This window comes from Microcoleus sp. Pol17C6, from assembly GCF_036701145.1.
GTDB lineage: Bacteria > Cyanobacteriota > Cyanobacteriia > Cyanobacteriales > Microcoleaceae > Microcoleus.
On record NZ_JAUBQH010000002.1, the window covers coordinates 173015 to 230685 of the forward strand.

General features: G+C 44.8%; 47 protein-coding genes and 1 pseudogene (2 of these 48 running past the window's edge). 19 read left to right on the plus strand and 29 right to left on the minus strand.

The window, feature by feature from the left end; genetic code table 11:
- The 6 genes and pseudogenes from QUA25_RS01900 to QUA25_RS01925 all read left to right on the plus strand — a co-directional run.
- Positions 1 to 1016 carry the 3' portion of a PAS domain S-box protein gene (locus tag QUA25_RS01900; RefSeq protein WP_333035123.1) on the plus strand. 2068 nt of this gene lie to the left of the window's left edge, so only the last 1016 of its 3084 coding nucleotides appear in the window; its start codon lies beyond the left edge, outside the window; it ends in the stop codon at positions 1014 to 1016.
- Between the two features lie 84 nt (positions 1017 to 1100).
- Positions 1101 to 1523, plus strand: a complete 423-nt coding sequence (locus QUA25_RS01905) for a DCC1-like thiol-disulfide oxidoreductase family protein (RefSeq protein ID WP_333035124.1) — start codon at positions 1101 to 1103, stop codon at positions 1521 to 1523.
- 96 nt (positions 1524 to 1619) lie between these two features.
- Positions 1620 to 1806: pseudogene (locus QUA25_RS01910) on the plus strand (IS701 family transposase); the annotation flags it as partial.
- An 87-nt stretch (positions 1807 to 1893) separates the two neighbouring features.
- Positions 1894 to 2913: an IS4 family transposase gene (locus QUA25_RS01915; protein WP_333035126.1), complete on the plus strand. Its 1020-nt coding sequence runs from the start codon at positions 1894 to 1896 to the stop codon at positions 2911 to 2913.
- Positions 2914 to 3099: 186 nt separating this feature from the next.
- Positions 3100 to 3327 (plus strand): helix-turn-helix domain-containing protein, encoded by a 228-nt coding sequence (locus QUA25_RS01920; RefSeq protein ID WP_333035127.1) that lies wholly within the window; start codon positions 3100 to 3102, stop codon positions 3325 to 3327.
- A gap of 69 nt (positions 3328 to 3396) precedes the next feature.
- Positions 3397 to 3567 (plus strand): winged helix-turn-helix domain-containing protein, encoded by a 171-nt coding sequence (locus QUA25_RS01925; RefSeq protein ID WP_333035128.1) that lies wholly within the window; start codon positions 3397 to 3399, stop codon positions 3565 to 3567.
- Between the two features lie 676 nt (positions 3568 to 4243).
- On the opposite strand, the gene ffh is transcribed toward QUA25_RS01925, so the two are convergent.
- The 4 genes from ffh to QUA25_RS01945 all read right to left on the minus strand — a co-directional run bounded on the left by ffh (position 4244) and on the right by QUA25_RS01945 (position 8611).
- On the minus strand, positions 4244 to 5692 hold the full coding sequence (ffh, locus tag QUA25_RS01930) for a signal recognition particle protein (protein WP_333035131.1): 1449 nt from the start codon (positions 5690 to 5692) through the stop codon (positions 4244 to 4246).
- A 149-nt stretch (positions 5693 to 5841) separates the two neighbouring features.
- Positions 5842 to 6777, minus strand: a complete 936-nt coding sequence (locus QUA25_RS01935) for a DMT family transporter (protein ID WP_333035133.1) — start codon at positions 6775 to 6777, stop codon at positions 5842 to 5844.
- Between the two features lie 418 nt (positions 6778 to 7195).
- Entirely contained in the window at positions 7196 to 7597 is a 402-nt protein-coding gene (locus QUA25_RS01940; RefSeq protein ID WP_445242184.1) for a trypsin-like peptidase domain-containing protein, read from the minus strand.
- A gap of 231 nt (positions 7598 to 7828) precedes the next feature.
- A complete protein-coding gene (locus tag QUA25_RS01945) occupies positions 7829 to 8611 on the minus strand; it encodes a calcium-binding protein (protein ID WP_333035136.1) in 783 nt (260 codons plus the stop codon).
- Between the two features lie 538 nt (positions 8612 to 9149).
- Here QUA25_RS01945 and QUA25_RS01950 point away from each other — a divergent pair.
- Positions 9150 to 11531, plus strand: coding sequence for a GAF domain-containing protein (locus QUA25_RS01950; protein ID WP_333035138.1), 2382 nt, complete (start codon positions 9150 to 9152; stop codon positions 11529 to 11531).
- 8 nt (positions 11532 to 11539) lie between these two features.
- Here QUA25_RS01950 and QUA25_RS01955 read toward each other — a convergent pair whose 3' ends face one another.
- Complete coding sequence (locus QUA25_RS01955) at positions 11540 to 11710, minus strand: hypothetical protein (protein WP_333035139.1); 171 nt, start codon at positions 11708 to 11710, stop codon at positions 11540 to 11542.
- A gap of 124 nt (positions 11711 to 11834) precedes the next feature.
- Between QUA25_RS01955 and QUA25_RS01960 the strand changes: the two genes are divergently transcribed.
- The 3 genes from QUA25_RS01960 to QUA25_RS01970 all read left to right on the plus strand — a co-directional run bounded on the left by QUA25_RS01960 (position 11835) and on the right by QUA25_RS01970 (position 18917).
- Entirely contained in the window at positions 11835 to 17288 is a 5454-nt protein-coding gene (locus QUA25_RS01960) for an AAA family ATPase (RefSeq protein WP_333035140.1), read from the plus strand.
- Positions 17289 to 17508: 220 nt separating this feature from the next.
- The gene (locus tag QUA25_RS01965; RefSeq protein ID WP_333035142.1) at positions 17509 to 17940 is read left to right on the plus strand and encodes a hypothetical protein; all 432 of its coding nucleotides are present in this window, start codon (positions 17509 to 17511) and stop codon (positions 17938 to 17940) included.
- A 302-nt stretch (positions 17941 to 18242) separates the two neighbouring features.
- Entirely contained in the window at positions 18243 to 18917 is a 675-nt protein-coding gene (locus QUA25_RS01970) for a transposase family protein (protein WP_333035143.1), read from the plus strand.
- Here QUA25_RS01970 and QUA25_RS01975 read toward each other — a convergent pair.
- Positions 18906 to 19969 (minus strand): ISKra4 family transposase gene (locus QUA25_RS01975; protein ID WP_333035144.1). Its coding sequence is split into 2 segments (ribosomal slippage): positions 18906 to 19816 and positions 19816 to 19969, totalling 1065 coding nucleotides; the frame shifts between segments, so codons are not numbered across the junction. The genes QUA25_RS01970 and QUA25_RS01975 overlap by 12 nt on opposite strands.
- 59 nt (positions 19970 to 20028) lie before the next feature.
- Between QUA25_RS01975 and QUA25_RS29385 the strand changes: the two genes are divergently transcribed.
- Together QUA25_RS29385 and QUA25_RS01980 are read left to right on the plus strand one after the other, a co-directional pair.
- Complete coding sequence (locus QUA25_RS29385; protein WP_445242183.1) at positions 20029 to 20145, plus strand: transposase; 117 nt, start codon at positions 20029 to 20031, stop codon at positions 20143 to 20145.
- 9 nt (positions 20146 to 20154) lie between these two features.
- Positions 20155 to 20679, plus strand: coding sequence for a transposase (locus QUA25_RS01980; RefSeq protein ID WP_333035145.1), 525 nt, complete (start codon positions 20155 to 20157; stop codon positions 20677 to 20679).
- A gap of 165 nt (positions 20680 to 20844) precedes the next feature.
- On the opposite strand, the gene QUA25_RS01985 is transcribed toward QUA25_RS01980, so the two are convergent.
- From QUA25_RS01985 to QUA25_RS01995, 3 genes are all read right to left on the minus strand, one after another.
- Positions 20845 to 21411: a TerD family protein gene (locus tag QUA25_RS01985; protein ID WP_333035147.1), complete on the minus strand. Its 567-nt coding sequence runs from the start codon at positions 21409 to 21411 to the stop codon at positions 20845 to 20847.
- 227 nt (positions 21412 to 21638) lie between these two features.
- A complete protein-coding gene (locus QUA25_RS01990; protein ID WP_333035148.1) occupies positions 21639 to 22064 on the minus strand; it encodes a DUF4359 domain-containing protein in 426 nt (141 codons plus the stop codon).
- Positions 22065 to 22289: 225 nt separating this feature from the next.
- Complete coding sequence (locus QUA25_RS01995; RefSeq protein WP_333035150.1) at positions 22290 to 23255, minus strand: M48 family metallopeptidase; 966 nt, start codon at positions 23253 to 23255, stop codon at positions 22290 to 22292.
- A gap of 225 nt (positions 23256 to 23480) precedes the next feature.
- On the opposite strand from QUA25_RS01995, the gene QUA25_RS02000 reads away from it, so the two are divergent.
- A complete protein-coding gene (locus QUA25_RS02000; RefSeq protein WP_333035152.1) occupies positions 23481 to 24032 on the plus strand; it encodes an acireductone dioxygenase in 552 nt (183 codons plus the stop codon).
- A gap of 71 nt (positions 24033 to 24103) precedes the next feature.
- On the opposite strand, the gene QUA25_RS02005 is transcribed toward QUA25_RS02000, so the two are convergent.
- The gene (locus QUA25_RS02005) at positions 24104 to 25723 is read right to left on the minus strand and encodes an NAD(P)/FAD-dependent oxidoreductase (protein ID WP_333035153.1); all 1620 of its coding nucleotides are present in this window, start codon (positions 25721 to 25723) and stop codon (positions 24104 to 24106) included.
- A 324-nt stretch (positions 25724 to 26047) separates the two neighbouring features.
- Here QUA25_RS02005 and QUA25_RS02010 point away from each other — a divergent pair, with 324 nt between their 5' ends.
- Complete coding sequence (locus QUA25_RS02010; protein WP_333035155.1) at positions 26048 to 26653, plus strand: chorismate lyase; 606 nt, start codon at positions 26048 to 26050, stop codon at positions 26651 to 26653.
- A 158-nt stretch (positions 26654 to 26811) separates the two neighbouring features.
- On the opposite strand, the gene QUA25_RS02015 is transcribed toward QUA25_RS02010, so the two are convergent.
- From QUA25_RS02015 to QUA25_RS02070, 12 genes are all read right to left on the minus strand, one after another.
- Positions 26812 to 28113: a cytochrome P450 gene (locus QUA25_RS02015; protein ID WP_333035157.1), complete on the minus strand. Its 1302-nt coding sequence runs from the start codon at positions 28111 to 28113 to the stop codon at positions 26812 to 26814.
- A 202-nt stretch (positions 28114 to 28315) separates the two neighbouring features.
- Positions 28316 to 31753 (minus strand): PAS domain S-box protein, encoded by a 3438-nt coding sequence (locus QUA25_RS02020; RefSeq protein WP_333035158.1) that lies wholly within the window; start codon positions 31751 to 31753, stop codon positions 28316 to 28318.
- A gap of 643 nt (positions 31754 to 32396) precedes the next feature.
- Complete coding sequence (locus QUA25_RS02025) at positions 32397 to 34430, minus strand: ABC transporter ATP-binding protein (RefSeq protein ID WP_333035159.1); 2034 nt, start codon at positions 34428 to 34430, stop codon at positions 32397 to 32399.
- Positions 34431 to 34701: 271 nt separating this feature from the next.
- Positions 34702 to 35214: a hypothetical protein gene (locus tag QUA25_RS02030; RefSeq protein ID WP_333035161.1), complete on the minus strand. Its 513-nt coding sequence runs from the start codon at positions 35212 to 35214 to the stop codon at positions 34702 to 34704.
- A gap of 330 nt (positions 35215 to 35544) precedes the next feature.
- Positions 35545 to 35811 (minus strand): hypothetical protein, encoded by a 267-nt coding sequence (locus QUA25_RS02035; protein ID WP_333035163.1) that lies wholly within the window; start codon positions 35809 to 35811, stop codon positions 35545 to 35547.
- A 99-nt stretch (positions 35812 to 35910) separates the two neighbouring features.
- A complete protein-coding gene (locus QUA25_RS02040) occupies positions 35911 to 36348 on the minus strand; it encodes a DUF3574 domain-containing protein (RefSeq protein WP_333035165.1) in 438 nt (145 codons plus the stop codon).
- Positions 36349 to 36720: 372 nt separating this feature from the next.
- Positions 36721 to 37068 carry a hypothetical protein gene (locus QUA25_RS02045; protein ID WP_333035167.1) on the minus strand — a complete coding sequence of 116 codons (348 nt, stop codon included), beginning with the start codon at positions 37066 to 37068 and terminating at the stop codon, positions 36721 to 36723.
- Between the two features lie 333 nt (positions 37069 to 37401).
- Positions 37402 to 38484, minus strand: coding sequence for an ABC transporter ATP-binding protein (locus QUA25_RS02050; protein WP_333035169.1), 1083 nt, complete (start codon positions 38482 to 38484; stop codon positions 37402 to 37404).
- 155 nt (positions 38485 to 38639) lie between these two features.
- Positions 38640 to 39503, minus strand: coding sequence for a carbohydrate ABC transporter permease (locus QUA25_RS02055; protein ID WP_333035170.1), 864 nt, complete (start codon positions 39501 to 39503; stop codon positions 38640 to 38642).
- Between the two features lie 71 nt (positions 39504 to 39574).
- Positions 39575 to 40483, minus strand: coding sequence for a sugar ABC transporter permease (locus QUA25_RS02060; RefSeq protein ID WP_333035171.1), 909 nt, complete (start codon positions 40481 to 40483; stop codon positions 39575 to 39577).
- Positions 40484 to 40674: 191 nt separating this feature from the next.
- Positions 40675 to 41991 (minus strand): ABC transporter substrate-binding protein, encoded by a 1317-nt coding sequence (locus QUA25_RS02065; RefSeq protein ID WP_333035172.1) that lies wholly within the window; start codon positions 41989 to 41991, stop codon positions 40675 to 40677.
- Between the two features lie 693 nt (positions 41992 to 42684).
- A complete protein-coding gene (locus tag QUA25_RS02070) occupies positions 42685 to 44034 on the minus strand; it encodes a DUF4912 domain-containing protein (RefSeq protein ID WP_333035174.1) in 1350 nt (449 codons plus the stop codon).
- A gap of 791 nt (positions 44035 to 44825) precedes the next feature.
- Here QUA25_RS02070 and cysS point away from each other — a divergent pair.
- Positions 44826 to 46334, plus strand: a complete 1509-nt coding sequence (cysS, locus tag QUA25_RS02075; RefSeq protein WP_333035176.1) for a cysteine--tRNA ligase — start codon at positions 44826 to 44828, stop codon at positions 46332 to 46334.
- Positions 46335 to 46384: 50 nt separating this feature from the next.
- Here cysS and QUA25_RS02080 read toward each other — a convergent pair whose 3' ends face one another.
- A complete protein-coding gene (locus QUA25_RS02080) occupies positions 46385 to 46576 on the minus strand; it encodes a DUF433 domain-containing protein (RefSeq protein ID WP_333035178.1) in 192 nt (63 codons plus the stop codon).
- Positions 46577 to 46689: 113 nt separating this feature from the next.
- Here QUA25_RS02080 and QUA25_RS02085 point away from each other — a divergent pair, with 113 nt between their 5' ends.
- Entirely contained in the window at positions 46690 to 46932 is a 243-nt protein-coding gene (locus QUA25_RS02085; RefSeq protein ID WP_333035180.1) for a hypothetical protein, read from the plus strand.
- Between the two features lie 306 nt (positions 46933 to 47238).
- Here the strand turns inward: QUA25_RS02085 and QUA25_RS02090 are convergent, their stop codons facing one another.
- Positions 47239 to 48195, minus strand: coding sequence for an alpha/beta fold hydrolase (locus QUA25_RS02090; protein ID WP_333035181.1), 957 nt, complete (start codon positions 48193 to 48195; stop codon positions 47239 to 47241).
- Between the two features lie 145 nt (positions 48196 to 48340).
- Here QUA25_RS02090 and QUA25_RS02095 point away from each other — a divergent pair, with 145 nt between their 5' ends.
- Positions 48341 to 49453, plus strand: a complete 1113-nt coding sequence (locus tag QUA25_RS02095; protein WP_333035182.1) for an AI-2E family transporter — start codon at positions 48341 to 48343, stop codon at positions 49451 to 49453.
- 165 nt (positions 49454 to 49618) lie between these two features.
- Here the strand turns inward: QUA25_RS02095 and QUA25_RS02100 are convergent, their stop codons facing one another.
- Positions 49619 to 50554 (minus strand): OmpA family protein, encoded by a 936-nt coding sequence (locus tag QUA25_RS02100; protein ID WP_333035183.1) that lies wholly within the window; start codon positions 50552 to 50554, stop codon positions 49619 to 49621.
- A gap of 247 nt (positions 50555 to 50801) precedes the next feature.
- On the opposite strand from QUA25_RS02100, the gene QUA25_RS02105 reads away from it, so the two are divergent.
- Together QUA25_RS02105 and QUA25_RS02110 are read left to right on the plus strand one after the other, a co-directional pair.
- Positions 50802 to 51473, plus strand: a complete 672-nt coding sequence (locus QUA25_RS02105) for a hypothetical protein (protein ID WP_333035185.1) — start codon at positions 50802 to 50804, stop codon at positions 51471 to 51473.
- Positions 51474 to 51478: 5 nt separating this feature from the next.
- Positions 51479 to 53554, plus strand: a complete 2076-nt coding sequence (locus QUA25_RS02110) for an abortive infection protein (protein ID WP_333035187.1) — start codon at positions 51479 to 51481, stop codon at positions 53552 to 53554.
- A gap of 175 nt (positions 53555 to 53729) precedes the next feature.
- On the opposite strand, the gene QUA25_RS02115 is transcribed toward QUA25_RS02110, so the two are convergent.
- The 4 genes from QUA25_RS02115 to QUA25_RS02130 form a co-directional block, all read right to left on the minus strand.
- Entirely contained in the window at positions 53730 to 54902 is a 1173-nt protein-coding gene (locus tag QUA25_RS02115) for a DUF4335 domain-containing protein (protein WP_333035189.1), read from the minus strand.
- A 3-nt stretch (positions 54903 to 54905) separates the two neighbouring features.
- Positions 54906 to 55532, minus strand: a complete 627-nt coding sequence (locus QUA25_RS02120) for a DUF3038 domain-containing protein (protein ID WP_333035190.1) — start codon at positions 55530 to 55532, stop codon at positions 54906 to 54908.
- 280 nt (positions 55533 to 55812) lie between these two features.
- Positions 55813 to 56316: a hypothetical protein gene (locus QUA25_RS02125; RefSeq protein ID WP_333035191.1), complete on the minus strand. Its 504-nt coding sequence runs from the start codon at positions 56314 to 56316 to the stop codon at positions 55813 to 55815.
- Positions 56317 to 56453: 137 nt separating this feature from the next.
- Positions 56454 to 57671: the 3' portion of a cation:proton antiporter domain-containing protein gene (locus QUA25_RS02130; protein ID WP_333035193.1), read on the minus strand. The gene runs 987 nt beyond the window's last position; only the last 1218 of its 2205 coding nucleotides appear in the window; its start codon lies beyond the right edge, outside the window — the gene reads right to left on this strand; its stop codon occupies positions 56454 to 56456.

Sequence of the window (57671 nt, forward strand, 5' to 3'; positions counted from 1 at the left end):
AGCGCAAACACGCCGAAGAAGCGGTGCAGCTTTCCGAAAGTCAATTGAGGGCTAAAAATCTAGAATTGGCAAAAGCCCTACGGGACGTGCATAAAACTCAAAGCATGATGGTTCAAAATGAAAAAATGGTAAGTTTGGGGCAATTAGTCGCTGGCGTAGCTCACGAAATAAACAATCCAGTTAGCTTTATTTACGGCAACGTCATGCACGCTGACGATTACTTTAAAGACTTGCTAAAAATGCTGCAACTTTACCAGCAGGAATACCCGAACCCAACACCGGCAATTCAACAAGAGATAGATGATGTAGATTTAAATTTTCTGCTCAAAGATTTGCCTAACCTGTTGAATTCTATGAAAATGGGAGCCGAGCGAATTCGCCAAATTGTGCTGTCCTTAAAGAATTTTTCGCGATTAGATGAAGCCGAACAAAAGCAGGTGGATATTCACGAAGGGATTGAAAGCACTTTGTTGATTTTGCAGCACAGGTTGAAAGAAACGGCAGGGCGTCCTAAAATTGTGCTCCTCAAAGAGTTCGGCAATTTGCCCCGCGTACAGTGTTATGCAGGACAGTTGAATCAGGTTTTTATGAATATTATTGGGAATGCAATTGATGCTTTGGAAGAGGCAATGGAGACTGGACACTGGGCAGAGGGACAACTGGCGCCTATTCCTTATTGTCCTTCGCCGACGCTGCGGATTTGTACGGATGTAAAATATGAACAGGATGCTTTGATGCAGGCAGAGTCTGCTGTTTCTGATGATTCAAGGCGGCATCCTTCTCATATTGTGATTCGGATTGCTGACAACGGGCCGGGGATTCCGATAGATGTTCACAAAAGGCTGTTCGATCCGTTTTTTACTACGAAAGAACCTGGTAAAGGTACTGGTTTGGGGCTGTCTATCAGCTATCAAATTGTGGTGGAAAAACACGGCGGGCTGCTTAAGTGCGATTCTGCACCGGGTCAAGGCACGGAATTTGCGATCGAGATTCCTGTAAAAAAAATAGTTAGTTAGGTAGGTGCGCCCCTACGCACCCTACAGCTAGTAAGTAAGGTGCAATTCCTGCAATAATTCATCCCCCATTTAGGAAGTTATCAAATGAATTACAACGTAATTTACGACGGCAATTGCAATCTGTGCGTTACCTTGGTACAGTTACTAGAAACCTTAGACCAAGGGCAGCGGTTTGAGTATATTCCCATGCAAGATTTAGAGCAATTAAATCGCTTTGGGATTACGTCTCAAGACTGCGAAATGGGGATGATTTTGATAGATGGCAACACCCCGGAACGGCGCTGGCAGGGCAGCGATGCGGCGGAGGAAATCGGGCGGATACTTCCTGCTGGGGAGGTGTTTGTGGCGGCTTACCGGGCAATGCCGGGGATGAAGGGGATGGGCGATCGTGTGTACGAACAAGTCCGCGATAACCGCTATACTTTGTTTGGCAAGCGATCGACTACTTACAAATCTGTTTATCCAGTTGGTTGTAAGTCGATCGACAATTGCGATAATAGGGACTAATACCAAATCCAGCTTATTTCTAGGAGTTACGCATTGACAGAATAACAAAATACTGAATTGATAAATATAGGTTCTCTACTTTCTAGGTATCGAACAATCAGAGAAATCACTAAATCATCCATAGCGCAATGCAATCTAGACCTATACACCTTATTTTTACTGTCAGAGCCAAAGTTGGGAGGTTGTAGCAGGTTATCAGAAATATTGGGAGACGTTTCACATTCAGGGTGTAAATCGCTTTTTATTGAGAAAGCGATATGAACCGAAAGATTTATTCAAGATCAGAAGTGTTGAATGATAGGAAAAGATTGCTAAAATTGGCCCAACAATGTATAATTGCAGAGTTATAAATTATTAATAATTAACTGAAATGCTATTTTCTAACTTCCCCAAAATTGTCAAACGGTATCTCGCCCATTTACCCAAAGATGATTATCCAGTTTTAGATAGCTTCACATTTGTCTCCTGCTGGCTAGGGTTTAGTTTTGACCAAAGTCTGGATACTATGCGTTCCCTATTTTACCGTTTAAACAGTCGAGATATTTCCCTAGATATATCAACTTTTTCCAAGGCTAGTAAGCATAGAGATATTGATGTTTTTGTAAAAATATTTGAAAGATTACAAGCCGATATAAAACGTCAATTAATTAACAAAGATTGTCTCAGCTTATTCCCTTTAGATTCAACGATAGTTACCTTGACAAGTAAATTACTATGGCAACAGGAATACCATCAAGTAAAATTATTTGCTGGAACGGACAATGAACGGGGAATAATTGATGGAGTACACATTCATTTTGGCCAAGGTCATGACAGTGAGCATGGAGATGAAACTATAGCAGCCACACCTCAAAATGGAGTCGCTGTAATGGATAGAGGTTTTTCTAGCTCTGAACGCGTTCAAGCATTAATGAAACAAGAAAATCAATATTTTGTACTACGAATTAAAAATAATTCTACTATCAAGATGAAGGAGGATGGAACTTATGAAGTGTGGAGTGACCAACGAAAAGTTCAAGTAAGATTAGTGACTTTTTCAGATTTAGAAACACGAACTGAATTTAGGTTTGTCACTAATTTACCTAAATCAGGAGAATTAGCATACACCAATGAAGAAATTGGAGAAATTTATCGCAGACGATGGCAGATTGAATTGCTGTGGAAATTCTTAAAAATGCATTTAAAATTGGCTCGTTTAATTACTAAAAATACTAATGGAATCAAGATACAAATCTATGCCTGTTTGATTTGTTATTTGTTGCTTCAGTTAGTTGAACTTCCTGATAAAATTGGAAATAAACTCTTAGACAAATTACGATATTTACAGGCTTTTATGTGTGAGAAAATCAGCTATATTCACTGGTTTAAGGAACTTGTTTTCAATTGCTAAAATCAGCATTTTATAGGATTCGTATGTCTATTTTCAGAATCCTATCAATAAGCGTTCAACACTTCTGATTCAAGATAATAGATAAAATTATTAACTGGGTAGGAGGAATACTATAGCAATCCTAATTTATTTGTGAACACCCATGTGATCAAATATAAAAAGCATAATAAACAGAGAATTGCCCAAATGGATAGCCAGGTACTCGATCGCAAAAAGCAAGACTTAGAGTTAGATGATTTTATTGAATCAACTTCATATCATCGAGAAATTAAACGAGCATTGGTAGTTAAATGGAGTTTGTCAGGGATATGTTCTCGTCAAATTATTAAACAGTTAAACGTTTCCTTGGGATTTATTAATAAATGGAATAATAAATTTTTAATTTGGGGAGTGAAAGGGCTGAAAATGGGGTAAAAAGGGAAGGATGGCTATTTAAGTAAATCAGAAAAAGCCGAAATAATTCTCTGGTTAAGTCAGAGACAAATGTGGGATTTGGCAGAATTAGCTATCTATATAGAAGAGAAATATGGAGTAATTTATCAATCACAACAAAGTTACTATTCTTTATTTGAATCAGCTCAAATTAGTTGGAAAAAGTCCCAAAAGAAGAATCCTAAAGGAGACCCCAAATTGGTAGAATCTAAAAAAAAATAAATTAACGAGTATTTAGAAACATGGCAGTGAGATATAAAACAAAGAACAATTAAAATGGTTGAGATTTGAACACATAGAGGAGTTGAGAGCAGCGGTGCAAAAAGAGTTAAACAAGTTGACGAATGAAGTCATTGCTTCTTTGACGGGATGGCAATTCATTTTAGATGCATTATCTGTAGCAAAACTTTAGGAAAGTGGTATAACGCCAGCCGAAATGATGAGAGCGGGAGGTCCCACTTCTGCCACGAAATTTTGGGCATCTTCTGATTCAAATTACGACCACGGTATTAGTTCGGCTAGCTGCACCCAACGATTAGTCGCTGCCAACTTTCCTTCCAAGAGCAGCTTAAAGTCTTGGGCTGAGCTTGGGGTGGGTTCAACTTTTCGGTAGACGGGAGCCAACGATAATGCACGGGTTTTGAACTATTTTACCGGTTTTTCCTGCACGCTTACCACCCACCTACTGCTCGCCCATCCAATCCCCCTCACTTTTTTCCCTTTTTTCAGCAAGCCCTAATTACAGGCTTTTTCACGTATAAAGTGGCAACAAGAAAAGAGTTAAAGTTTAATAGTTATTACATTTTCGACCAATAGTAATAAAGGAATATTGGGACGGGGGCTGGTTTACGAGATTATCGGTGGTAGCCAATTATTTAGTGAAACCAGCCACCACTTTTTACAACTGTCCGAAACCTTTTTTTGGCTTATCTTTTTTCTTTTTCTTCTTCTGCTGGGCACCCATATAGCCACGGGAACCGGGCTGCATTCCGGGGCCACCCATTCCGGGCATTCCGGGCATTCCCGGCAATCCTCCCATTCCTGTAAAGTTGCCTTGACTCATTTGCTGCATCATTGTACGCATTTTCTGGAAATCGCTCACCAGCTTAGTTACGTCGTTTTCAGCGTAGCCTGCGCCTTTGCCGATGCGGCGGCGGCGGGATGGAGAACTTGCTAAAAGTTCGGGATTGCGGCGTTCTTCAACTGTCATCGAATTGATCATGGCTTCGGTGCGTTTTAGCTGCACTTCTCCCTGCCGCATTTGTTCGTCTGAGAGTTTGTTCATCCCCGGAATCATTTTCATGATGCCGCCGAGGGAACCCATATTTTTTAACAGTCTGGTTTGTTTGAGAAAGTCGGTAAAGTCAAACTTTGCCGTGAGCATTTTCTCTTGCATTTTTTCGGCATCGGCGATGTCGAATTCTTCTTGCGCTTTTTCTACGAGGGTCAAGACATCGCCCATGCCTAGTATTCTCGATGCCATGCGATCGGGATAAAATGGTTGCAATGCTTCCACTTTTTCGCCAACTCCGACAAATTTAATCGGCGCGCCGGATATTTGCCGCACTGACAAGGCTGCACCGCCGCGGCTGTCGCCGTCTAATTTGGTTAAGATTGCGCCGGTAATGCCGATTTGTTCATGAAAAGTGCGGGTTAAATTGGCTGCTTCTTGGCCGGTCATGGCATCAACAACTAACAGTGTTTCGTGGGGTTGTACTGTTTGTTTGATGCGGCCCAATTCTGCCATCATGTCTTGGTCGATTTGCAGGCGGCCTGCGGTATCGACGATGATGGTATCAATGCCAATTTGTTTGCCGTGTTCGATGCCTTGGCGGGCAATTTCTACGGGGTCAATGTCTTTGCCTAATTCAAATACGGGTACGTCGATTTGTTTGCCGAGGGTCAGCAATTGGTCGATCGCGGCTGGTCGATAAATGTCGGTTGCGACTAGCAGTGCGGTACGATTTTGTTTGCGGAGGTGCAGTGCTAGTTTGGCGGTAGCTGTGGTTTTCCCGGTTCCTTGCAAACCGGCCATCAGGATCACTGTGGGCCCGGATTCGGCGGTGGCGAGGGGTACGTTGGTTTCCCCCATGACGCGCACGAGTTCGTCGTGAACGATTTTGATGAATTGTTGGTCGGGACGGACGCCTGAAACTACTTCTGCTCCTTGTGCTTTGGCTGCTACCTCTCCGATGAAGTTTTTGACGACTTGGAGGTTGACATCGGCTTCCAGGAGGGCGCGACGGACTTCTTTGAGGGCGTCTTGGATGTTAGACTCGGAGATTTTATTCTGTCCGCGCAGTTTTTTCCAGGTGGATTCGAGTCGATCGGCAAGGGCTTCAAACATAGGGCATTGTTGGCTAGTCAGTCTTTTTTATTTTAGGGCTAAATGGGGCTGTTTGGATGCAAGTTTTGGGAAAAGTTGGATGTTTTTATTTTTTAACCGCTGATGCTCGCGGATTAACGCGCTATGAGTTGGGATCTTTTGTTATATAGTTACTGTCTATTAGTGATAATAATGCCTGCGATGATTAACAACGTACTAAAGAGATGAACTAAGGCGATCGGTTCATTGAGGATAAGCCACGCACCAAGACCGCTAAAGACTGGAATCATGTAGTAAATTAAAGCTGTGCGGGAAGGGCCAATTAGGGCGATCGCCTGATTCCATGCGAGATAAGCCACTACTGAAGAAAGCACTCCAACGTAGAGCAATGCCCTCACGATGGCTGGATTAAAGACAACAGGATGATAAATCCAACATTCAAGGGCATATAAGGGTACTAAAAATAATAGCCCTAAACTAAAAGTACATAAGCTAAAGGTTGTGATGTGCATGGTCGATGGCTTGCGTTTGACTAACATGGTGTAGCCAGCGAAGATTATGGCCGCCAATAGCATATAAATATCGCCAATGGCGAAAGAAATATTGAGTAATTTTTCTAAAGAACCTCCTGCGAGCAAAAGTATAACACCGCTGACGGTGATCGCAATTCCCGCGAACCGCGTCAAAAAAATAATTTCTCCATAAAAAATTCTAGACATTAGTACGATAAAAATAGGGGAAGAAGCAGCGATTAATGACAAGTTTGTGGCCTGTGTTGTGTGACCTGCAATATAGATTAATGTGTTAAAAGCAGTCACGCCTAAAAAACCCGATACAGCCAAGTATAGCAGATGTTTTTGTACCAATTTCCAGTCGGCGACTGTCGTTTTAATGGCGAATGGTGTCAGAGTTACAACAGCTATCGTCCATCGCAAAAAGGCTAGTCCTACAGGTAGAATATCTTGATTAAAAGCTCTGGCAACAATGAAGTTACCAGCCCATATTAAAGTAGCAACTAATGCTAACAAATAACCGATTAGTATGAGATATTTAGGCTGTGATTTACCTAATTCCTCGCTATTTTTATAATTTTTATTATTCTTCATTATCATTGATGATATCGTTTGGAACTCGATCGGTATTCGATCGACCTCCAGTATACCTAGCTCATCTGCCAGTGTTAAAACTTCGGCAATATCCCTAGATTAGGAACAAGCTGGAGTTTAGGGCATTCATAATACCTGAGATTTCGTACAATTAGGACTAACGCATGAGAACCCAGAAAGTGGTTTTTTTTACCAAAATACTTCGTTACAGCCTGCATATTCCATAAAAAACCCGCTTTCTTTGGTTGCAGTGCGTCCAAGGCTGTGCGTAAGTCCTATTTGTCATCTGTCTAAAGTTAGGATTTTTCCTACACAGCTCATCCTTTATATTAGTTTATTAAGGTATTAGCAGGATATTTTTATGAAGCGAGTCCATTGGTGCAGAGGTTTGTTGCTCCATGGGATGTTGTCTTTTACTCTAGCGACTGTTGACGCACAAGTGGCACAGGCTCAGCGCCCGATTCATATCAAAGCCTGATGAAAATTCAAAATTGCGTTCAGTTTGGTTTGTTATGCTAGCCGGAAAACCTGGATAGCCAAACACAAAAATTGGTGTACCAACTGTCGCTTGTTCAGAATCGCCTAAAGTTACAACTGGATAATATTTAGTGCTCTTAAATGTTACGACTGCTAAATCAGGAGCATTCTGGCCTGTCTGCAAAAGTACACTACGGGTTACTTGATAGTCTTTTCCTGTAGAAGTGCGAATCGTATAGGTATCCGGAGCGGCAACAACGTGATTAGCTGTCAAAACCGTGTAAGTCGGGCCTTGTTTGGTAATAATAAATCGCGACCCGCCACCGCTTATTTTTTGATCAATTTAAATCGGTGACAGATTCAGCTAATTTTGCAATTTATGGCGAAGATATAGTCAAAACTGGTGCTTGTGCAAAAACCACTATTACTGTTTTAATACTTCTGCAAAGTACAGTTGCTTAGAGATAGATTTTCCGCTATCTGTAGGGACACGGCAGTGCCGTGTCCGACGCAAAATTGCCGTGTCCCCTACCCGGAACTCGCTCTATAGCCCGTCTAATTTCCTACAAATAACCTAAGCCAAAAACTGGAATTGAGAACCGTTAACTGCCAAAGCAAACGGACTTGCCTGTTCAAATGCACCGACAAGTTCAAAGTTGTCCGTGTCTAAAACTATCCCCACAATCTGTCCGGTAATTATGTTTTCAATCACCATGTCGTTGATAATTCCATCATTATCGTAAGCAATCAAATTGTCGTCTTCAAAGAAAAGGTCTAGTTCTGTTAAACCGTCCGTCAAACCGATGCGATCGCCCTCGTCAAAATTAAAATCGGTAACGACATCTGCTCCATCTATACCAAATGCTTCATCGTTGCTTCTGAGCACGAATATGTCAGCACCGAGGCCTCCGGTGAGCACGTCAACTCCCCGATCGCCTGCTAAGAAATCGTTGCCCTCATTGCCGTCTAAATCGTCGTCTCCTTGCCCTCCCCGCAGGATATCGTTCCCGAACCCTCCAAAGATAAGGTCATTTCCGGCGTCGCCCCTAACTACGTCGTTGCCATCATTTCCATCCAGGCGATCGTCCTCTTTCCCGCCGTAAATTATGTCATTTCCGCCGCCACCAGCGATAATATCATTGCCATTATTTCCTAACAGACGTTCGTTGGAATCCGATGAACCTCCTATAGTATCGTTGCCATCAAGTCCCCAAACTCCCCAGGGAAAAGACGACAAATTTCCATTCCCTACGTTAATCTCATCGGGTGTAGCGAATGCCAAAAGACGTGGCCCGCCGCCAGCAAATACAGGAAATCCCGCCACATCGCTGATAAGATTGTTAACCGTTAAAGCCATAACTATGTCCTTTTAAAAATCCTGTTAGCTGTATTATACATTTTAATTATTCCCTTGCCAAATAGCAAGGAAGTTTGGATTTTAGTCGCAACTTTTATTTCCTCAATTAATGACAAGCAACCTGCTGGTCTATAGTCAACTACAATTACCAATACTTCGCCTACGCGAACGTATAAGTTATCAATTCCCAATTCCCAATTCCCAATTACCAGCGCTGTGCTTCATTCAACCCAAACCTGCTATAGATCTCGCATCAGAGTCAAATAGCATTAGTTGGTGACACTATCCGCTACTGCCTACCGCTTATAATGGGTGTTACCCCCCAGGCGGTAAACACGTTAATATCACCTATAACGTCGAGACTGAGAGGTTGTTTGTGAATAAAAGTAAAAGTCCCTGGGCCCATCGTCCGAGAAAAAACCCAGTTTCCGATACCCACACACAAACTTTACACACAGGATTTAAGCTCTTTACAAAGCCATAATCGCCGATCGCTGACATTTTTTGGCAAAATCCACTGCTTTCAGGTGTTTTACTCATGTCTACTCCTAAATCGTCTTCCCATCAAAACAACAACTCTGTAAAATCGGCAGCGACAGATATCGTTCCAACAAAGCAAGACAGTAACAATCTGCCCAGCGAACCAAGTATAGAACAGCTACTGGAAGCTTTGGCGGGCAAAGTACCCAGTCAATCTTCTGAAATCGAACCGTTGAAAACGTGGAAACAAGATTTACAGCGATTGTTTCAATTTCTCGGCGATCGCCACGTTTTAATCGCAGTAATGCAACCGGGAACTTTTGCCCTGCGTTACGCTAACGCGGCATTTTGTCGCTTGGCCGGTTGGGAGGAAACGCCCTTGGCAACTCAATTTACCAACGGTGGGTTTGCAGAAACCGACATCACTCTGCTGGAACTGTTGGAGGATTGGGGCGGCAGAACAGCAGAACAATTGTACCGTCGCCACCTTTTGCACTGGGTATTTAAGCAATATTATCAAATTGACATTGACGGTTTGCGGGTGCTAGACCAACCTGTCACGGCGAGTGTAAAAAACCCCAAACACCGAGAAGCGAGATTCATTGAATTTTGGCTGGGTTCGGAACAGTTAAAAATTACTCGAATTGACTCAAAAATAGATGAATTTGGGGATGTTTCTTTAAGATTAATGCCTGTTGCAGAACGGGAAGCTTGGCTGATGCAGCCGAATCAACTGGAAAATTTAGCCGATCGATTGCAGTTGGATAATTACCGCGTAGAAGGTTTGTTGCTGCTAGAAGGTTTTGATGTCACGGTGCAGGAGCAAATTCGGCGGCTGACTCAGTTATTGATCGATCAAGATTCGATGCTGCGGCCAGACAAATTTGAGAAAATTGATCGGTGTTTGCGATCGCTCTTCAATGCTGACGGCACTTTGTTGCTGCGACCAGACGGCGATCAGGTACAGCTATTAGTTGCAAAAGACGGCCAAAATTTGCAGCCGATTCTTTATTCAATGCACTCCCTAGAAGCTTCTCACTTTTTGAAGGCCACAGCAGCAAATCAAGTTTGGAACGTGCCAGACTTGCGTAGGGAGTGCGAAACTGAGTGCGATCGAACTTTGCGGAGAATGGGAACTCGATCGATGCTGCTAGTACCCCTGGTAGTCAAATCCGTCACCCGTGAGGGGTGCGGGGTGCGGATTTTGGGAGTCGTGGGGCTGTTGTGCGATCGGCCAAACCACTTCAACGGCATTGACGCTCAACACGCCCAAGAACTCATTCCCGCCTTCATTGCAGCCCTGCGGCAAGCCATCCAGGAGCGGTTTACCCACATTCACAACATCCACCCCGCAGTCGAGTGGCGGTTCGCCCAAGAAGCAGAAAGGCGAAGTTGGGGACTACCTCCAGAAACAATCGTATTTGCTGACGTTCATCCGCTGTACGGAATTTCGGACATTCGCGGTTCTAGCGATGAAAGAAACCGAGCCATTCAAACTGATTTGCTCGAACAATTTCGCTTAGGTTTAGTCATAGCTGATGCTGTTTGCCAAACACAAACTACCCACCTCGGCGAGCAACTGCGGCTCGACTTGCTCGACTACATCCAGCATTTAAAACAAAAAGTAACAGTCGATATGGAGGTGCGAGCAGCCGAGTATTTAAACGAGCATTTAGAAGTATATTTTGACTATTTTGTGCAGTGCGGACCCAAGGTTCAGGCAGCCGTTGAAGCTTACCAAGCAGCCTGTGACAACGAACATAACTGCGTTTACAGCGATCGCAACCGCTACGACCAAATGCTGAACCTAATCAGCACCAAACTCCAAGAAACCTGGGCCCGCTGGCAAGAAAAAATGCAGCAAATTTTGCCCCACTACTGCGACATCGAATGCACCGACGGCATCGATCACATGATTTATGTAGGAAAATCGATCGACCCCACATTCAGCCAGTTTCACCTACACAGTTTGCGGTACGAACAACTGCGAGCTATTTGCGATTGCGGCCGCACAGTTTTTCGCCTGCAAGCCGAGTCTCAAATTAACATGGAACTCGCACATTTAGTCTTAGTGCAGAATACCACTATCGACATTTTTCACAACGAAAACACCGAAAAAATGTTTGATGTCAAAGGCACTCGCGACATCCGCTACGAACTCGTCAAAAAGCGGATCGAAAAAGCCGTTGACAAAGACGCACAAGAGCGAATTACCCAGCCAGGAATGTTAACGGTAGTTTATTCAACCGAAGACGAATGGGAAGAGTACCAACAATACTTGCGCTACTTGTCTCGCGAAGGTTGGGTAGAGCCAAAAGTTCAGACCGGCATGGTAGAATCACTGCAAGGAGTCAGCGGTTTAAAATTCGCCCGCGTGCGTATTTTACCTGAACCGGAATCTATTGCTACTATCTGTGAAGTTACGGTAGTCAGCGATTGAGAACCCGTTCAATTGCCTGTTTTAGGCCCAGTGCGATCGCTCCCATCTTCTGCTGTTATAGGCCCAGTGCGATCGCTCCCATCTCCCATAAAAACGGTGCAGCGAAAGCATTCGGGACTCAAACACCAGACCGAGATTACATTTAAGATGTTTGTTGACACCAACGACCAAGCCCACATTTTTAGTTAGTGTATATTCCGTGTGATTTGGAAATCGCAAAATACATGATCTGAATCACACAAAATTAAGATTAAGTAGTGTTAATCTAATGATGCTCGGCTCCTGTAATTTATAACTTAAGTAATGTTAACTTTATCAAAATACCAAATAACTTCTACTCTGCACGAAGGGGTAGAAACAATAATCTATCGCGGACAAATACCGACAGATGCGCCCCCAGTAATTTTGAAAGTTCTCAAAGCCGAATATCCCTCCCTTGAAGCCATTACCAGGCTCAAACACGAATATCAAATCAGCCAAAATTTAGACAGCGAACACATCGTCAAAGCTATCAGTATCGAAACATTTGACCACCGATTAGGAATCGTTTTAGAAGACTTGGGCGGCGAATCCCTCGCCAAACTGTTGGAAAGAAAAACCTTGAGCCTGCAAGCAAATTTAAACATCACCATCCAAATAGTCAAAGCCTTACAATACCTGCATTTTCAGCACCTTATTCACAAAGACATTAAACCCAGCAACATCATAATTAACTCGCAAACAAAACAAGTAAAACTCACCGACTTCGGCATTGCTACAAAACTCAACAAAGAAAATCCGCAATTTAACAATCCCAACTCAGTCGAAGGCACCTTAGCCTATATGTCACCCGAACAAACCGGGAGAATGAACCGCACCCTCGACTACCGCACAGACTTTTATTCCCTTGGCATCACATTATATGAAATGCTGACTGGAAAATTACCTTTCCGCAGCAACGACCCATTAGAAATAGTTTACAGCCACATCGCAGTTCAACCAATATATCCCCATCAAATCAATTCAGAAATACCTGTCGCCCTCTCTGAGATAGTGATGAAATTGATGGCAAAAAATGCCGAAGATAGATATCAAAGTGCGGCCGGATTGTTAGCAGACTTAGAAACTTCTTTGCATCAGTTACAAACCACCGGACAAATTGCCGACTTCATCCCCGGACGCTTAGATATTCTCAGCCAATTGTTAATCCCCCAAAAATTGTACGGTCGGGAAAATCAGGTTAATGAATTGCTAGCAGCATTTGAACGTGTAAGAGGGGGTTTAGCCAACAATTTGTTAGAAAAACCAGCAACCTTAGAACCAAACCCGCCCCCATCCGGAAGCAGCGAATTAATGCTAGTCTCAGGCTACTCAGGCATCGGTAAATCAGCCGTTGTCAACGAAGTTAGCAAACCAATTACCAGGTCAAAAGGTTACTTTATCAGCGGCAAATTTGACCAATTCAAACGCAACATTCCTTATGCCTCATTAATCCAAGCATTTAACTCCTTGCTGCGGCAATTACTAACAGAAAGTGCACTTTCATTAGAAATATGGCGCACTAAAATTTTAACAGCATTGGGAACAGACGGCCAAGTAATTGCCGACGTAATTCCCAAAGTTGAATTAATCATCGGCAAACAGCCAGAAGTCCCAGAACTCGCCCCTGTAGAATCCCAAAATCGATTCAATCGGGTATTCAAAGAATTTATTCGCGTTTTCGCCCAAAAAGAACACCCCCTAGTTATCTTTTTAGACGATTTGCAGTGGGCAGATTCAGCAACATTAAAGTTGATGCAAATACTGATAACTGACCCTGACCAGGAATATTTGTTGCTAATCGGTGCCTATCGAGACAATGAAGTTAGTCCGACCCACCCCTTAATTCAGACTGTAGAAGAAATTGAAAAAACTGGTACCATAGTCAACAATATCGTCTTGCAACCGCTGGATTTAGCAAATGTGACTGAATTAGTCACTGAAACACTTCACACTTGCACAGAAAAAGTAACAAATCTAGCTGATTTAATCTGGAATAAAACGGGGGGCAATCCTTTTTTCTTGACCCAATTACTCCAAGCACTTTATCAAGACTCTCTTTTAAAATTTGAATTTAATCACATTACAAATGAGGGAAGTCAAAGTGGCTGGTATTGGAGTATTGATGAAATTCAAGCCATTGGAATCACCGATAAAAGTGTGGTGGAACTGGTAGCTTCTCGCATTGAAAAGCTGCCTGCACCCACGCAAGAAGTGTTGAAGCTAGCAGCTTGCGTGGGAGATAAATTTGCTCTAGATGTACTGTCACTTGTTAGCGAAGAGTCAGCTAATACGACAGCAAATGAACTTTATTCAGCTTTGCAAGCCGGGTTAATTCTGCCCTTGAGCGATGCTTATCGCATTCCTTTAGTTTTCGATCGAGCCGAATCAATCAATCTCAAGTTAGATACTTCGCGGGTTATTTACAAATTTTTGCACGATCGCGTTCAGCAAGCCGCATATTCGCTAATTCCAGAAGACCAAAAGCAATCCACCCATTTAAAAATCGGTCAATTACTATTACAGAATACTCCCCCCGACAAGCTAGAAGAAAACATCTTTGATATCGTCAATCAATTGAATGTCGGAATTGACACGATTACCCAACAGTCGGAAAAAACTCAGTTGGCACAATTAAATTTAACTGCTGGACGCAAGGCAAAAGCGGCGGCTGCGTATGAAGCTGCTGTTAGGTATTTGCGGGTTGCTATGGAATTATTGCCTGCGGATTCTTGGCAAAGCCACTATGACTTAACGTTAGCAATTTACGAGTCAACAGCCGAAGCTGAGTACTTAAATGTCAACTATGAATATTCAAAAAAATTGGTTGATATTGTAGTGAAAAAAGCTAAAAGTTTACTGGAAAAAGTGAATGTTTATCAACTTCAAATTCAGTCTTATAACGCTCAAAATAGACTTGTAGAAGCCCTCAATACAGGACTGGAAGTCCTGAAACTATTAGGCATTTCTTTTCCTGAAAATCCCAAGGCGCTAAATATTGCTGTGGGACTGATTAATACAAAACTGAGCTTGGGATTGAAACGAATTGAGGATTTAGCTAACTTGCCAGAAATGACCGATCCCGACAAACAAGCAGCCATGCGGATTTTATCAGGGATTCTCAGCAGTGCTGTTCCGGTCAAGCCCCAACTGGTACCGCTGCTGGCATTTAGGATGGTCAAGCTGTGCATTAAATATGGTAATTCGCCTTATGCAAGTATTGCTTACGTTTTTTATGGCGTAGTTATGTACAAGGTAGGGGACATTAGTTTGGCATACCAATTCGGTCAACTGGCAATTAAGATGTTAGACAAATTTCCCTCCCGTTCAATTAAAAGTAGAGTTTATTCACCCTTTGGTTGCTTTATTAACCACTGGAAAGCCTCTGTCAATTCCGGATTAGGCGCTCTCAAAGAAGGTTTTAAAACTGGGATGGAAACTGGAGAGTTAGAATATGCTGGTTATTCTATAACTGAATATTGCTTCAAAAAAATGTCGATAGGAGAGCCTCTAGATTTGGTGGATCAGGAGGCTGGTAAATATATGAAACTAATGCAGAAATATCAACTAGAAATGGCTGTACAGTATATAAGTATATGCAGCCAGACAGCCCTCAATTTGCGGGGTAAATCTGTCGAACCCTGCGATTTAGTCGGCGATAACTTTAATGAATTAAAAACACTCCCGGTTTTAATAGAATCTCAAAGCTTTTTTGTAGTTAGTGCGGTTTATCATGCCAAAACTCAGCTTAATTTTATCTTCAGAAACTACGCGCAAGCCTTAGAAAATTCAATGTTATTTGAGAAATATGAGGAGTCGGTAGCCGGATTTTATATGGTTGCTCTGAATAATTTTTACTTTTCTCTCAGTCTCCTTGCTTTGTATGCCCAAGCTGAGAGAGGGGAACAAAAGCAATATTTAGAAAAAGTGCTGCAAAACCAAAAGAAGATGAAAAAATGGGCAGTTCATGCTCCGATGAATTATCAACACAAATACGACTTGGTTGCAGCGGAAAAAGCGCGAGTCTTGGGGCAAAATACCCAAGCAATGGAATTGTACGATCGCGCAATTGATGGAGCGGCAAAAAACGGTTACATTCAAGAGGAAGCATTAGCCTATGAATTAGCCGGAGAATTTTATCAAGCTTTGGGTAAAGAGATAGTTTCTCAAGCATATCTGACTAAAGCCTATTATGGATATATCCATTGGGGAGCCATAGCCAAAGTTAAACACTTAGAAGCAACACATCCTTTCTTAGCAGCACAGACGCGCACAATCCAAACCCCAACCCTCGATGTCACTCGCACAACCACTGGAAATACTACCAGTAGTAGTTTAGGCGATTTCTTAGACTTAGCTACTTTTATTAAGTCGGCGCAAGCCATTAACGGTGAAATTGTTCTCGAAAAATTGTTGACCAAATTAATCAAAATTATTTTAGAAAATGCGGCAGCTCAAAAAGTAGTGCTGCTGCTCCTGAAAAACGATATCCTCTGCATAGAAGCTACTGGCAGTTTTGCGGAGGATAAAGTGACACTTTTACCCTCTATTCCCGTAGAAACTCGTCAAGATGTTCCCCTGTCTGTGATTAATTACGTACACCGCAGTCAAAAGCATCTGGTTTTAGACAATGCGACTGTCGTCGAACCTTTTAAGGTAGATACCTACATTCAGAAATATCAACCAAAATCAATTCTCTGTTTGCCGATTATTTATCAATCTCAGCGGCGCGGAATAATTTATTTAGAAAATGCTTTGACAGTAGGAGCTTTTACAGCAGAGAGAGTAGAAGTATTCAAAGTGTTAATTTCTCAAGTTGCTATTGCTGTAGAAAATGCTGGTTTGTACGCGCGCGAGAAAGAAAAATCTCAACAGTTAGAAAAATCTTTCAATGAACTGCAACAGGCGCAACTGCAACTAATTCAAAGCGAAAAAATGTCGGCTCTCGGCAACTTGATTGCAGGGGTTGCTCACGAAATTAACAATCCGCTCGGTTTTATTGCGGGCAATCTTGATGCTGCTGCTGAGGCGAGCTTAGATTTGATTGATTGCTTACAACTTTACCAAGAAAAATTTCCTAATCCTGGAGATGAATTACAGGATAAAGCATCGGAGATCGATTTAGAATATTTGATTGAAGATTTGCCAAAAATGCTTTTATCCATGAAATCAGGTACAGAGCGCATCCGCAATATTAGCACGTCTTTGCGGACTTTTTCCCGCGCTGATAGTGCGAATAAAGTGTCAGCAAATATTCATGACGGCATCGACAGCACTTTGATGATTTTACAGTATCGCCTGAAAGCTAAAGATACTCGCCCGGCGATTAAGATTATCAAAGAATACGGAGATATCCCGCCAGTTAAATGTTATTTTGGGCAACTGAATCAGGTATTTATGAATTTGCTGGCAAATGCGATCGAGTGTTTTGACGAATTCAATCAGGGTCGCACTTACGCTGAAATTGAAGCTTTACCGAATACGATCGCCATTATCACTCATCTCGGGGAGGATAACAACAGCGTGGTGATTAAAATCAAAGATAACGGTCAAGGGATGTCATCGGAGGTCAAGTCGAAAATATTTGACCATTTATTTACTACCAAAGGAGTAGGAAAAGGTACGGGTTTGGGGTTGTCTATCAGCCGGCAAATTGTAGAAGAAACCCACGGCGGTAAACTAACTTGCGAATCGGTGCTGGGAGAAGGTTCGGAATTTGCGATCGCCCTGCCGCTTTGATAAAATTTATTCACCACTTTTACGGAATCAGTCATTGCCAATTGTTTAATCTCCAATCTCAACTCTCAAATGTTATGACGGGTCATTAACACACAGTGGGAAATTTGTCAACTCCTAAATATCTATCAAATAGTCCACAGTTCACTGTTTAAAGCAGGCAGTATGCAGTTACATTGTTAGCTAAATCACGTAATAACTGTATTTGATAGGAGTTTTTCGAGTGAACGCTGCCGAACAAGCCAAAAATATAGAAGTTGCCAGCAAAATTGCTGCGGTTGTTAATTTATTCAAGTCCGAATTCCCGGATGCAAAAGTCGATTTGAAACCTTGGATGAATGACGAGGATACCAGAGAACTTGTAGATCCAGATTCGATAGACATTGGCTTCCATTTTCCCGGTAGAAGTCGCTTGTTGCAAAGCCGCAGCATTTTGATTCAAATCCGATTTTACCAAGATCCGGTGGAAGGATATCGGCGGGCGATCGGCGTTGAGGCCGCCGGTTACGATCATACTGGTCAGCAGTGGCACTTTTCTACTGTGGAAAATTGGAATTTTCTCGGCATAACCGAACCTGCGGTGGAGTCGGCGCAAAAACTCAAAGACTTTTGCCAGCAGATTTTTGATTTGTTTAATCAGTCATTCGGCGATTGAAATCGCTTTTACACGAACGAAGTCCGCCGACGCGGACTAAGAAATTAGGACTTACGCATTGACAAAATAACCAAACAGTGAATTGATAAATATAGGTCGTCTACTTTCTAGGTATCGGACAATGAGAAAAATAACTAAGGCTCTTCAGTAGTTAATATGCTAAATGAACAGATCGCGCCAGGAAAGAAAGACAAATGAGGCTAGAAAAATAGTTGGTAGAGTCATTACCGGGGTTGACAGAGGGAACTCATTTATTATTAACTATCAGCAAAAGCTAGAGGGGTTAGCTGGAGTGAACAGCCATGAGAACGAAAAAGGAGATAAACTTTTTAACAAAGCTGTTGAATATAGAGGAAATAAAAGTAATCTCACATCGCCAGCATGAAGGGATTGGAATAATTTTACAGGGGGAAGGAATCGGTAAGGAAATTAACTGTCCACGTTGGGAAAAAAAAAGTCATAGATTACATCAAAATCATAAATACCTAGTCAAATATTTACCTTGGGGAGAGAACTTTGTATTTTTAGAAATTAACAGACGACAGTTTAAATGTGAAAAATGTGTCAAGCCATTTAGTGAAGAGTTGGAGTTTGTCAGAAAAAGAAGAACCTATACAAAACGGCTAGGAAGAGCAATATTCCAAGAAGTGTTAGAGAACGAGATCCACAGCGTAGCAAAAAAAGGGGTGGTGACAACAGAAGAAATAGAAAGGATGTTAAAAGACGCATCGAAAGAATACTTGAAAGCCCAGCCTAGCGAGTTGAACAGATTAGGGATAGATGAAATAGCTGTAATAAAAGGAAAAGGAAATTACTGTGCAGTATTAATAGATTTAGAGAAGTCTAAGTTAAGTGGGATATTGGCAGGAAGGAAACAAGAAGAAATTAGGGAAGTGCTGCTCGGATGGGGTAAAGAGGTATTAGAGCAAATAGAAGAAGGGGAGCATCCCGGTTTTGCAAAAGCCTCAAATGGCTAAGAGGTCGTTGAGGTAGGCACAACGAAGTTTGAGCATTTGATTGACATTTTTTTTCAACCATTGAGCTCCCGAAATTTTCAACCTTCTATCTATTTGTTTGACCGTTGATTCCACGGCTCCAGAGCCGATGGAACAAATCTTGTCTGATGATAATTGCTCATAGTTAACAATTCGAGAGCGATGCTTTTCTAGATACTTGCAAAAGTTTTTGGCGGTTTTTTTACGACAATATTTAAATAAATCTAGGGTGGGTTCGACCCGACCTTGCCACAAAAATTCCTGGGCTTTGGCTAGAGATTTCAACGACCCTCCCACTTTATATAAATTTTCCATTAAATGATACCAATCTAAAATTTCACGTCGGGCTTTACCAGGATTTAACTGGCTCATAATATTCCATATTCCCTCATGTCCATCACCCAAACAAGTTAATATATCGGCTAATGGCTGATAGTTTATATAGTTAATTAATGCTTCATTCTCTTGATAAAAAGCCCCATAATAACTTTCGTGTAACCGCACGGCCTTATAATCTTGCCAATGAGACCCTTGTCCCAACTTCCCTCTCAGACGGACTTTCCCTCCATCTATGCTTGTTTCTTTGACCTCTATTTTGGCTATCGGTTCTGACCATTCTTGTTTTTCTACCAATCGATGTAAACAAGTGTGTCCAATCTTTACTCCTGTCTGAACTTCCATTTCAAGGGCAGCCTTGGAGTAGGAAATATTAGCGATTTGACGGAGACAGCATTTTTCAAATAATGGAGATAATCGCGTGGATTTCTTGACCTCTAATTTTTTGGCTTGTTTTTCAGTAATTATTAGTTCACCAATACAGCTTTTTACTGTCCGGGGTCGTCCTTGTTCTGTTCCCGTTGCCTGTTTGATAAAAAAAAACCTATTTTGGGACCTACATGAACCAGCCATTGCTCCCTGAGATGCTTTTCGATATTTTCCAAACTGGTCAGTTCACTCGGGGGTGTATTGTTATACAAAATTTTAGCAATTTCTGACGTACAGCTTTCCAATCGCTCTAGTTCTTGAGGGGTCATGGCTCTTTCTCTCTACTCTTTTTTAACGTTTCTTTGGATTTTACTCATTTTATGCTGATTTGGGGATATTTACAAAACCGGGATGCTCCCTAGAAGAAGTAAGTATAGATTTGTGGAAAGGTTACAGAAATCTAGTGATAGACTTGATGCCAAAGGCTCAGGTGGTCGCCGACTGATTTCATGTAATGGCACAAATAAATAAGGAATTAGATGCCCAAAGGAAGCGAGAAAAGAGACAGGTAGAAGATTTAATTAAAAAAGCAGAATCGTCAGAAGAGAAAGCAGACCAGGAGAAAGTTTTAGAAGGAGTGAATAAAAGTAAATATGTGTTATTGAAAAACGAATCAGATCTAAATGAAGAGCGAAAAGCTAAACTCGTGCAAGTTAAAGATGTATCTTCTCCTCTCAAAAGTAGGCATGAATTAAAAGAAGAAATTAGAAGGATTTTCGAGCAGGCTAATAATTGGTTAGTCGGTTTGTTTAAACTGGGAAGATGGCTGTCAGGAGCTAAAAAATATTTTCCCGATAGTCAGAACACTATTATTCGTTGGCTAGATGAGATTATTGCTTACTTCGATTATAAGACTACGAGTGGTGTTGTCGAAGGCATCAACAATAAGCTCAAGTTGATTAAACGTTCTGCTTACGGGTTTAGAAACTTTGAAAACTTCCGTGTTAGATGTTTGCCTACTTGGCAGTTTGACTGTTAGTTTAGCATACTAGTTACTGAAGAGCCACAAATTTACCAAAAGCTCCAGACGAGACTATTCCGCTTCCGGTTCTGACTCCACCTCCAGCTCCCCAGCCGAAAACTGTAAATCATCAGCCGTTCCCGCTGCTAACTCGTGAGGAATTGCAGCAATATTATTACTACTTTAGCTGCAATACTTGTCAACAAAACTCTGCAATCCTGCCTGATATCCTGCTCCTACAGCCTGAAATCTCCACTCTCCATTCTTTCTATACAAACGACCAAATTCTACCGCTGTCTCTCGCGAAAAATTTTCTTTTAATTCATACCGAACCAGTTCGCTTTGTGTATCCAAATTGGAAACTTTGATAAAAGCATTTTTGATATTGCTAAAATTTGCCCTATTTTTATCTGCTTCGTGAATAGTCACAACAAAAGTTATTTCCTCAATGTCAGGATTAACTCTTTCTAAGATAACGCCGTAAATAGTCTTATTCTCTTGACTTGGGTTGTTTTTATCTCGAATCACTTGCAGTACCGAACTGTCACCGGATTGCAGATTATTGTAAAAGATAAAATATTTATCGTTAGGTATTTTGCCGTCAGCACCTAGCATAAATGCAGAGACATCAATCTCGTAGCTTTGTCCTGCCTCTGTCACCTGCCAACCGAGGGCGATCGCCATTTTTTTTAAACCAGGCGCTTCTTTAGAGATATTAAATCTCTCACCCTTACTTAATTGCATTGCCATCAGCTTATTTGTTAAACATCAAACTTTATAGCGTTCATGTTAATATTAAGTGCGGCAATAACTTTTGTTCTTTAAGAAAACTTAATATTTTGCTTCTAATAGGGATCTTGACTAAAAATATGTGCTGCCGCTATCCGAATTTATTGAGATTTGCTTAGAGACAATTACCTAAGCAAAAACCGGGCTTTCTACAAAACCCGGTTTCTACACTTAAACTTAATTTGACTCTACTTTTGAGCATTTTCAGAACTAGGTGGCAACGTCACGAAATTCCCAAAAGCTCCAAGCGTTGGATAGCTTTTTTTGCCTAATTGAGTTGTGTAAATACTGACCACACCTAAATTTTGACGCTGCGTTGTATTGTCTAGCAAGCTTTCGATCGTGTCCCGCTGCGAAGTTAGCAAATTCTTGCAACTGCCGATCAAAGTATCTGTAATCCCGCTCAAAGCTTTAGGCACGCGAGAATCCTTGCACACAGTGCTTTCCAACTCGGTTTGCAGTACGCCGGAAGCATAAGTTAGGTATTTGTCTCTCCCAGGGTTTGTAAATGCCATGCCGGCGGCTAGAAGAGTCAGGGCGAGCGCGACTTTTCCCACATTGCCGAAAAAATTAGAAGTTGGCTTGTTAGTATTCATTGCGTTATCAATATTCATTTTTTTTAGCCCCGTTGATTTATAAGCTTCTCTTGATTTAAACTACACCTCCTCAGAAACAGATTTCCGAAAGGAGGGGACACTTTTTAGATTGGAGGCCAGTTGCGAGTAAGTCTCTCACTGGTTTACCTTCCTTTTACGTTTCCCCCTCCCTCAAATCCGGTAAATCTTCAACAAAACATTTAGCTGGTTCCCAGGCACAGCCTGGAAACGAGGAATTTAAACTTAGTTTCGCTTTGATTTTTGCCGATCGATCTCCCGCTGCAACTCTTCAATCTGACGGCGCAAAGCCTCCGTCTCACTGTTAGGCGCTTGGGACTTCACATCAACCGCACCCTCAGCTACAGCCCGCTTGTAGTTCCCCAGCTTAATTTGGCGGTATTCCTCGGAACTTGCCCAGTCTCGCAAATACCGCAGGCGTTCCACCGGGAAAGGGTGACTCAGCATCACGCCCTGGCCGCCGTTGTAAAGTAAAAACTTATACACTTGGTTGAGATTGTCTCGATCGAGCTCTTGATAGTTGTCAGACTGGCGGATAAATTCTTGCAAACTGCATTGGTCAGCATATTTACTGCTAACTCCCGCAAGTTTCATCATCGTCTTCATCACACTGTTCAAGTCATCCGTTACCAACAAAGCCGCCCGGTCTGCCGATAATTCAGCCTTGCGCCGCCACTCGTAAAAAGCGTAAATTAAACCGCTACCGACCATATTTCCCAACCCGAAAGTCATCTCGCCAATTGTCGATGCGACGCTCATCGCCCACGTCGCCATTTGATTTAAAGTGGGATGACCGCATTTAATGTGTCCCAACTCGTGAGCCAATACTACCCGAATTTCTGGCTCTTCCAACAAGTCTAAAAGACCAGTGTTTAATACTACATAAGGCTGGTTTTTACCCAGCGCATAGCTGTTAACTGAGGGATTCTGAGAAACAAACAAACCCGGTTCGGGAAAAACATCTAAATCCTGCAAGCACTCCCGAAATATATGATAAATGCTGGCATATTGGCGTGGCCCGACTTGAATGCTATTTCCCATTAGGTAAACGAATTGCGGTCGTTCGTAGACAAATTCTACAAATTTGCTGGCAATTAAGTCAAATCCAGGCACGCTTCGCAGCGCTTCCTCAGCTTGGCGATCGAGGGGATGCTGAAATGCTTCGCTAGAAATTCCCGTATAAGTAGGCATAGTTGTTGCAAAAGTTACATTTAAGATATCAGTAATGCCATCGCTGCTGGTGCTAGCTGGCGCCTGACTTATAATATTATCGCGACAAATATTCAACTGTTGTGGAACAGGCCGAAAAGCCTGTTCAAATTAGCGTTAAAATTGTGATTCTGGTACAGGCGCGATCGACAAACATCTTTCACAGTGCCTGTGTATCGCCTCACCCAAAAATTGGAACGTGCAAAAATGGCTATCCTGCGACTCGAAAACGGTACAACCTACACTCAACAAAGCGACATTACCCGAGAACTCGCTTCCTTAAACATTCAACTCAACCGCTGGCCAGTGGGTGACAGCGCTGAAATTCAAAATTTGTTAGCTAAAGATGCTCTTGACGACAATCAAAAAGAGCAAGTGCTGCAAGCCCTCGACGGCTACTTTCAACAGTTGTCGGAAAGTGCAGGCTATCTGGATCGCGACTTAATTGTACTGCACCCGGACATTCCCAACCTCGACACCATGCTGTCCAAATTCAATAAGTGCCACATCCACGCCGATGATGAAGTCCGCTATATCGTAGCAGGCGAGGGCATTTTCGGCTTCGTGCGGCCCGACGGCAGCCAAGTCGAACTCACAGTGCAGCCGGAAGAATTTATCAACGTGCCGGCGAATACAGAACACTGGTTTTATTTGACAGCAGCCCGGAGAATTAAAGCGGTGCGCTATTTTATCACCAAAGAAGGCTGGACGCCGGAGTATACCGATACGGAAATTCGATCGCGTTTAGCTGCTGTTTGAACAGAGTTGACGGTTGACAGTTGACAGTTGACGGCAATCTTCAAACCATCTAAAAATCCTCAAATCCCGCATCAAATTTTGTGGTTTGAAGATTGCAATATGCTCAAAGCAACCGCCTCCGCCACCTTAATCCCATCAATCCCCGCCGACAGGATTCCACCCGCATATCCTGCACCTTCCCCAGCAGGATAAAGACCTTCTGTATTCAAACTCTGATAATCTTCCTTGCGTTTAATCCGAATCGGTGAAGAAGTGCGCGTTTCCACCCCAGTCAAAACCGCATCATCCATCGCAAATCCTTTAATCTGTTTGTCAAAAGCCGGAAGTGCTTCGCGGATGGCTGCGATCGCATAATCTGGCAAACTTTCGCTCAAATCAGTCATCACAACTCCCGGCGTATAAGACGGCTGCACACTGCCTAGCGCCGTGGAAGGGCGATTCGCCAAAAAATCCCCCACAAGCTGTCCAGGGGCGTTATAAGTGCCACCTCCTAACTCAAATGCCCGTTCTTCTAAGCGACGCTGAAACTCTATTCCGGCTAAGGGATGACCGGGATAATCCTCCGGCGTGATACCCACTACAATCCCGCTGTTAGCATTGCGTTCATTCCGAGAATATTGACTCATCCCATTAGTGACAAGTCGCCCCGGTTCTGACGCAGCCGCCACTACCAAACCACCGGGACACATACAGAAACTATATACAGAACGATTGTTTTGGCAATGGTGAACCAGTTTGTAATCGGCGGCGCCCAAAAGCTTATGGCCGGCCCGATCGCCAAAACGGCAGCGATCGATAATAGTTTGGGGATGTTCCACCCGAAAACCAATGGAAAAAGGTTTAGGTTCGATGTAAACCCCGCGCGAAAACAACATTTCAAAAGTATCGCGGGCGCTGTGTCCCACCGCCAGAACAATATAATTACTAGCAATATATTCTCCGCTGGCGAGGGTAAGTCCCTGCACTTTTCCATTTTCGATGTGGATATCTTCTACACGAGTTTGAAACCGAATTTCTCCGCCTAATGATTCTATTTGGGCGCGAAGACTTTGGACAATTCCCACCAGTTTGAACGTGCCAATATGCGGTTTATTAATATATAAAATTTCCGGTGAAGCTCCTGCATTTACAAGTTCCGTCAACACCTTCCGCCCATAATGTTGAGGATCTTTAACTTGGCTGTAGAGCTTGCCATCGGAAAAAGTACCCGCACCACCTTCGCCAAACTGAGCGTTAGATTCTGGGTTGAATTCTGCTTTTTTCTTCCAAAACCCAAAAGTATCAACCGTGCGATCGCGCACTGCTTTTCCGCGTTCTAAAAGGATGGGGCGAAACCCCATTTGTGCCAGCATCAGACCTGCAAACATACCGCACGGCCCTGTACCAATCACAATGGGGCGAATCGTCAAATTGTTGGGCGCTTGCGCTACATAGCGATAACTCGTGTCTGGTGTTACCATCACATGAGGATCTTTTTTGAAGCGCGCCAAAAGTTGCTTTTCCTGTGTCGTTTCTACATCCACAATATAGACAAGGAGGATTTCTGCTTTTTTACGAGCATCATAGCTGCGCTTGAAGATGGAATAGCTGAGCAATTCTTCGGGGGGAATTTGCAGCTTTTTGACTATAGCACTGGCGATCGCATCTTGAGGATGATCTAGGGGGAGTTTTATTTCGGTTATTCGTAACATATAGTGGAAGGAAGTTCGGCAACGGATTATATAACGGATGTAACGGATGTAACGGATGTAACGGATGTCAGGAAGAAGAAGGAAGAAGGAAGAATAAAAATCCCGAACAAAAGTAAGCTGATACGCATTTAAATTGGGATTTTTGAAGCCTAGACTCCTTGCACCCTGGCTTTCAGGCAAAAAATTTAAATGCTGAACAGCTTATTATAACTATTTCACTGGACATCCTATGGGCGATCGTCCTCGGTCGAGCAATTTTTGATTTTTGAGCGGATAATTGAAGAAGCGTTATAATAAACAAAAAATTAAGTTTTGTAAAGACCCTTGACTGCAACATTCACACCCAAAAACAGCCGCACCTGGCACGCTCTCAACCCTCTGTGGCAAGGAGCCGAAGACGCAGTACAGAAGGGTTTGCCCCACACCAAGCTCGCACCGGCATGGCAAATACTGCTCCTAGGCGACGGTTCCCCCACCCGTCACCTGCAACTGCTGACAGGGGAACCCACAGAAGTAGATGTGATCGATATGTCTTTAGTGGGTGAAGACGCAGACGGCGCGCCCCAGCAAATTGTTGCGGTTCCGGGGCCGCGCCTGCGCCGCCAAGTGTGGCTGCGGACTGCTTCGGGACAGCGCCTGGCCTATGCGACATCTTGGTGGGAAGCGAGCCACGTAGATGAATATTTGCAAAATAAATCGTTGCCAATTTGGGCTAGTTTAGCGAGGCTGCGGACAGAATTGTATCGCGATGTGCAGGGCATTTATTGTGGTGATTCGGCTGCTTTGGAATCAGCGTTTGAAGAGTCGGGCCCTTTTTGGGGGCGACACTATTTGTTTTGGCATCACGGGAAGCCATTGACTCTGATTTATGAGGTTTTTTCTCCTTATTTAACTAAGTATTTGGGGCCGATGCAATTGGATGTTGATTAAGGCTGAGATCTTGCACCATTATCAATCAGGCTTTCAGGGCGGGCTAGAAGCCCAACCCATACTCCCCACAATAAAATTCATCTCTTGTGGAACAGGCCGAAAAGCCTGTTCTCAAGAAGAAGAGGAAAATCAGGCGGGTGTAGAACTGAAGCTTTTACTTATTTCATTGTTGTTCGACGAAATTTTACTCGCAAACCGTCGCGAGGATGAGGCATCGGTATTGTGATCAAATTCAAATCTTGATCCGGTAACAGATCCCACTCGTACTCCCGAACCATCTTTGCTGCAAACAACTTCATCTCTAATCGGGCAAATTCTTTGCCCAAACATTCTCGCAAACCGCCGCCAAAGGGCACGTAGCTGAAAGGTTTAGGCGATCGCTCAGAGCTAAATCGATCGGGGTCGAATCGAGCTGGTTCAGGATAAAGTTGACTATCCTGATGGGTTTGAGTAATCCCAGAAACCACGGTCCAAGCCTTGGGAATTTCATAGCCGCCGAACTCACAAGCATTAATTACTGTCCGAAAAACACCTCCAGCCGGTGGAACTAGACGCAGCACTTCTCGCAGCACCTGTTCTAAATAAGTCATTTGTTTGAGCTGTTCCAAGGTTAGCGGTTCAGTTGCGGGGAACTGCTGCTGTTCGGCCCGCACTTTTGCCATCACATCGGGATGTTGGGCTAGCAGAAGGCAAAAAGAGGCGATCGCCGAAGTTAAAGTTTCGTGTCCCGCAAACAGCAACAACAGCACTTGATCTTTTAACTCATCCAAACTCAAACTATTTCCCTCCTCATCGCGAGCCGAAATCAGCAAACTCAAAGCATCATTGCCACTATGGGTTCCTTGTTTGCGATCGCGAATAATCTTTTCAAGTTCTGCCAACAGCAGCTTTCGGCACTTTTTAGCTTTACCAAACTGACTCCACGGCACATCTAAAGGAATCGAAAATAAACCCTTAGACCAAGTTTCAAAATAATGTCCTAGCGCCGTTTCCGAACCTTTTTCCATCCCTACTAACAACTTACCCGCAACATCAAAAGTATAATTTCTCAGTTCAGGATACCAAGTCATGGTTTCCATTTTGACCCATTTTTCCAAATAGCGCTGAGTGATATCTTCCATCGCACCGATGTAGCCGGCTAAAGCTCTAGGCTGAAACGCTTGGTACAGCAACTTGCGCCGATTTTGGTGGTTAGCACCCGTTTGCAGTGACAAGGAAAGCGACCCTAAAAGCGCTTTGGTACTCGGAGGAAAACTCACAACAAAATATTGGTTTTCATTGCTTAAAACAAACAAACTAGCCTCTTGGCCACGCACAAACACGGTAGGCTGTCCGAAAATGCTGGTTTTGAAAATGGGCCCGTACTGCTGGTGGCGTTTTTTGGCAAATTGGGAATCTTGCAAAAAGTTGAGGGTATCGCCAATTAGGGGTAAACCGAAACTACCGGGAGGTAATGCCATTTTAGATTTTAGATTTTAGATTTTAGATTTTTAATATCATATCAATTTTAGTTGGAGGGTGGGCAATACGCACCAGACAAATTTCTGGTAAAATAACTTTTCTCTGTTTGTATCCTGTAGGGTGTGTCAGTCTTAAGGTTTGTACAAAAAAAATCAGGTTTTTCCAACTGATGCAAATTAGTATTTTCACCGACAAACCAATTTAATTTTCTGGTCTTTTAATCGGAATCTCGATTATAAATTCAGTGCCTTTCCCCACCACCGATAAACACTTAATTTCACCTTTATGTTTTTCTACAATAATTGAATGGGAAATCGCTAAACCCATCCCCGTTCCTGAACCGATCCGTTTGGTAGTATAGAACGGGTCAAATATCCGTTGCTTGACTTGATCGGTGATACCTGGACCGTTATCAGCAATTCTAATCACAGCGAGAGTACCTTCTACCTCTGTACGAATGCGGATAATTCCCGGATGTTCTAGCGGTTCTTGTAACACGTCAATAGCGTTAGCAATAATATTCATAAACACCTGATTCAATAGTCCGGCGTAGCACTCCACCCGTGGCAATTTTCCGTATTCTTTAACGATTTGAATTGCTGGGCGATGGTAATCCGTAGCCACTACGTTAACGGGCTGAACTTTCAAACGGTGTTCTAAAATCATCAATGTGCTGTCGATGCCTTCGTGAATGTTAACCTTTTTCATGTCAGATTCATCGAGGCGAGAGAAATTTCGCAAACTCCGCACGATATCCCGGATGCGAGTGGCTCCCACCTGCATAGAAGACAGCATTTTCGGCAAGTCGTCTAGCACAAAATCCAGCTCTAACACCTCTATTTCCTCCTGAATTGCTGGAGAAGGTTGCGGGTATTCATCTCGATACATTTGCAGCAGTTTCATCAGGTTTCTGGTGTATTCTTCTGTGTAGGTAAGATTGCCGAAGATAAAGCTGACCGGGTTATTGATTTCATGGGCAATCCCCGCAACCATCTGACCGAGACTCGACATTTTTTCGGCCTGCACGAGTTGAGTTTGAGCTTGCTGGAGCTCGCACAGAGTTACTTCGAGTTTAGCAGCTTGTTCTTGCGCTATCCGGGCTGAATCGAGGCTTTGAGTGTAAAGTTCAGATTGACTGATGGCGATCGCCAATTGATCGCCAATTGCCTCCATTAACTCCACTTCCTCTTTTGTCCACTTACGCACCTCGCTGCAAGAAATGCAGCTAACAACACCAGTTAAACCTCCGGCACTTTTAATCGGCAAATCCAAAACAGACTTGCAACCAACCTCCAAAAAGAACTTTTGTTCTACGGGATCGCTGACAGTTGTAACATCATCTATTTGATAAACTTCCAAATTAGCGATTTTTTGTGGCAGCATACCCGTTATGTCAGCAGGAAAATAACCCAAAAGCGAGGACAAGTCATCATTTTTAGCTTCGTGGACGACATCCCAAGCAGGCGGCGAAGCGTCGGGCAAATACCAGATAAACACACAGTGATCGACTTGCAGCAAGTCGCGAATCTGCTGCACAGTTGTTGCCAAAATAGTATCTAAATCTAGAGATTCGCGGATATTGCTAGCTAGCTGGTTCAGAAGTGCTTCTTGCTCCGCTAACTTCCGGAATCGCGCTTCCGAAGCTTGCAATTTTAGTTGAGCTTCTTTTTGTTGTGTAACGTCCAAACCCAAGCCGATTAAGCCTATCGCGCTGCCGTTGGCCTCTTTTACCTTAGCTTTAATTACCTCTAAATGGTGATTTTTACCGTCAGCAAACTTGATAATTTCATCAGCATAAAAAGGACTATCTTGACTCCAGACTTGCACGTCAGACGCCATGCAGTTAGCAAATGCTTCCGCTCCCAAAATTTCACAACAGTGAGATGCTGCCAAAAATCTTTCTTCAGGAACGTTCACAGATTCGCAAAAAGTTTTGTTAACCAACAGCATCTTGCCTTTAGTGTCAGTCAGCCACACCCAAATGGGGGCGTTGTCAATAATTGCCCTCAAAGTTTGCTTTTGTGTGGCGAGAGCTTCTTCTGTTTGTTTGCGCTTAATTCCCAGGGCGATCGTATCGGCACTTGACGCCAAAGCAATCAGGGTTGATTCGTTCAACTCTTGGCGAGCAAACATCGCGATTACTCCCAGCAACTGATTGTCAACAATTAGCGGATATCCAGCAAAAGCCACCATTCCTTCTCGTGAGGCCCATTCTTTGTCGCTGACTCGGGGATCTTCTTGCACACAATTAGTGATGTGAGGTTGTCGCTCCAGGGCGATTAAACCAATCTTGAACTCGCCGACAGCAATGCGGCTGTGAGCGCCGTCAATATGAGTATATATCCCCGCGCTTGCTTGCAGTTGCAATACATTTCCGTCTTCATTCAATGTCCAAATCCGAGCAAAGGCAACATCCAAATGGCGCACAACTGCATCGGCGCAATATTGCAAAGTTGTACGCAAACCCTGGTTTTGAGTTAGAACAATTCCCACATCTGCTGTGAATAAAGAAAGTTTCAATTGTTCTGCTAAAGCTTGTTCTGCTATTTTGCGCTCTGTAATGTCCGTAGCAGCACCGAGACGCTGCTTAATTTTTCCCTCCTCGGTTCTGCTAAATACAATATTCCGGCTGACTAACCAGTGCCAACAATTTTGTCGATCGCGTACCCGATATTCGTACTCAATAACTTCGCCGTCGGGAGCATTTTCTAATTGCTGAAAATATCCGGGAAATTTAGCTAAGTCGTCAGGGTGGATGATGGTGGGCAGTAGATTGCTGCCCATGTTTTCAACTTCGGCGCTGGTATAGCCGAGGGTGTCAGTGATTTCGCGATTGCTGTAGACATTTCGCTGCTCGCTTTCATCGTAAACAAAGAGAAGATTCGGACTGGTATTGGCAATTCGCTCAACAAAACGCTGACTCTCTTGCAGCGCTGCTTCTGCTTGTTCTTGAGCGGAAATGTCGCGGCCGACACCATAGATCAATTCTTCCTCGCAGAAACGGGTAGCAGTCCAGGCTATCCACTTGTAAGAACCGTTGCGACAGCGCCAGCGGTTTTCAAACCCAACGGTATTATTCCCCGCAGCAATACTTTCAGCTTCTTTTAAAGTAATTTCGCGATCGTCTGGATGCACGAATTCAATGAAGAGTTGGCCAATCATTTCTCCTGGGGAATAGCCGAGGATTTTTTCGGCTGCTGGGTTGATGAGTGTTATATAACCGTCAAAACTAAGGACGCACAGGAGATCGAGCGAGAGGCTAAAAAAGCGATCGCCCCCGTTGGATTCGCTGGATGGGCGATCGTTTCCCGCTAGGGCCCAAGAGGTGTTTGAGCGCCCCGATACCGCCAAAAACACAATATTTGCTATTGCCAAAAATCCCAGGGCGAGTGGGCTATCGTAGAAATTATCACGACTGCCAGCTACCAGCCACCCGTTTAAGACAAGCAGTACAATTATCAAAATTGAGAATACACTGCCAGGGGCGATCGTCGCTACGCGGATTTTTTTTTCATAGTTCTTTCTAGATTCTGCCTTTTCTATTCTGGTGACTACTGCCGTAATTTTTGTCCACAACACTTGCATTAAGTTCGAGAATTTAGTGCTTTTTGATTCTTCGATACGAACAGAAGATTTCATTTTTTTACTCTTGATCCCGTTTTACTTTTGATGAGCCAAAATTACAAGAATAAAGATGTTTAAATATTGTAAAACTTTGCTAGCTTGCGAAATCTAGCCTTTTAAGATTTGCGTAAATCTACGCAACCCCACCAGAAAATTAAGTGTATTTACGGAATTAGGGAGCAATCTCTTTTTAGGTGGGGTGGGCATTTTCTACTTTTTCCGGCTCATAGAGAGAGTTTATCTATAATACTACGCTACTTATTGTTGTTAGTCATTGGACATTTAGCCTAATTTAGGTAGTCCTGGACGCAGAACCTAATTATGTACGCTGCACATGAAGATCCTTACCACGTTATAGTAGCGTGTTATACCACTTTTTGCGTCCAGGAATGACCGCGTTGGATGTACAAAAATACTGCGTGGAGAGTCCTGGCTGTGGGTTAAACAGCCCGGAATATTAGTCAAGTTCAAACAGGTTGAAGTTGAGCATAAATTATGAAGTTAAAATAAATATAAACTGCTGATTTGTGAAGATAAAAAGAAAAAAACCTTCATAGCAGTTTTTCCTTGCAGGAGATGTTCGCCCGTAATGGCTAATTAGTAATTGGTAATTGGTCACAGGCAATTGGTAATTGATACGAGTTTAAAACACTAAATATCAATTTTGTTCTGATTCATCTGTCGGCGATGGGGGCCAAGCAGCTTGGCGACCTAGTTGCTGTTGCCGAATTCGCTCCAAATTTCCCGCAGGAATAGCAGCTATAAGCTGCCGCGTGTAAGCTTGCTGCGGCTGCCTGTAAATGCGCTCAGCAGTGCCAATTTCCTCGATTTTACCTTTGTTCATGACGATCGCGCGATCGCTCATAAACTTGACTACGCTCAAATCGTGAGAAATAAAAATATAAGTCAGTCCAAACTCTGTTTGCAACTCCTTCAGCAAATTTAAAACTTGCGCCTGCACCGACACATCTAATGCCGAAACCGACTCATCGCAAATAATAAACTTAGGATTCAAAGCCAAAGCTCTAGCAATACAAATTCGCTGCCGCTGTCCGCCCGAAAACTCGTGAGGGTAGCGCCGCATAAAATCGGGATTTAAACCCACTCTATCCAACAAATAAGCCGCGCGCTCGCGCTGTTCTTTGTGGTTCTTACCAAAGCGGTGAATTACCATAGGTTCCATCACCGCATCCCCAACATTTAGACGCGGATCGAGAGAACTAAAAGGGTCTTGAAAAATAATTTGCAGATCGCGCCGCAGCCACCGCAATTTGCGATCGTACTCTTTTTTCATCCGATAATTAGCCATCCACTGCGATGCCGAACTACTTTTCGCAGGAGGCGTAATTTCTTGACCTTCAAAAAACACTTTACCGCTGGCGATCGGAATTAATTGCAGCAAAGCTCTCGCCAAAGTTGATTTGCCGCAGCCAGACTCGCCCACCAAACCCAAAGTCTCGCCCGGGTAAACCTCAAAAGAAATATCGTTTACCGCCATAAACAAGCGTTTAGTTTCGCCAAACATTCCCTGCACCGGAAAACCGACTCGCAAGTTATCAACAGCTAGCAAAGGCTCGGAAATATTCGGCAGCCGAGGCGGTTTTCCTGTTGCAAAAGCGGAATTTCCCCCGCTATTGTCGCCGTCTAAATCGGCATTTTTCTCGACAATTACTAATTCGCCGCTAGCATTTGTGGTGACATCCATAAAATCGGAAACTGTCGGCAAGCGGCGCAGTTGCCGATCGAGAGTTGGGCGGCAAGCTAACAGACCTTTTGTGTAAGGATGTTGGGGATTGCTGAAAATTTGTTCGATCGCACCGCACTCAACAATCTTGCCTCGGTACATCACCGCCACCGTATCGCCAATTTCAGCAATGACGCCCAAATCGTGGGTAATAAAAATCATTGCCATGCCTCTAGAGTCCCGCAACTCCCGCAGCAAAGCTAAGATTGTTGCCTGCACGGTTACGTCCAAAGCCGTGGTAGGTTCATCAGCAATTAATAAAGTTGGATTGCAAGAAATGGCCATTGCAATCATCACGCGCTGGATTTGACCGCCTGAGAGTTCGTGGGGATAGCGATCGAGCATAGCTTGTTTTTGGCCGTTGACAAGCTGCATCAAATCGCGATCGTCCTCCATCACTGCTTGATTCCCCGCAGCAGTCCGGGAATGCTCTTGCCGCAAAGCCAAACACCGCTGCCTGAGCTCATCGTCGCCCGGTAGCAGCTTCACTTCTTGCAGCAGAGAAGCAGCTTGGCGCCGCGCTTCTGTCTGCGACACCTGTTGGTGCAAACAAATGGCTTCTGTGAGTTGAAATCCGATCGTATAAACGGGATTTAGCGAACTCATCGGCTCTTGAAAAATCGTCGCAATCTGGCTGCCCCGGTATGTTTGTTTTTCCCTGTCCGGCATTTCCAGCAGATTCACAGGCCCATTGCTAGCGCCGTCTTTTGTCGGAGAAAACCAAATTTCGCCATCGATTTTCGTTGACGAACTCGACAGCAAACCCATAACAGCCAGGGATGTTACCGATTTTCCCGACCCCGACTCTCCCACGATGCCCAGAGTTTGCCCTCGCTTGACCTCAAAGGAAATGCCGTCAACCGCTTTGACGGTTGCAGACGCATCGCCTGCGTCCGCAGATTGAAATTGAACCCGCAGGTTGCGAACTTCTAGGACGGTTTCACTCATGGAAGTCTATCACAAAAATTAAAGGGAGATTAAGTGGATTGTAGCAGGGCCTGTTCAAGGCAGAAGGCACGGGGAAAGTTTTAAGATTGCTTCGTTCCTCGCGAAGCGTGGCAATCTGAAAACTCAGAGCTAGTTATAGCGGATCTCAATCAGGTGAGGTACTCGCGGGCTTTCTTACCAATTCCGCAATCGAAAATCGAAAATCGAAAATCCCAACCAGTACCTCACTCAATTGACAATTGCGATAAGTGCCTTCTGCCTGCAATTTTCCTCAAAAACCTATGACTTGAGTGTCAGCAGGCAGTGCAGTGGCCTCAGAGACCTTTTTAAACACAGTTGCCTGCTCGTTTAAGGAATTAGGTCTGGCCTGTCCGGGATTGGTGCCTTGCAACTGAAGGCGCATTTGACCTTCGGGAGTCAATTCAAAAACAGTCTCAACGGTTTCTGTGCTGCTGAGGCCGACATCAATGTGCATCGGTTTTTCACCGAGATTAACTTTGTACCTCATTTCTTTGGCGCGGGCGGCTCCGTCGGGGCCTTTAGCCATGAGAAACAATTTGCCTTCTGGGGCAAAGACGAAGGTGAAAGACTGACCGGAGGGGACTGTGCCTTGCCATTGGCCTAGGAGTTGCTGGTCGAGGTTGCTAGCGGCCGGGGCTGCTGTTTCTTGGGCAATTGTTGGTGTTGCTGCGGATGCTGGGCCCAGTGAGGCGTTGAAGCTAATGAGGATGCCCAAGCAAAGGCTACCTGCGATCGCTTTACCAATCATTTTTGAATTAGACATGAGACAGATCTAAAAATTGGTTATTTGTTTTGTACACTGTAGCGGTAAAACCGTACTTTGTTTAGTTTAAATCCCTTTTATGGATAGATATAGGTTGCGGTTCAAACCTGCAACGCAGTTGTTATCCCCGGACTAAAGCTTTTCCTGAGCTTGTTGAAGGGTCACGGGGCTTTCAGTTTTTTTTATTGTAAAATCCAATACAAATCCGGCTTAAGCTGCACAGTTCGCTGTTCTGAGTTGATTGTTCTTCACTCAAAACAGCTAATTGACTATTGCGTTCGATCGCACCCCCAGATAGTTTGGCAAATCGATCGCATTAATAGTCTCTCATTAATTTTTTTCAGGATTGGGTTCGACTTGTTCTGTCGGAGATTCCGGCGCGGGTTCCTGTGGATTTCGCGATCGTTTCATTCGCTCCAGTGACTCTGCGTAAGACCAAGCCACGTTAACAAGAAAAGCTTTCGCCATGGCGGACAAATTTTGTGCATCCTCGGTTTCAGGCGCTTCAGCTTTTTGGTTGCCGTCGTTCATCATGTTTTTGTTTTCTCCCGTGCAGGTTTTTCTAGCGATTTTTTGCAGTCTGCGATCGATACCCACAAATTATGATTTTTCTTGCACCCGCACCCTACTTATCTTTGAGGATATGACCTTGATTACCACGAATAATATCATAAATACGCTGATTGGATGACCACATCAGAAAGAAACCTTAACTTCGCTGGTGGCCCGCAGCACTGACTCTTGCTGGAAAGTGCGCTTGTAAGTTTCGATAATTTCATGAATAGCTTGATTTTTTTCCGGACTACTTTCATAAATTAAAATAACTATTTTAGAGTTTTCTCTAATCAGAATTCCCGAACTGTTGAGAAACTGCCCGGAGCTGTCTAATACGGTTAGCCCTTCGCGAAAGCGAGGGGTAATAACTGCCTTGACAAACTCCTGCCATTCGGATTCAGAAATTGTCTCGCCTCCCGGTTTGGTTAAGCCAAAAAACAGTTCATCTTTGAGGAGGTTTGTTTGCTTGGCATTAGTCTCCGAAGTTTCGGGAAGTTGAGCGCGGGCAATTGTCGCAGGACAAACAGGCAGGATGAACAGCAGGCACGTCAAGCAAAGACTGTTAAAATGTTTATTCATCAGGAATTACGCGAAAATTCTATATTGTGGGCAGTTGTTTCTAGCGTGCCCTTGAAAGGTTGATTGAGAATACTGCAATATCTCAGTTTTAACCACCGAGTCTGAGCAACGGGTTTTTAACGCGAATTTGATTTAATTTAACATAAAAGACTTCCAACTCAAAAACCCAGTTTCACCTGAGAAACTGGGTTTTTGAGCATCTGTTCTAGTTTATGTATGCTCGCCTACTTGATTGCGTCTGTCGTATTAAGTCGCTCAACCTATTTAAACGTCAAACTTTTCAGGTGTTCAGAAACCCGGAAGGGCGAGCACTCTTGGCTGCGCCCCGAAAGCAATCAGGTTTCTCAGTGTTATATTTTTTAGGTGGAGCTACTAATCCTTTAATTCGCGGATACTTCTCTTAGCAGTGTCTTGATACATCTCCCCCATTTCTTTCACGGCTGCTCCTGCCTCTTGGCCAATCTTCTGAGCTCGTTCGCCGGGAGAGTCTGAGGTTTCGCGAGCTTCTTGCCTCCATTCCCGCGTTGTTTGGGGTCTTTCAGGATTGTTGAGTTCAGATTTTGAGCTGGCTTGCGTGCCCAAACCTTTGGTAGTGCGTCCCGAATCAACAGTGGTTGTCAGCAGCAGAAAACCCACTAGGACAACACTCAAAAAACTCTTAATTTGAAAGCCCTTAAGCAGGGAACTGATGCGAGCAATGGCTGTGGAAATCAAATTCATCTCAGTAATACTCCCTAAGTTGATTGGTGATAATTTTCAACATTTTTTCATCTAATTGACTCGCTCCCAAACCAGCAGCTAATGCGAGGTAAAGCCAACTTAGCTTTAACTTGCGCTTAACCACCTAAATAGAGTTATAGGTTAGCGATAAAATCTGGTAAACACGCAACCTATGTGTCAGTCAATTAGTTTTTTCACACATGAATATCACGTTAACAGCAGCCAAATAGTTCTACCTCTAACTAAAGTCATAACTTAATTAGAAGCAAAAAACATTTTTTTATACACATGGTTAGACAATTTTTAATCAAGCATGGTATGCAGGGCAAATTCTTATTGCAAGCGATCGCCCGTTTTCACGTCAAACCAGTGCAGCAACTGAGGCGGAAAAACTAGCTCTACAATTTCGGAATTCCAGTGGCGGTCATTGGGCAGCAAAGCCCGCACCGTTACTGAGTCCACACCTTTAACTCGGACGCTAACTAAATTTTGCATTCCCAAGTTTTCCACTAAATAAACCTCACCTTTAATTGCCTCTGGGGCAGACATCTTGCCGGCCTCTGCATCTGCAAAGCCGACGTGTTCCGGGCGAATTCCCAAGACAATTTCTGGCGGCACAGTCGGCATATTTGGGAGTGGAACTCCAAAATCACCTAACATCGCAAAATTGCCCTGGCATTTAAGCACTAGCAAATTCATTTGCGGGCTGCCCACAAAACCAGCGACAAATTGATTGGCAGGACGGGTATAAATTAAGTGTGGCGGATCTAGCTGCTGCACGCTGCCGCTGTTAAGAACTGCGACTTTTGTAGAAAGCGTCATTGCTTCGGTTTGGTCGTGAGTGACGTAAACTACAGGAGCTTTTTGGGAGGAAAATAATTGTTTGAGTTCGGCCCTAACTTTTTCTCGTAATAATGCGTCGAGATTGCTCAAAGGTTCGTCGAGCAAAAATACTTCCGGTTGGCGCACTAATGCGCGGCCGAGGGCGACTCGCTGCCGCTGTCCGCCTGATAGTTTTCCGGGTTTGCGATCGATTAATTCCGTCAATCCGAGGGATGTTGCAACTTCCGTCACTAACCGATTGATTTCGCTGGAGGAGATTTTGCGAAGTTTGAGGCTCGATGCCATATTCTCGTATACTGTCATGTGCGGATACAGCGCGTAACTTTGAAAAACCATTGCAATATCGCGATCGCCCGGTCTGAGATAAGTGACATCGCGATCGCCAATTCTAATCTCGCCCCTAGTTGGCTGTTCTAATCCTGCAATTAACCGCAGTGTCGTAGATTTGCCACACCCCGACGGCCCCAGCAAGGTTAGAAATTCTCCTTCGCTGACATCCAAACTAATGTCTTTTACGGGAACTACTTTAGGGCTGTAGGTTTTATTGAGGTTTTTTAGTTGCAGTTTTGCCATGATTTTTAAAGTGTTGACTGTTGATTGTTTACTCGTTACCAGGATCTGCCTGGTCACGCATATCCGGAGGCTCTGCCTCCAATTTTATTGTTTAAAAAGCGAGGCAGAGCCTCTAGATATCGGTTCCCAGGCTGAGCCTAGGAACGAGTTCTAAACTATCCTTTTACAGCCCCCGCGGTTAAACCCTGAACAATGCGCCGCTGGAACACCAAAACCAGAAAAACTAAGGGCAAAGTTCCCAAAACGGTAGCTGCGGCGATCGGGCCATAAGGAATCTCAAATACTGACACCCCGCTGAGTTGAGCCGTGGCGACGGGGATTGTTTTTAGAGATTCACGAGTCATAAATGTTAGTGCAAAAATAAACTCGTTCCAAGCTGAAATAAATGTCAAAATTCCTGTTGTGACTAACGCGGGAAATGTCATCGGTAGCACGATTTGCCACAACATTTGGAAAGTGTTGTATCCGTCTACTTTAGCGGCATCTTCCAAATCTTTTGGTAACTGTTGAAAGAAACTCCGCATCACCAAAATTGTCAGCGGCAGATTGATCGCAGTGTAAGGAATAATTAATGCTAAATAATTATTGCCTAAATCCAAAGCTTTGACAATTTCCAGCAGTCCCAAAAATAGCAGAACTGCCGGAAATAGCGTTACAATCGTCACAGTTGCCAGAATGATTCTCTCGCCCCACAACCGCAACCGGGCTAAAGCGTAAGCTGCTGGAGCGCCTACTGCTAAACACAGCAATGTTGAAGTAATGGAAACAAAAGCGCTATTTAAAATATAAAGAGCAAACGGGCGACGTTGGAACAGCGACAGGTAATGCTCGAAAGTAATTCGTTTGGGAATGTAGATGTTGGGAATCGCTGAAATATCTGCATTTACTTTGAAAGAAGTTAGCACCTGCCAGATAATAGGTGCGAGGAAATAGGCGACAATTAAGAGCGCTGAGATTGGCAAGATTAATTGCCGGATGTTAAAGGTTTTTTTCGTGGGTTGTTCGCGGGCGATCGCCATAATTTATACCAAGGAAATAAAAGTGCAACTGTTGGTTATCTAAAATCCCAAATCTAAAATCTAAAATCGTCTTAGTTTCCTCCTGCTGCATTGGTGCGGGTTCTCGATAACAGGTAAGCGGCGATCGCAACTGCTGCCACTAACATCAAAAAAGTACACACCACCAAAGCCGCCCCGTACCCAAAGTCTAAATACCTCATTACCGTGCTGTAAATGTAGATAGAAACCGTCTCGGTTGCACCCGCCGGTCCCCCTCCCGTCATCACCTGAATCAAGTCAAAAATGCCGAAAGATTGGGCAAATCGAAACAGCAAAGCAATCACAATTTGGGGCATCAGCAGGGGTACAGTAACTTGACGGAAACTCTGCCAGCTACTGGCGCCGTCAATCGCGTGTGCTTCGTACAAATCACCGGGAATTGACTGCAATCCTGCTAGTAAAAGCAAGCTGACAAAGGGCGTAGTTTTCCACACATCCGCTGTAATCACTGCCATCATTGCCAAAATCGGATCTCCCAGCCAGCTAATGCTATTTTGAATCAATCCCAAACGCATTAAAATGTCGTTAATTACGCCGTATTGGTCGTTAAAAATCCACGCCCAAGCTACTCCCATTAATGCTGTCGGTAGCGCCCAAGGTAGTAGGGAAATTGTGCGAACAATGCCACGCCCTACGAAAGATTGATTTAAGACTAAGGCAATGCCCATGCCGAGAATTAATTCCAGTAAAACAGAGGCGACAGTAAATACTGTGGTGTTGCCTAAAGTTTGCCAGAAACGCCCGTCGCCTAACATTCGACTGTAGTTAGCAAAACCGGAAAAAACCAGTTTTAATTCTGTACCGAGGTTTTGGGTGAATAAACTCAGCCAAAAAGCGCGCAATATTGGGTAAGCAAATACTAGCAGCAGAATTATCAAAGCTGGTGCTACTAATATCCATCCGGTTGTTTGTTCGCGCTGTCGCATCTTGTCTAATTGCATATTCTCACCTTTTTCTCGTTTGATCTTAATAAGAGGGAGTTTGTATCTCTCGCTTGCAGCCGAGTCTCGATCCCCCTAAATCCCCCTTAATAAGGAGGACTTTGAACGTTCCCGTTCTTACTTTTTTTTAAAAGTTTGGAAGTTCCAGTCCCCTCCTTATTAACTAGGGGGATTGATCTGAAAGCAAGAAGTTAAGAAGCTTGGGGTTGTTTTAAACTGCCTAATAAATTGCGAGTTTCGCTAGCTGCTGCTTTCATTGCTTGTTCTGCACTCATTCTCCCGGTAAAAGCTGAACTCAAATAACGCTGCAAAATATCAGAAGCTTGAGCGTATTGTGCCAGGGGCGGGCGCAAAGCTGACCGTTCCACTACTTTTAGCAGTTGCGGGTAGTGGGGATATTTTGCGACTATTTCTTTGTTAATAAATAGGGATTTGTAACTGGGAACTAAACCTGTTTGTAAAATAAATTTGCGTTGTGTTTCCTCGCTGGTAAGGTACTGAATTGCTTTCCACGCTTGTTCTGGATGTTTTGAGGTTTTGGCAATTCCCCAGCCCCAGCCGCCCAAGCAGGAACCGCCTGTTTGACCGGTACTGCTGAGCATTGGCTCGATCGCAATTTTGCCTCTAACATTCGATCCTTCGGCATTTGCCAGCTTCCAAACATACGGCCAGTTTCGCAAAAACAGCGCTTTGCCATTTTGAAACAAAAGCCTGGTTTCTTCTTCGCCGTAGGTGGTGACACCCGGAGGAGAAATGCCAGAGGCGATCGTATTTTTGAGAAATTCCACTGCTTTAATTGCCTCCGGTTTATCTAACCCAACTTCAAAAGTTTGCGGGTTAGCCCAGAAGCCGCCGAAACCGGAGAGCACTTCAACAAACATCGCAGATACTCCCTCATATTGTTTACCTTGCCACAGATAACCCCAAGTTGCTTTTCCCTGTTTTTGCAAGTTTTGAGAGATTTTTACCATCTCTTCAAAGGTTTTCGGGGCTGGAATTTTCGCTTGTTCTAAAATGTCTTTGCGGTAATAAAGCATTCCGGCATCGGAAGCATGGGGAATTCGGTAAAGTTTGCCCCGATACCGCCCGCCTTCGACGTTACCTTGGATGAATTTTGATAGTTGTTCGGGGGGAATTCTGTCTGTCAAATCGCTTACCCAACCTGCAGCTGCAAATTTGGGAACCCAAACAATATCCATGTTGATGATGTCGTAGGGCGATTCACCTAAAAGAAAGGCAGATGTGTACAGATTTTCTATGAGGTTGCTGTCGAAAGGCCCTTCTATGAGGTTGATGCGAATGTCGGGGTTTTTCTGTTCAAATTCTTTGACAAAGGGTTTCCAGTTAACAAGGTCTTGACCTTGCATTAACATGGTGAGCACTACTGGCTGTTGAGTCAGTGCCGGCAGAATAAATAAAAGCAAGACGGCGGCTAATGTGACAGCAAATAAGGCTAAAAGACGGGGACGCTTCTGGCTTCGTTGCTGCGGGGAATTTATTTTTTGCATTTGCTTTTGAGAAATGGCAGTGCGATCGCCTTCTTTCTCTCATAACTCGCTTTCTTTTGTTTCGCTGGATTTAGCGAGTTTGTGCAATAAAAATTTAAGTAAACTTTAGCTTACTTAATAATGCTTGACTGAAGAATGCAAATTTTGTTTTAACTCTGTCGAAGGGGAGTTAAGTACACATCTATCTATAGAGAGATATTGAGAAAGTTCTCTAAGCTAGCAGTTGTCAATCGGATGAAACTCACATCTTGCACTATTGTCAAGAACAGGCTTTTCGGCCTGTTCCACAATGAAATTCATCTCTTGTGGAACAGGCCGGAAAGCCTTTTCCTACACAAGTAATTGAGAATTGTGCAATATCTCAGATGAAACAAAGTAGGGACTTAGGCTTGACCTAAGTCCCTACAGATGCTCGCATACAATCTATATTTATCCGTACTTTTAAGCATTGGTATAACTTTTGTCGATCGCCCAATCGACGAGCTATTCTACTATAAAAACCCGGTTTTCAAGTAAGTCCTAAATACAAAAAACACCGCTCCTCAAAACAGGAGAACGGTGTATAGGGGGTGTTATGGGTTGTTGTCTGGGATTAACCTTAACAAATCACGATCGGCTGAAGCTATGCCTTGTGATGGTTAAAAAATTGGCACAAACCTGCATGATCGCCCGTTGCTCGATCGACCTTTGCGATTAGCCCAACCATTCCACAACAGCATCCTGCTTGGTATTGGTGCGCCGTTCTGGGGTTTCGCGGTTGAATTTCAAGTGGATGGCGCGGTTTTGTTCGCCGTCTGCTGCTACTGCAAAAATCGGATAGTCGATTAAGCCGTCTTGGAAGGACATCTGGAAGCGGAAAGTGCCGTCAGCATTGAGTTTAATCGGCTGTCCGCCTACGTAGACGGTAGCGTCAGGCTCGGTGGCCCCGTAGACGATCAGTTCGGCATCAGCAACTAACCAGAACTGGCGGGGGCGCATCGGGGCGGCGAAGCCAACTCCCGACATACCGACACCGGACATACCAAAACCAGACATGGTGAGACCGGACATACCGACACCGGACATACCGACACCAGACATGGTGAGGCCGGACATACCGACACCCGACGCGGTGAGGCCGGACATGGTGGGAGCCGCCCACATTCCGACGCCGGAGGGGAACACGTAGGAACTGAGAGCTTGTTCGTGGATGCCGACTTGCTGGACGGAACCGGCGACGTGCTGCATGGAACCGAAGACAGAACCCGCTACGCGCAGGGCTTCGGCAGATTCTGCCATGCCGAATATTTGTTCGTAGATGGCGTTGCTGGTGGTGTAACCACCGCCATTGACTGCTTGTGCGAGTTTCTTGGCCGGAGGAACCAGTTCCGCGAATGTTTTGCCCTGCAATTCTTCTTCCCAGTCGAGGGTGATGAATTGATCTTCAATCCAGTCGCTGGGATAGACGGGAGGAACGCGGACTTCAGCCGATCGAGCTAATACCAGCCAGCGGCCATCTGCACAGCGGTAGCCGATGTCGATCGCGTAGTCCCGATCGCTCACGGGGATTGGCACATACCATTCCCGCGCCAGTTCGTCACAGGGATATTCTTGAATGCTGTGCGGGCTTTGAATGTCGAGGTTAACATCTGTAACGTCGTAGATCCGCAGGGCGAGTTGCTGTCCTCCTTGGCGACGCAATTCTTCTTTGCGATCGTTGGGAATGTCCCAGTAAGTGTAGGCCCATTCAGGGTCGCGGGGCATTAAAACCACCCGGCTTTCGCCGTAGCCGTTGGGCAAATCTGCTAAACCTTCATCTACAGACGACAAAGAACCGCCTGTTCTATCTTCTTGACCGAGTTCAAACTTTGCTGCTTCCACTGCTTCTTGTGCCTCTAGTTTGCGAGATGGGCTGTAGGAAAATTTGGTGCGTTGAATTTCTTGAATTGATGCCAGAAGTTGCGATTTCCGCATCCGGCTGTAGCGAGAGACTCCACATTCGCTAGCCACTCTGCGGAGTTGTCGCAAAGTCATCTCTTCTAATGGTGGGCGTTCTTTTGCCATGAGTTGGTTCTCCACTAATTTAGGATGGCGGGTTAGATTTTTTTCTTTCAACACAAATGTGTTGACTTTTTGAGTTAGAAACTCTTTTAAATCCACATATTATCGAGCTTCCAAATCTCTCCAACCTTTGAAGCCTTGCTTGTTTTTAGCTTGTCTTGTCCCCCATGCGATCGGGGTTTGGACTTATTGGCTTCTGCGCGCACCGCCCGATCTAAATAAAGCTTTATCTGTCGATTCTTGGTTGACAAGATCGATTTTGTGAGTGCGATCGGTGCTGCTAGCAACGCTGTGCTTGCAGCACACGCGCTATTCGACTCCCAGGGGTGCTTAATCCAAGCATTTCTTTGGGATCGCTTTGTCATGACTTAATGTTGCAGACAAATTGCGATCGGGTCAAGGGGTCTTTTCCCTCAATCCTGGGTACTTATACGCATTTTCGTGATTTTGGGGATCAGATTGTCATGAAATCTTGACAATACTCCGCTTGCGGGGATCGTCTCGGAAACTATTGTCAAGATTCTCTGACATGAATTAGATTTGAGATTGAGTCGGCTGGGGCGGTACTATGGATAGAGGAAATTTAGTACAAAATTTGCTAGGCTGGCAGTTGGGCGATTGTCTTATGCAAGCTTCGCTAACGGGCGATCGCAACTACAAACCAACAGTCCTGAACGCAAAAATGGTTTGACGCGCTACTCAAACAGATAAGGTGGGCACTGCACACCCTACACATAGACGTTCTGCGTAAATCTTGTAAAATCTAAAATCTAAAATCTAAAATCTAAAATCGAATGACTCTAACGCTTTACAACAGCTTGACCCGTCGCGAATCACCTTTTGAACCCATCGAACCAGGAAAGGTGCGGATGTATTGCTGCGGCGTTACGGTATACGATTACTGCCACGTCGGCCACGCCCGCGCTTACATTGTTTGGGACATGGTGCGGCGTTATCTAATGTGGCGGGGATACGATGTGCGCTACGTGCAGAATTTTACAGATATTGACGACAAAATTCTCAACCGCGCCCGCGAAACTAATTCCACAATGGAAGCTGTGGCGGAACGCTTCATCGATGAATATTTTGCAGATATGGACAAGCTAAATATTCTCAGGGCAGATGAATATCCTCGCGCCACCCATACAATGGACGGGATTAAACGGCTGATTCACGAATTAGAAAATAAAGGTTATGCCTATGCTTCCGGCGGCGACGTTTACTACAACGTGAGGCAATTTCCCGATTACGGAAAACTTTCCGGTCGCAAGTTGGAAGAAATGCAAGCCGGGGCTAGCGGTAGATTGGAAACCGCAGAAATAGAATCTCAAAAAAAGCAAGATTCCTCTGATTTTGCCCTGTGGAAAAGCGCTAAGCCCGGTGAACCTGCTTGGGATTCATCTTGGGGAAAAGGTCGCCCCGGATGGCACATCGAATGTTCGGCGATGGTGCGCGATTGCTTGGGCGAAACTATTGACATTCACTGCGGCGGTTCCGATTTAACTTTCCCCCACCATGAGAATGAAATTGCTCAATCTGAAGCCGCGACGGGCAAGTCACTTGCTAATTATTGGATGCACAATGCTTTTGTGACTGTCAACGGCAAAAAAATGTCGAAATCTTTGCACAATTTTATTACAATTCGCGATTTGTTGGATGGGAATTGGTCGGGGGATACAGCTTTGGAAGGAAGCGAGAAGTCAAAAGCGGTGGAACCGATGGCAGTGAGGCTGTTTGTGTTCATGGCGCAGTATCGGAGTCAAATTGATTTTACCGAAGAGGCGATCGCCTCCGCTAAAAATGGCTGGCACACTCTTAAGGAAGGCTTACTTTTTGGCAGTCAACACGGATCTAAACTGGGTTGGGATGTTGAGAAAATTGATAAATTGACTGAAGAGAATAGCACATTAGCCCAGCAATTTCAAGCAGCTATGGATAATGATTTTAATACTCCCGCTGCTTTGACTGTGCTGTTTGAATTAGCCAAAGAATTGGGCAAGGAAAGCAATGTTTTAGTGCATCAAGGCAAAACAGAAATTTCGCCGGAATTGTTGCAGCAAAAATGGGTGACTTTGGTAACTTTGGCAGGGGTTTTGGGTTTAGAAGTTCAGCCGGAAAGTGATAGCAATGATGCGGCTGGCGGTTTGAGTGATGGGGAAATTGAGGCGATGATTCAGAAGCGGAAAGATGCCCGAAAGGCGAGGGATTTTGCTGAGGGCGATCGCATTCGCAACGAACTTAAGGATCGGGGCATTACTCTGATCGATCAAAAGGATGGTACAACCATCTGGCATCGGGGTTGAAACTAAATTCATAGTCTGCCTCCGCAGACTATGTTTGACAAGAAGCGGTTTCAACCGCCGAATTCTAAACACGCTCTAATGTCTTCCTCCGTCAACTCTGGAAAATCGTCCAGAATTTCTGCCTGAGACATTCCCGCAGCCAGCCAGCCCAACACATCATACACGGTAATTCGCATTCGCCTGATGCAAGGTTTTCCACCGCGTTTACCTGGTTCGATCGTAATGATTTTGCGATCGCTCATGACAAGACCTTGTTTAGTGCATTTTTCTTGAAGTTTAGCCTAGTCTTGGAATAAGCGATACAATTTACTAAACTTCGCAAGTTGTTCAACCTTAGAGGTAATAGCCTAGCTCTATGAATACCCTCGACCAAGTGCTAGAAACTGCTTTACAACTGTCCTACGAACAGCAGGAAATGCTGATCAAAATCCTGCAAAACCGTCACCGCGAGAGTATCCGCCCCGAAATAGCTGCGGATGCTCAACAAACCTTAGCTGATTTCCGTAAAGGCAAATTCCGACAGCAGTCAGCCGAGGATGTTATTTCAACATTACGCCAGTCTTTGGACGATCCCGAAACAGGAGACCACTGGTTCTGACTCCCAAATTCAAACGAGCATTCCGCAAGTTTGTCAAACGAAATCCTGACCTCCAGCAACGTATTGAAGACTCTCTTCAACAAATGGAAGCAGATGTATTTTTTCCCAACCTAGGTACTCATAAACTAGGTGGCAAACTTGATGGTCTTCAGTCCTGCTCTTGCGGCTATAATTGTCGGATTGTGTTCTCGATTGAATAGGATACGGAAACAAATAGTGAAGTCATTGTTTTACTCGACATCGGGACACCTGATGAAGTCTATTAACTGTGTCAGTTATTATTAGATAATAACTCCACAAATAGAGTTAATTTTTATTTAACTTATCCACAAACTCCGCAACAGCCACGACAAATTCTGCGGTGGATTCATAAGGTAAAACATTGCGCCCCGGCATTAATAAACCTTCCGCATTGGGAAAATGGGCTAAATATTGCGCTAATCTTTCATCCGGTTTCTCTTCTTTACCCGCTTGACTGATGCTTGAGGCTTTTTCTCCCATCACAATAAGTGCGGGTCGATCGAACTTTTGGATCGTACCGCTATAATCCTGGCGCCAAAACCCCGCTAAAAACGAGAAAACCGCGTGTCTGCTGTCAGGATTTGCCGCCCCAGCCTGCAAAGCATCCAACCATTCGCTGTCAACCTTTGCCGCATCGCCAAACAGTTGTTTCACAGAAAAAGAACGCAAAAACTCAGCGCGTCTGGCGTAGCGGTAAAAAGCGTTTCCCAATGGAGAATTTAACAAATTCCAGACAATTCTTTGCTGTCTTTCTGTCGAATGTTTGTTCATCACAGCCCAAGCGGGAGGCCCTGCGAGAACTAACCCGCGAATTAAATTTGAGCCGCTTTCCTGCTGCATTTTTGCTAAAGCCAAGCCTACAGACAGTAAAGCACCTTGCACTAGGACGATCGCAGGTTTTTTTACTACACTTTCCAAGAAATATTGCAACTGTGCGGCCCAATCGTCAGGATAGCAAGCCACAGCCGGCATTTCGCAATCGCCGCAGCCCAAAAGGTCGGGATTGTAAATCGGATTACTGTTCCCTGCTTGGTACCAACTCTCACAAAATCTATGCCAAAAGATTCTTGACAAACCCACTCCTATCGGATGAATTAATAACAAAGGGATGCTATCTTCTGTCACAGTAGTTGGGTTATAAACATCATAAGCACAGCGATAGTTTTGCCATTCGTAAAACAGCGTTGGTGACTTTATAGACGAAATGGTGGATAAATCTTGGGTTGAATATGGGGGTTGCATATTATTTTTTTTGAACCGATGTTACTTTTTATTATAATATGAGTAGGTGCGGGTTTTACCCGACATATATTTGGGAAATGAGAATATAAATAAACCCGCTCTGCGGGATGACATAAGCGCCAATACAAACCTTGATTACTTAATTATGTCAGAACAGCGGATAACTATTTCTTTACCTAACTTGCTGCTAATTGTAGCATCGTCCTTGCTGCTAGTGCTGCTGTGGCAATTGCGGAGCCTGCTAGTAATTCTAATGATATCAGTCGTGCTGGCTGCTTCGATCGTCCCGATCGTGAATTGGGCAGAAACCATGCGGGCTCCCCGTTGGCTGGCGGTGATTATGGTTTATTTAACTCTCATCGGCGGATTTAGCGGGACGGTAGTATTAATAGGGCCGACGGTCATCGAACAAATAGAGTTGCTGCTGCGGCAGTTACCAGTTTATGTCGAAAGTTTGCGAACTGTGGCAACTAATGTATTGAGTCGCCTAACCGACGATGCCCCAACTCTGGTGGGTCAGTTGGTTGACACTCAATCCCTGACTAATTGGCTGATTCGATCGAGCCAACAACTGGTTTTGCGATCGTACAGTTTAACGAGAGGCATTCTAGGCGGGGTCTTCAGCCTAGTTTTAGCATTATTTATTTCAGGTTACATGGTTGCCGACAGCGACACATTAATCAAAAGTTTGGTGCAATTTTTCCCTAAACCTTGGGACACAAGATTAGCCGCACAAGCGGCGCCAATTGGTCAAAGAATGGGGAGTTATATTCGCGGGCGAGTGTTAGTTTCGGGCATTTTAGGGATATTTATTACCACAGGTTTGAGCATTTTGGGAATGCCGGAATTTGCTTTAGGCTTGGGTGCGATCGCAGGTGTTACCAACTTGATTCCCTTCATCGGCCCAGTGTTAGGAGCAGTACCAGCATTAATCGTAGCTTTAGCTAAAGGTGGCTGGGTACTTGTGTGGGTATTACTGTTATTTGTAATTATCCAGAATTTAGAAACTTACGTCCTCGATCCTTTGCTAGTTGGTTCATCGGTTGGTGTGCATCCTTTATATCAATTGCTGTCTGTATTGGGAGGAGTTCAAGTATTAGGAATTATTGGAGCTGTAATTGTGCCACCTTGGTTTGCGGGAGTGGCAGCTTTGATTGAGAACTTGTATTTAAAACCCAAACTTAGGAGCGAACATCGAGAGGCAATAGATCAGGCTAAAAATAATTCTGACTTGCCGCCTCTGACACCTTCAGCGTAACAGCAGCTTACGCCTTGAGAATTCAACACAGTAGACTCCAATTGCAAGCATTCGCTCACCTCTGTGGAAATTATCTGCGTTTATCCGTGTTTATCTGCCTTACATCTGCGGTTGACTATCAATCAAAGATTCATGCAATAAATCTAGTATCCACAAGTCCGCTGACTAAGGACTAATTGCCACTTCAATGCGACGGTTGCGCTGCCGATTAGTATCGGAACTATTATCCACCGAAGGGCGACTTTCCCCATAGCCGATCGCTACCCAATGATACTTCTGACCGAGCACACCAGACAAATACTGCACCACAGCCTGAGCCCGCGCAAACGACACATTGCGATTGTCCGCCGCTTCCCCCGCGTCGTCAGTGTGGCCAGCAACCCGCACAGTTGCCCCCTCGTGATTACTCAACTCGGCCACCAAATTGTCCAAAATCGCACTTGTTCCCGCGCGCAAAGAAATGCTGCCAGTATCAAACAAAACATCGCTGGGCAGAGTCACCATCAGCCCATCCCCCCCAAACACCGGATTATTGGCATTCTGTGGCGCAGTATTCACCGTTTCAGGGTTCAGACTGGGGCTGCTGCCGATCGCCGGTAAAGCAGGGGCAACACTTGCCGCCGTTTCCGGCGACGCTAATTCCCGCGACATCAACTGCAAACGCTTTTCCAAAGTTTCCGTCGGGCGGCTGCTGCCCAACTGACTCTCCAAAGCCGCCGTGCGACCAATCAGGGCGTTGAGTTCGCCCTGCAACTGTCTCAAATCCGACTGCAATTTCTCTCTCTGGGCAGGACTAACTTTTGACTGGGGAGTCGGTGTAGCCGTTGGTGGCGGAAGCGCCGGAATTGGCGTTGCTGGGGCGCGTTTCGGGCTGGAGGTCAAATTTTGAGTTACACGCAGCAATCTCTCTGCCAGCGGCATTTCCGTCGCGCCTGACGGATAAATTTGAGCGATCGTCATCCCCAAAACCCACGCAAAACCGCTGCCCACCCCCAGCAGCAGCAGTCGAAAAATCAGCGACAGTACAAGCAAACCTTTTCCCCGCGACTGGGAGACGCGAGTGGGGGGGATTGAAGGTTTTTGGTTAAAAGATCGCGTCATATTTCATCCCTCTCGGTGTACATACCAGATTAATTTCGATACTATCTTACCTATCCGATTGGAAATTTGAGATTTGAGATTTGAGATTTGAGATTTATCCTCCCATCTAAAATCTCAAAAAGAAACCCGGTTTCTATAAATCGGGGGTTTAGTGGCGAAGCATCGAGGCAGAAACCGGGTGTCTAATCCGTTGCGTGCCAGCGTGAATCTGTTGGATAATTCAGTAAAATTTTTGGAAAAAAAACCGATGACTGACCCTTTAAATAGCCCTTATCCCGTTCCTTGGGAATGGATTACTGCCACTCATGCTAAAGTGAGTTCTACTGCCGGCACAGGCCTCCGCTATTATCGCAGTCCATCCCTAGTTTCAACGAACGGCCAATACGCAGCTTACAGTCGAATTGAGTTGCAAGTACAGCCGGAATTCTCCCGGTGTCGGGTTAGCAGTGTCATGTTTGTGGAAAATCTCAAAACCGGGGAACTGCAAACAGTGGCCGCTGCATCGCCACTGGCCGAAAGTGGGATGTATGCTAGCGATGATACAGATATGTCCGGGACGATCGCCATTTTAGTGCCTGTTTCTTGGAATCAAGACGGTTCCCGCATTCTCGCCCGCGAATTTGAAGCACTTTTCAACTCTTCGGATATGTCCGACTACGGTGTCATTTGGGACAAAAATGATAATTACACTTATACCGTTGCTCCCGCTCGCAGTCTTTACACTCATGCTGTATTGTTGGGTTGGAGTCAAGTTTGTCCCGGACAAGTTCTGTTCCGCGCCGGCAATTTGGGCGATCGATCTTGGCCTCTTTGTGCAGTTGATATGACAGGGCAAACGGTAGCAGTCACCGAGGACAAACCCTTAGTTTTCGGCAGTCAAGCCAGCACAGACTGGATCGAACCTAAAACTCGTTTTTAGATATTATGGCGGCATTGCCTTGGATCGGGCCAACCATTTTTTTACTGTCAGGTCAGTCTTTCAACCAATTCATTTTGACCCTGGGGCTGATTATTTTAGCTGTTGTTTTTGGTTTAACAGCGTTTATTTTTATTCGCATTTTCCTCAATTGGTTGCAGGCAAAATTCGAGAAGCATCACCTCTTTAGGCGATCGTTCACAAGAAATACTGGTCATTTAACCGCTAATATTTCACAACCTGAACAAGTTTTTTTAGAACCCAGATTTGTAGAAAGTGACGGCAATTTAACTGCTACTATTTTTGGAGGCAAAAGCGCTATTTCAAGCTCGCTTCAGCCGGAGATAATCTGCGAAAATTCAGAATCAGTTGCCTATCTCTACAAGCCGATCGCCCTTTGGCACGGGCGCTTAATTTTGCCCTCAAACGAACAGCGCCAGCCCTACGGGACAGTGTTTTTGGAAGTAATAAATGCCCCAAAAAAATATAAAAATTTCATTGGCAAAACAGCATTTTTGAAATGGAGTACAAATCGCGAAGTACAGTTTTTTGTCCACGCAGTCAGTCAAGATATAAACTTCACACAAGAAACTAAAAAAAGTCAAAAATCTGGCAACATCCATCCAGATAGATTGAACGGCTGGCGAAATGTAGGCCCTTTAGAAACTCTAGCAGGTAGCAGAGTCGAAGATAGCGTTACTGTGATGCTACGCAGGCCGGTGATAGCGATTAATTATAGCAGCAGCGATCGCCAGGAACTCACGATCGATCGCGAACCAGTACAAATTATCGGACGTTTCTGCGCCTTAGTCTCAATTTTAAAGCGAAAAGAAGCCGACAGCGACAAATTTATTGTCCGGCATTTCAACAAAACATCTCAACAATTTGACGGCGCCGCCGAAATTATTCGGATTCCACAAGTACAGCCAGACAAAAATGGCGTAGCGAGGTCTACCAATCACCTGATCGAACAATCCCCCTTAAATCCAGACGGCTGGTACATTTACGGCGAAAGAGACGAAGACAGTATATTTGTAGTGCAGGCAATCGAACCCCGCAAAATTGCCCAATTAACACCAGATGAAACACATTTCGGACTGAAAAAATCTATCGCTTATTTAAACAGCCAAAATTGGGAAAATACACCCGCCCAAAAAGGGCAAGTAAAAAGAGTATTGTTAACGCCAAATGATGCTACAGAAAACGCTTCCATCTCTCCTTGGCAAGAAGGAGATATCGGGATAGTGATTCACAGTTTCGGGGGTATCGGCGGCAAAAAAGGCGAACGGCCACCGCTGGGAATTGTCACCGGACATTTTGCTTTGGGAGTAGCAAAAGTAGTGCGCGATCGCTTTACCAGCGAACTGCGTTTTGACATAGAATACAAACAAGTTTACGCCCACAATCCCGACGGAATTGTTGCCGGTTCCAGCAAATGGCAAAGCTACATGGGAGACTTGCAGCGCGGCTGGTTGGGCGATCGCCCGGTTTGCGATATCATCTGTAAATTAGATTGCGTGTGTTACGACTACGATTTTGACGGCATCACCTTGTCGCCTTTAACCGAATTAAACCAGCAACTAGATATCATGATGGCCCGCTACCGCAGCGGAGACGGCACCGGCGCAAGTTTAGTCACGCCAGCAACTTCTTGCGTCCAAGATTCAAGTCAGGCAATTTACGCGACAATTAAAAAAATTACTTCCGAAGTCGAGTCAAATCCTCAGATTCAAGACTGGTTGAAAACACATCCCACCGACGCACAAACCCAAAGGTTTCACCAGTTAGTAGCTTTAGGAGAGAGTTTAGAAAAAGTATTAATGCCCCTCGGCATTGTCCGTCCAGATTGGCAGAAAAATCCAAGATTGGCAGGGATTGATGCGGAATTGAAAAAAACCTTTTTTGTGGGTATAGTGAACCTGATAAAAGCTGCTATTAGTTACCGCACAATGTTGCCCAGGCGCACCCAAGATGAAATAGCCAAAATTTTCTTAAAACAGGGAGCATTTTTGTGGATAATTCGCACTAATCAAGTTGGAGGATTTGACCCAGACATTGAGCCACTTGCACCAACAGGCTTTTGAATCAGTAATCGGTTTGTAGATGATTCGGATCTTGAAATCGCTACTATAAAAACCCAGTCTGCCTCCACAGACTAAGAGATTGAGGGAACATTTAAGCGGGATTTGGTATCAGTCAACAGTCAACAGTCAACCGTTAACAGTCAACCGCTAACCGTTAACAGTCAACAATCAACCATTACCAAGGAGTGACTTGAACAGTGCCGTCTGGTGCCAAAACTACGCGGAAATCAGCCAGTGGTTCCGCAGGTGGCCTGGTGCCAACCGGTTTGTAAAGCAACTCCGACAAAGGCGTTTCGGATCTCTCGACTGCTGCCGAATTTTCCGGCTTGTAACCGACAATCGCCCCGTCTTGGGCCACACTCACCCGATAAACCAACTCCGCATCAACCGGAGGCTGATCCTTCACAACTCCATCAATTTGCTGGGAAAGTTTGCCCCTCAACAGGTCTATTTCCCCTGGATCGGTAATTGGCACGGCTGCCACCTCTGGGCTTGCCAAACCTTCAGCAACAGGACTGGGCGTGCTTTCCGGCGAAGTGCTCGACTGCGGTGTGGGGCTAGGTGAAGCGTCAGGCTGCGGCGCGGGGATCGGAGTCGGCGAAAGCGATCCAGCGTTCGGAGTTTGAGTCCCGGGCAGCAAACCGTCAGCAGGGGGCGTGGGATTGGGATTAGGCGAACCCGATCCGCCCGGATTCGGCGTCCCCTGATTCTGGCCCGCAGGATTGGGCTGCGGCACCGGATCTCTCTGGCGCTGGACTTCCGGCACCGGCACCAAGAAAAATGCCATCGCAGCCAAAGCCAAACTCGACACCCCCACGACAGCAGGCAAACTCCGCTTCGCCAAAGGTTCGGCAGACTTGATATAACGCCTGGAAATAGGGGTTAATTGCAGCGACAATTCCGGCAGCGTCTGCGTGTCGGCAAAAAACTGATCGATCGCCTCTACCAAGTCAAATAGCTGTACCGTCGTCAAATCAACTTTTGCCGACAGTTCTGTTTTTTGATCGATTTGGGTTGCGCTGCCTGTGGAGGCGGGTAGAACGGTCAACCGGTGCAAGTTCCCGTCAATTCTGTGTAACTGCACCATACCCGCATTCGGGCCGTAGCGATCGGGATAATGCACTCCGCTCATAAATTCTTGAGCGTAGCTGCTGACGGCCCTCACCAAGCTTTCAAAAAACTCCCGCCCCCCCGTCAGGGGCTCGCCGAGACCTTTCACATAGCATTCAGCGCTCATTAATATGGAAAGCACCGGCCGTATATCTAACTGGCTGGCTGCCGAACCATCGCTCAACCCTTCTAGAACTAGGGTGCAATTTGGCAGACTGTACTGACGCCTAATAGTCATTTTTTATTCAACTTCTCCATCAAACAGGCTAACCCAGAAGCGCTGCATTCCGGCTGTGCCTGTACAAAATAGCAGTTTGCTCAACAAGTTCAAAGCTAGTTCGTTGAGCTTGTCGTCGGAATCGTAAGCTGCAACTAGCGATCGCTTGGGGTTCATGCGCGATCGAAAGTGAGCTCTAAAGCGTTCTAAATACTCGGCCAGCGGCTGGTTCTGGTTGAGGGGGAGATTTCTTGATCGCAACTGCTGCGAGTCTAGCAGCAACTGCCGAATTGTGGCGGTTAACTTGCGCGCCATATTGCAGGCGATCGCCACCAGCGCTTTTGCCTCCACAATGGTAAGGGAGCGGCGCTGGGTGTAGCGTCTCAGCGGGTTAGTATTCCGCATCAGCCAAAGGGCAACCCGATTTTTGATAATTGATTCCAATTCCAGGTCCTTTGACACGGCCAGCATTTCTTCCGCACCTCCGAGATACAAGGCTTCGATCGCCAGCAACATCAAGTCAATTTGCAATCTGGCTCGGCGGGGACATCCCCCATCGGAGGGCGACAAGTCTGGCAAACTGTCTAAAATTAACGGGTTTGACTGGGTAAGCGAAGTTTCTGACGGCATTAATATCACGGCAACATCCATTCCAAACAAACTATACGGGCACGGGGGGTCTTAAGCAAGACAAATTCTCAACCAAGAACTTCTCTGGGATACTTTATTTTTATCATTGACTTTTAGGTATATTTTCTAATTTAGCAGCAACCGACCGTCACAGGCGAGCTCCGGCGGCGGGAGTTCGATCGCCCACTCCCCCAACCCCGCCGCCACTTTGTGATTCCTTGGTTCATGAGGAGTGAAGGGAAGAGTCCGAAAGCGACAAAGAATTACCCATTTCCCATTTCTTATTCTCTATTGGGATCAATCAATGTTCCTGCTTTTGGGGTTGCACCGCCGCTTCTCTTTGAGCCGTAAAATCAGTAGCCGCCGTCTTATCAGTTAGACTAATTTTTCCCTTGAGGCTTTCTTGCTCCACAATTCCGCGCATTTTAACAGAACTGTTTTGACCCGTTGCTGTGGAGTCGCTGCAACCAGCTAAATTAGCAACCGTACCCGACAAGTTCAATCCTTGAGTTTCCCACTTACCAAATAGAGAAGGTTTCTCCTGGGCTGTTTTTTCCCTGCCCTCCCTGCTGCCCGATCGCAAATTACCGCTCAAATAAACACCCGATTGCTCGATTGTCAATACCAAAACATCAGACTTCAGACATTCTGGCAAACTTTTAGCATCGAAGCGATAACTTCCCCCAATTGCCGGAGCCGCCTTTAAATTTGATTCGCCGTAAGCACTCACTAATTTAAACAGCAGCAAAACAGAGCCGATCGCAATCCCGTAAAATGCCAGCGATTTGAGGCTTAAATGATTCATAATCTTGGTAATTAGTAATTGGGCATTGGGCATTGGGCATTGGGCATTGGGCATTGGGCATTGGGCATTGGTACTAACTCACCAATAACTAATAACTAATAACAACTGCCAACAGTCAACAGTCAACAGTCAACTGACTACCTTTGAGGAAGTACCGATGCCAAGTGCGATCGCACTTTAACGTAACACCGCGCAATCAGCAGCGAAGAATGACACTGCACCGCCAATTCATCAGTATACTGTCCCAAAGTTTGGCGCTCAATTCCCCATTCCCGACTCGTACCCGCAATAGTCAAATCAGCATTAGCAGAAGCAGCCACCACTGCTTGAATTGGCTCAGCAGCCTCCACAATAGGAGTTTCAATGCGCGCTCGCACATCAACCGGCAACTGATCCATCACTCGCTGAAACTCATAACTCAGAGCATTTTCAGCTTCCCCGTCAACCGCCACCCGCAGCACCGTCAAACGGCGTTCCTCGCTATTAACTAACAGTCTCAGCGCCAATTCTAACCCCAAATCATCGTGAATGTTTGCCGCGTAAGGTACTAACAAGTTATTCAATTTTTCGCGACCTCGGTCAACAAAAATTGCTACATCCACCTTAGCGTTGCTGAGAATTTGGCCGACACGTCCTCCCAAACGGTTGCTGGTAAAAGTAGGCCTGTGCCATCCTACTAAAATCAAATCTGCGCGATCGATCTCGGCAATTTGTGCCGTTTCCCGGGCTACATCATTAGTAATCCGAATGATGGGATGTACCAATTTCCGCGCCTCCGGCAGTTCCAAAGTATCAATCAATTCTGATAATTTCGAGCGACGCTCTTGAATAATGCGATCGGCTTCTGCCGGCGTACTTTCAAAGGCATAGTCATCATTTAATTCTATCAAACTCAGAGGATGAACCGCCGCCGACTTTAAATCATCACCGCCCATACCAGCAGCCGGCTGGGCCAGCGCTACCGCTAGTTGCAGTAAACCTTTCTGCGTGCTGGGATTGGCAACAGGTACTAAAATTCGATAAGTGGGCAGCAATTTGTTAGCAGTTTCTTCGCTGCTGTCAGCAATTTGTGAATCTTCTAATTCTGAATCCTCAGAGTTAACTTCTGAAATATCTAATCTAATTAACCGTTTTGGATAAGTCCACTCCAACAGTGGCGAAGTCATAAAAGTTGTCACTAACGCCATGATGACTAACATCGTAAATAGCAGCGGCGAAACTACGCCCAGCGAAAGACCGATATTCAGCACAATTAGTTCAGTCAAACCGCGAGTATTCATCAGCCATCCCAGCGCTGAAGCTTCGCGGTTGCTGATGCCACAAACTCTGGCCGCAACGTAAGTGCCGACATATTT

Excerpts from the sequence above, each read along its gene's own strand:
- QUA25_RS01905 (WP_333035124.1), top strand. The coding sequence starts at position 1,101 with ATGAATTACAACGTAATTTACGACGGCAATTGCAATCTGTGCGTTACC.
- QUA25_RS01915 (WP_333035126.1), top strand. The coding sequence starts at position 1,894 with ATGCTATTTTCTAACTTCCCCAAAATTGTCAAACGGTATCTCGCCCAT.
- QUA25_RS01920 (WP_333035127.1), top strand. The coding sequence starts at position 3,100 with ATGGATAGCCAGGTACTCGATCGCAAAAAGCAAGACTTAGAGTTAGAT.
- QUA25_RS01925 (WP_333035128.1), top strand. The coding sequence starts at position 3,397 with ATGTGGGATTTGGCAGAATTAGCTATCTATATAGAAGAGAAATATGGA.
- ffh (WP_333035131.1), bottom strand. The coding sequence starts at position 5,692 with ATGTTTGAAGCCCTTGCCGATCGACTCGAATCCACCTGGAAAAAACTG.
- QUA25_RS01935 (WP_333035133.1), bottom strand. The coding sequence starts at position 6,777 with ATGAAGAATAATAAAAATTATAAAAATAGCGAGGAATTAGGTAAATCA.
- QUA25_RS01945 (WP_333035136.1), bottom strand. The coding sequence starts at position 8,611 with ATGGCTTTAACGGTTAACAATCTTATCAGCGATGTGGCGGGATTTCCT.
- QUA25_RS01950 (WP_333035138.1), top strand. The coding sequence starts at position 9,150 with ATGTCTACTCCTAAATCGTCTTCCCATCAAAACAACAACTCTGTAAAA.
- QUA25_RS01955 (WP_333035139.1), bottom strand. The coding sequence starts at position 11,710 with ATGTGGGCTTGGTCGTTGGTGTCAACAAACATCTTAAATGTAATCTCG.
- QUA25_RS01960 (WP_333035140.1), top strand. The coding sequence starts at position 11,835 with ATGTTAACTTTATCAAAATACCAAATAACTTCTACTCTGCACGAAGGG.
- QUA25_RS01970 (WP_333035143.1), top strand. The coding sequence starts at position 18,243 with ATGAGAACGAAAAAGGAGATAAACTTTTTAACAAAGCTGTTGAATATA.
- QUA25_RS01980 (WP_333035145.1), top strand. The coding sequence starts at position 20,155 with ATGGCACAAATAAATAAGGAATTAGATGCCCAAAGGAAGCGAGAAAAG.
- QUA25_RS01985 (WP_333035147.1), bottom strand. The coding sequence starts at position 21,411 with ATGGCAATGCAATTAAGTAAGGGTGAGAGATTTAATATCTCTAAAGAA.
- QUA25_RS01990 (WP_333035148.1), bottom strand. The coding sequence starts at position 22,064 with ATGAATATTGATAACGCAATGAATACTAACAAGCCAACTTCTAATTTT.
- QUA25_RS01995 (WP_333035150.1), bottom strand. The coding sequence starts at position 23,255 with ATGCCTACTTATACGGGAATTTCTAGCGAAGCATTTCAGCATCCCCTC.
- QUA25_RS02000 (WP_333035152.1), top strand. The coding sequence starts at position 23,481 with ATGGCTATCCTGCGACTCGAAAACGGTACAACCTACACTCAACAAAGC.
- QUA25_RS02005 (WP_333035153.1), bottom strand. The coding sequence starts at position 25,723 with ATGTTACGAATAACCGAAATAAAACTCCCCCTAGATCATCCTCAAGAT.
- QUA25_RS02015 (WP_333035157.1), bottom strand. The coding sequence starts at position 28,113 with ATGGCATTACCTCCCGGTAGTTTCGGTTTACCCCTAATTGGCGATACC.
- QUA25_RS02020 (WP_333035158.1), bottom strand. The coding sequence starts at position 31,753 with ATGAAATCTTCTGTTCGTATCGAAGAATCAAAAAGCACTAAATTCTCG.
- QUA25_RS02025 (WP_333035159.1), bottom strand. The coding sequence starts at position 34,430 with ATGAGTGAAACCGTCCTAGAAGTTCGCAACCTGCGGGTTCAATTTCAA.
- QUA25_RS02030 (WP_333035161.1), bottom strand. The coding sequence starts at position 35,214 with ATGTCTAATTCAAAAATGATTGGTAAAGCGATCGCAGGTAGCCTTTGC.
- QUA25_RS02040 (WP_333035165.1), bottom strand. The coding sequence starts at position 36,348 with ATGAATAAACATTTTAACAGTCTTTGCTTGACGTGCCTGCTGTTCATC.
- QUA25_RS02045 (WP_333035167.1), bottom strand. The coding sequence starts at position 37,068 with ATGAATTTGATTTCCACAGCCATTGCTCGCATCAGTTCCCTGCTTAAG.
- QUA25_RS02050 (WP_333035169.1), bottom strand. The coding sequence starts at position 38,484 with ATGGCAAAACTGCAACTAAAAAACCTCAATAAAACCTACAGCCCTAAA.
- QUA25_RS02055 (WP_333035170.1), bottom strand. The coding sequence starts at position 39,503 with ATGGCGATCGCCCGCGAACAACCCACGAAAAAAACCTTTAACATCCGG.
- QUA25_RS02060 (WP_333035171.1), bottom strand. The coding sequence starts at position 40,483 with ATGCAATTAGACAAGATGCGACAGCGCGAACAAACAACCGGATGGATA.
- QUA25_RS02065 (WP_333035172.1), bottom strand. The coding sequence starts at position 41,991 with ATGCAAAAAATAAATTCCCCGCAGCAACGAAGCCAGAAGCGTCCCCGT.
- QUA25_RS02070 (WP_333035174.1), bottom strand. The coding sequence starts at position 44,034 with ATGGCAAAAGAACGCCCACCATTAGAAGAGATGACTTTGCGACAACTC.
- cysS (WP_333035176.1), top strand. The coding sequence starts at position 44,826 with ATGACTCTAACGCTTTACAACAGCTTGACCCGTCGCGAATCACCTTTT.
- QUA25_RS02080 (WP_333035178.1), bottom strand. The coding sequence starts at position 46,576 with ATGAGCGATCGCAAAATCATTACGATCGAACCAGGTAAACGCGGTGGA.
- QUA25_RS02085 (WP_333035180.1), top strand. The coding sequence starts at position 46,690 with ATGAATACCCTCGACCAAGTGCTAGAAACTGCTTTACAACTGTCCTAC.
- QUA25_RS02090 (WP_333035181.1), bottom strand. The coding sequence starts at position 48,195 with ATGCAACCCCCATATTCAACCCAAGATTTATCCACCATTTCGTCTATA.
- QUA25_RS02095 (WP_333035182.1), top strand. The coding sequence starts at position 48,341 with ATGTCAGAACAGCGGATAACTATTTCTTTACCTAACTTGCTGCTAATT.
- QUA25_RS02100 (WP_333035183.1), bottom strand. The coding sequence starts at position 50,554 with ATGACGCGATCTTTTAACCAAAAACCTTCAATCCCCCCCACTCGCGTC.
- QUA25_RS02105 (WP_333035185.1), top strand. The coding sequence starts at position 50,802 with ATGACTGACCCTTTAAATAGCCCTTATCCCGTTCCTTGGGAATGGATT.
- QUA25_RS02110 (WP_333035187.1), top strand. The coding sequence starts at position 51,479 with ATGGCGGCATTGCCTTGGATCGGGCCAACCATTTTTTTACTGTCAGGT.
- QUA25_RS02115 (WP_333035189.1), bottom strand. The coding sequence starts at position 54,902 with ATGACTATTAGGCGTCAGTACAGTCTGCCAAATTGCACCCTAGTTCTA.
- QUA25_RS02120 (WP_333035190.1), bottom strand. The coding sequence starts at position 55,532 with ATGGATGTTGCCGTGATATTAATGCCGTCAGAAACTTCGCTTACCCAG.
- QUA25_RS02125 (WP_333035191.1), bottom strand. The coding sequence starts at position 56,316 with ATGAATCATTTAAGCCTCAAATCGCTGGCATTTTACGGGATTGCGATC.